The following is a 56,239-nucleotide window of genomic DNA, read 5'->3' as shown; positions in this document are numbered from 1 at the left end:
GCCGCAAACCCCTCCCCGCCGATCGGCCCTGCGCTCGGTCAGCGCGGTGTGAACATCATGGAATTCTGCAAGGCGTTCAACGCGGCGACCGGTGATCTCGAAAAGAGCATGCCGATCCCGACGATCATCACCGTCTATGCGGATCGCAGCTTCTCGTTCGTGACGAAGACGCCGCCGGCGACCTTCCTCATCAAGAAGGCCGTTGGCCTCAAGTCGGGCTCGAAGGAGCCGGGCAAGACCTCGGCCGGCACGATCAAGCGCTCGCAGCTGGCGCAGATCGCCGAGACGAAGATGGCCGATCTGAACGCCAACGACATCGAAGCGGCGACGAAGATCATCGAAGGCAGCGCCCGCGCGATGGGCCTCGAAGTGGTGGAGGGCTGATCCAATGGCAAAGCTGACCAAGAAGGCGAAGGCTCTCGCCAGCACCATCGACCGTGAAAAGCTGCACGGCGTCGACGAGGCGATCGGCCTGGTGAAGGCCAACGCCACCTCGAAGTTCGACGAGACCGTCGAAGTCGCGCTGAACCTCGGCGTCGATCCGCGTCACGCCGACCAGATGGTCCGCGGCGTCGTCACGCTGCCCAAGGGCACCGGCAAGACCGTGCGCGTCGGCGTGTTCGCCAAGGGCGCCAAGGCTGACGAAGCCAAGGCGGCTGGCGCAGACGTCGTCGGTGCGGAAGACCTGCTCGAGATCGTCCAGGGCGGCAAGATCGACTTCGATCGCTGCATCGCGACCCCCGACATGATGGGCCTCGTCGGCCGTCTGGGTAAGGTTCTGGGCCCCAAGGGCCTGATGCCCAACCCCAAGCTCGGCACTGTCACGATGGACGTCGCCAAGGCGGTTTCGGACGCCAAGGGCGGCCAGATCGAATATCGCGTCGAAAAGGCGGGCATCATCCATGCCGGCATCGGCAAGGCGAGCTTCTCGGCCCCTGACCTGCGCGAGAACTTCGACGCGCTGGTCGACGCGGTGGTCAAGGCCAAGCCGTCGGGCGCCAAGGGCAAGTATCTGAAGAAGATCGCCGTCAGCTCGACGATGGGCCCCGGCGTCAAGGTCGACACTGCGGAACTCGCCGTAGCGTAAGCCGAGGCGACAAAAGCCAGAAACACGAAGGGCCGGAGCGCAAGCGCCGGCCCTTTTGCTGTTATCTGCGTTACCCGCTGCAGCTGGAGGCGAATTATTGGCTCGCCAGCACCTGCTGCGTACGGCCCGCGATCTGCGCGGCGACCGCCGCGGTTCCACGGTCAAAGGCAGCGACGATCAGCGCCACCCGGTTTTCCTGCGCGGGCTCGCTATGGGTGACGGGCCATTCACCGATAATGGCACGATCGGCACGGCGGATCAGCTTCATCCGCGCATCGACGACAACATCCGGCGCGGCCTCCTGCCCGCGCGAATAGACTGCCTCGAAGCGCCGCATGTCGATCGCGAGCACATAGTCGGCCGCGGGGGACTCGCCGATGCGCACGACACGGATTCCTGGCGAGAGGCGCTCGAGCTCGCGCACCATCGTGGCGTCGAAAAGCGTTGATGCGGGCGACACCCAGCGCGCACCCGCGACATAGCCGACCTGCGCGTCGGTGACCGTCAGGATCCTGTCACCGCGGCTGGCCGGCTGAAAGGAAACGCCGGGATACAGGAGCTGGAGGACTTGTCCCGTTCCAGCCTGTGCCCGGGCTTCATCGGCGACGGGCGGTGCATTGTCCCCAAAGCGGTAGAGCGTGGCCTTGTCGCCGCCCCCGAACAGGCCGCCGCAACCAACCAGCGCGAACAGCGAAGCGAAGAGGGCACAGCGCAGTGCAGCGTTGAAGCTCATTGGGGGATCTCCACTTCCTTGCCTTCGGGCCGGGTCAGCAACCCCTGCGGATCCTGCTGGATGTCCGACGCCAGCCGGTCCATCGCATCGGCCGCCTGTTGGATCGAGTTCATGGCTGCGTTGATGCTGGGCACGGTGGTTGTCGAAAATTCGGTCACCGGCCCGTCGATACGCGCGATGAGCTTGCGTGTATCGGCCGCGGCGGCGCGGAGTTCGGCGGCAGCCCCCGCGACGTCGCCGAGCGTACCGCGCCCCTTTCCACCCAGCGTGCCGCGCACCGAGGCGGCAGTGAGCTGGAGTTCGGTCGCAGCCCGGTCGAGTTTGGCAAAGGTGGAATCGATATTGGCGAACATCGCCTTGCGCGCGCGGAACTCGCCCGTGATCGCGCCGACATCGTCGAGCGAGCGCGACAGGGTCGCGATATTCTGGTCGGAAAGAAGACGGTTGACGCGGCCGAGCGCCTCGGCGCCACCGCGCGACAGCTCGGTGATGTCGTTGACCAGACTATCAAGGCGGCTGCGGCTGGCCTGAATCACCGGGGGGCGCTCGCGGCTGACCTTGCGGAGCAGGGGCCTGTCGGGCGAGCCGGGGGTGATCTGGACATATTTCACGCCAGTGATGCCTTGCGCGACGGTTTGCGCCATAGAATCCGCGCGCACCGGCGTGCCGCGCTCGACATCGATATCGGTGATGACGCGGTTGGGATCGCGCTGATCGAGCGCGATCCTTGTGATCTCACCGACCTTGATGCCGTTGAACTGGACTTCGCCGCCACGGCTGAGCCCGCTGACCGGGCCACGGAAGATGATGCGGTATGCGTCATATTTCTGGTTGAACTGGAACTGGGCGAGCCAGACGACAAAGACGAGCGCGCCGATCAGCAGCGCCAGACTGAGCGCGCCCACCAGGGCGTAGTTGGCCTGCCGCTCCATCAGCGTGTCCTTTCCTTTTCGCGCCAGGCGCCCTGCGCAGCGCGGCCGCGAGGGCCGTTGAAATAGGCCCTGATCCAGGGATGGTCCGAGCGCTCGAGCTCGGCGACCGGGGCGGTCGCGACAACGCGCTTGTCGGCAAGCACCGCCACGCGGTCGGTGATCGCGTAGAGCGTGTCGAGATCATGCGTGATGATGAAGACGCTGAGGCCAAGCGAATCGCAGAGGCTGCGCGTAAGCTGGTCGAACTCGGCGGCGCCGATGGGGTCGAGGCCGGCTGTGGGTTCGTCGAGAAAAAGCAGCTCGGGATCGAGCGCAAGCGCGCGCGCGATACCGACACGTTTTCGCATTCCGCCCGAAAGCTCCGAGGGCATCTGGTCCCCCACCCGCGCGTCGAGGCCCGAGAGGCGGATCTTGAGCTGTGCGAGCTGGCGCACGAAATCGCCGGACAGGCTGGTGTGTTCATGGATCGGCGCTTCGACATTCTGGCCAACCGTAAGCGCAGAGAAGAGCGCGCCTCCCTGGAACATGACGCCGGTGCGACGCTCGACATCGGCGTTTGCGGCGGGATCGTGGACATCGCGGCCGAAAATCTCGACCTGCCCGCCATCGGGCTGTTTGAGGCCGAGGATGGTGTTGAGCAGCACCGACTTGCCCGTCCCCGATCCGCCGACGATGCCAAGGATCTCGCCCTGCCGCATTTCCAGATCGAGATTGTCGTGGACGACATGCGTGCCAAAGGCGCTGCGAAGCCCTGACACCCTGACTGGGGGCGGCATCGCGGTCGCGGCGGTCACAGCTTCAGTTCCATGTAGATGATCGCGAACACCGCATCGAACAGGATGGTCATGAAGATCGCCTGCACCACCGCCATGGTGACGCGCGAGCCGAGGCTCTCGACATCGCCCCCTACCGAAAGCCCATGCCGGCACCCTGCCATCGCGATCAATATGGCAAGCAGCGGCGTCTTGCTCATCCCCACCCAGAAATGGCGGATGGATACGGTATCGCGCAGCCGTTCGAGGAAGAAGACCGGGCTGATATCGAGCGTCGCCCAGCTCACGATCAGGCCGCCCGTGATCCCCGCAACCATCGCAGCGAAGGTCAAGAGCGGCATCATCCAGAGCAGTGCGAGCACGCGCGGCACGACGAGCGCGTCGATCTGGTCGACACCCATCACCTGCATCGCGTCGGTTTCCTGCGCCATCTTCATGGAGCCGATCTGTGCGGCGAAACTGGAAGCCGAGCGCCCCGCGAGCAGGATGGCGGTGATAAGGACCGCGAATTCGCGCAGCACCGCGACGCCGACGAGCTGGACGGTGAATACTGCGACCCCAAGCGACGAGAGCAGATTGGTCCCGACCAGCGCGACGACCGCACCGATAAACAGGTTCATGATGATGATGATGGGGAGCGCGCTGGTGCCCGCGGTTTCCATCGCATGGGTGACCGAAACCACGCGCAACCGCCGAGGGGAGCGGGCGGTCCGGATCAACGCGAGAACGAGACGGCCAAAGAACTCCGCTGCGAACTTTGCCTCATGCCCGAAATCGACGATCGCGCGCCCGACCCTGTCGAGCAGGGCATGGAGCCACGACATCCGCGGCGGGGGCGCGGCATCGCCAGACATCGCGGGGCGCACGAGTTCGAACAGGCGTGCGACGTCGGGACGCATGCTCGCGTCCGGAGCAATTGTCGGCCCCGCTGCATCGAGGACAACATAGGCCCCCGCCGTGTCCATCCGGCCAAGCTCTGCCAGATCCAGCGCCGTCGCGCCACCACCCAGTTCCGACCGGAGGCGCATGGCCATGTCGCCCAAGGTCAGCGAAGTCCAGTCGCCCGACAGAACCAGCGTTCTTTCGCGGTTATCGCCCAGGATCCGGAATGTCGCCGAACGCATAGCCTGGCCGCCTTGAGCTTATATGTGCCGTTCGATCATTTCCCAGCCAACAGCCGCACGCCATCGGGATTTACCCCTAGTTTTGGACAATTCGGCTGTTGGCGGCGACGCCGTAGAACTTGACGCAGGCATCCAATCTGCTATGCGCGCTGCCCTGACCGGCTGGCTTTGCCGCCCGGTCGCCGTCCGAGACAGTTGGTGAGGGCATTTCGGCCCTCTTAATTTCCAGCCTAGACGGGGAAGAGTTTTATAGCCCGTGCGTGCGCTGATGTCGTATCGTATCGGGTCTGCCATTCGCAACGCCGTACGCGGCATGCAATGTCAGGTAGCCCATTCCCCTCGGACATTGATACCCCGCGTTTCGCGCGTGTGCCCCGGCATGCGTTCGATATGCGGGTTTGCCGGTTTCGCGATGGTCGCGGAGCCGGAATGTAGTGGAGAATGGCATGGATCGTGCTCAAAAAGCCGAGCTGGTCGCCGAACTGAACAGCACCTTCTCCGAGACCAGCGTGGTGGTCATCACCCGCAATCTCGGCCTCACCGTCGCGCAGTCGACGGCGCTGAGGGGCAAGATGCGCGAAGTGGGCGCCAGCTACAAGGTGGCGAAGAACCGCATTGCCAAGATCGCACTCGAGGGCACGCCCTACGCTCCCATCAGCGACATGCTGACGGGGCCGACGGCGCTCGCGACATCGTCCGACCCCGTGGCCGCCGCCAAGGCAGCCGTGGAATTCGCGAAGACCAACGACAAGTTGGAAATCGTGGGCGGCGCGATGGGCGAAACGCTCCTCGACGCGAATGGCGTGAAGGCGCTGGCGGCTCTGCCGTCGCTCGATGAACTGCGTGCGAAGATCGTGGGCCTCGTACAGGCGCCCGCACAGAAGCTCGCGTCCATCACCCAGGCACCCGCAGGCCAGCTGGCCCGCGTGTTTGGCGCTTATGCGGCCAAGGACGCCGCCTGAATTTCGCAACCAACCTGAACTGATGGGGCGACATGCCCCGAATGGAGAATACACATGGCAGACCTTAACAAGATCGTTGAAGACCTTTCGGCTCTTACCGTCCTCGAAGCCGCTGAGCTCTCGAAGCTCCTCGAAGAGAAGTGGGGCGTTTCGGCCGCTGCTGCGGTCGCAGTTGCAGCTCCTGCCGGCGCCGCTGCGCCTGTCGCTGAAGAGAAGACCGAGTTCGACGTCGTTCTCGTCAACGACGGTGGCAAGAAGATCAACGTCATCAAGGAAGTCCGCGCCATCACCGGTCTCGGCCTGACCGAAGCCAAGTCGCTCGTCGAGTCGGCTCCCAAGGCCGTCAAGGAAGGCGTGAACAAGGACGAAGCCGAGAAGCTGAAGAAGCAGCTCGAGGAAGCCGGCGCGGTCATCGAGCTCAAGTAAGCTCGATCCCGCCGGACCGGGCCTCGCCCGGTTCCGTGCAAAAAAAGGGGCGGCTCCGCAAGGGGCCGCCCCTTTTCATTTGGCTCTGATTGCCCCCAACCGCCAATCGTGCGACGCCTGATCCATGAATACGACCCGGTTGCACATCGACCCGCGCTTTCGCGGGCCGCCGACGAGCGGCAATGGTGGCTATGTGGCGGGGCAGGTCGCAAGGCCGTTTGGCGCAACGAACTGCATTGTCACACTCAAGGCGCCACCACCTCTGGATGAATCATTGCATCTCGAAGCAGGCGCGACGGAAGCAGCGCTGCTGCACGGCGACGCAGTGATTGCGAGCGCCGTCGTAGCCCCAGTCGCGATCGACGTGCCAGCGCCACCGACGCTTTCGCTCGCCCAAGCGGCGCAGGCGCGCTTCACGGGTTTCTGCCAGCACAATTTCCCAGGCTGCTTCGTCTGCGGCCCCGAGCGAGGCGCGGGCGACGGGCTACGCATCTTCCCCGGTCGGCTTGACGATGCGGCGTCGCAAGTGGCCGCCTGCTGGACGCCCGACGCCGGCCTGTTCGACGCCGACGGCCACCTGCGGCCCGAATTTGTCTGGGCAGCGCTCGACTGCCCCGGATATTTCGCGGTGCAAGAACAGGCGGGCCTTGCGGTCCTGGGAAGGATCGGCGTGATCCGTTATCGCGACATCGCGCACGACACGCCCCTCGTAGTTACGGGTTGGCCGATCACCAGCGAGGGGCGCAAGCATGTCGCGGGGACCGCGCTCCACGACGAAAAGGGTGCGCTGCTCGCGGCGGCGCTATCGACCTGGATCACGATCGACGCGCCGCCGCGGCAGGATTAGGCGGCCTCGGAAACCCAGTTGCCGTGGAAGCCCGGCGGGACGCGGTGCGGGATGTGGATCACCGCCTGCGGCTTCCCGCCGAAATCGTCGGCATTGAGGATCTGCAGTTCGGTCGTCTCATTGGTCAGATCGACGACGAGCCCGATCAGCCAGCCCGCATCCTCGGCGCTTTCGCCGGGGCGCGGTACGAAGACGAACTCGCCGGGATGCCGGCCGGGACCGAAGTCATGGACCGCGACGGTGCCCGCCTCGAGATCATGCTTGAACAGCCGCGTGTCGCTGATCGCCCATTCGCCGCTTTCAGCGGACGGCAGCGCCATGGTGTAGAGCCAGCGATAGGGCCGGGTCGTCAATCGCTCGTCATGGCGCGGGAATTCCTGGCTGTGATCGTGGAGAACGCGACGCTCGACCGTGCGCGCGACGGGATCGATCGTCCAGCGCTCGAGCCGCGACGCGTGCGAATCCGGTCCCTTCGTGCTTTCGACAAACATCGTGGGATGTGCCACGACATCCATGATGACGCGCCCGTCGGGAAGCTCGAACGCATTTCCGGGGTGGAAGACATAGCAGGGCTCAACAGGACACCAGATCGTATCCGCGCCGCTGCCGCCCCGCGGAACCAGCCCGACACGCGCGCTGTGCTCCCAGTTCCACTGATAGGGGAAGCGGTGGCCCGCGAGCATCGTCTTCATCGAGAAGGTTACCGGCAGGTCTAGGACGATCGCGTAATTCTCGGTGATCGCGCAATCATGGATGCTGGGGCCGTGCTTCACCGCGATCGGCTCCTGCCGGATCACCTTGCCCGCCTTGTCGACGACGACGTGCCAGACCGTGTCCATCGTGGTCGCGTCATAGGTGATCGCGTGCAGCTCTCTCGTTGCGGGATCGAGGTGCGGGTGCGCCGAAAAGGCCACGTCGAGCGAGCCGTCAAAGGGATTGTGCGCGATCGTGTCGAGCGTTTCAGAAAGCTCGACGGGATTGGCGCCCGCCTCGACGATCGCCCAGGTGCGGCCGGCATGGCCGATGATGTTGGTGTTGGCATTGTCGCTCGTGGACTTGCGCTTGCCCGGCGCGCGGGGCTCGCCGAGTGCATCGCTGACCGCGTTGGAGCGGATCCAGCGATTGCGATACCACAGCGCCTTGCCGTCCTTGATGCGCACGCCATGCGCCATGCCGTCGCCGGTGAACCAGTGATAGGATGCGGGATCGGGCGCGGTCGCGGGATTGGGGCCGATGCGCAGATAGCGTCCGTCGAGCGCCTCGGGAATACTGCCCGTGACCGTCAGGTCCGCGAGCGTTTCCTCGCTCGTCATCGGCCGATGGATACCCGAAAGGAAGGGATGGTCTCCTTCGGGCTGGGGCAGCCTGGCGCGATTATGCGCGGCCACCATTTCGAGTCCTTTTCCGACAACCGACCGGATTGCTGTTTCAACGCTGCTCGCCACCTGGCTTCTCCTTGCTATGGGAGTCGGGTCTTCACATCCGACTCAGAATGTTTACAGTGACAACATGACCAACAAAGATAACAGTGTCAACATTGATTCGACAAAGCGCTATCATCACGGCGATCTGCGCGCGGCGCTGATCAGCGCGGGACTGGAACTACTGGCCGAGCGCTCGGCCGATGATCTCTCCCTGCGCGAGGTCGCGCGCCATGTGGGAGTCAGCGCCACCGCGGTCTACCGCCACTTTCCCGACAAGCAGGCGCTGCTCTCCGCGCTCGCTTTCGAGGGGATGGAGGAACTCGGGCGGCGGCAGCGCGCCGCGAGCGAGGAAGCGGGCGGAGGGCTGGAGGGTTTCGCCGCCTCAGGCGCGACCTATGTCCATTTCGCGGTCGAAAATCCCGCGCTGTTCCGGCTGATATTCGCCTCCGCGCCGCCGGTCAGGCTGCTCGATGCCGAGCCCGATCGGGTGGGCCAGGCGATGCGCGGCCTGCGCGAGGATATTGCCGCGCTGATGCCGGCGCACCTTCCCGAAGCCACGCGTCGCACCGCTGCGCTCCACGCCTGGTCGCTGGTCCACGGGCTCGCGATGCTCATTCTGGATGGGCAGGTCGACTATGATCCCGATGACGTTGCGCGCGTGATCCGCGGCACCGGCCATGCGAGCTGAAATTCCGCGGATTAGTCGGCGACCAGTTTGATGAGCTTGCGTTCGACGGGCGCGAGGACCGACCCCAGATCGTGACCACGCTTCAGCGTTGCCCCCGATTCGTTCACGAGCGCCCACATGCCCTGGCGTTGCAGAAGCGCAGGACGTTTCTCGATTCGGTATTCGGGGCGTTCGGCCGCGCGCCTGAAGGCTGAAAAAATGGCCGCATCGCGGCCCAGGTCGATCGCATAGTCGCGCCAGTGGCCAGCGGCCACCATGCGTCCGTAAAGATCGAGGATGCGCATCAACTCCCCGCGGTCAAACCCAGTCTGTGCGCCGACCCGCGGTGCATTTGGAAAGGGTGTGACGATCCCGCTCATGCGCGGTCGCGCTGCTTCCCGTCTGCGCGCGCGGAATCGCGCTCGGCCATCAGTTCGGCGATGCGTTTCTGCATCGTTTCAATCTCGCACTTCATGATCTCGAGCTTCTGCGTCGCGGGGTCAAAGACGTCGCTGCAGGGCGTGCCATAGGGCACGAAGCCCTTCTGATATTCGGTGGCGTCGACGAGCGTCGGCTTGGCCGGGATTCCCACCATCACCGCGCCTTCGGGCACGTCCCTCGTGACGACCGCATTGGCGCCGACGCGCGCACGCTTGCCGACCGTGATGGGTCCCAGAATCTGCGCGCCCGAACCCAGAATGACACCGTCCTCGAGCGTTGGATGGCGCTTGCCCGCGATGCCGTTGGCGGGATTGGTGCCGCCAAGCGTCACGCACTGGTAGATCGTGACATTGTCCCCGATCTCGGCCGTCTCGCCGATCACCGTGAAGCCGTGATCGATGAACAGGTTTCGGCCTATTTTGGCGCCGGGATGGATGTCGATGGCGGTCAGGACGCGCGCCGTGTGATTCACGAAGCGCGCAAGGAAAAACAGATCGGCTTCGAAAAGCCAGTGCGCGACGCGGTGCATACCAACGGCGAGCACGCCGGGATAAAGCAGAATCTCCCATCGCGACCGTGGCGCAGGATCCCGCGCCTTGATCGAATCGAGATAGGATTTGAACGTTGCCAGCATGCGGCCGACCTTTCCATTGCGATCGGGACAATCTAATGGTCGTAACGCGCAATTTCCAGACAAACGTCCTGCCTGATTTTCCGGGCCTCTGATAGCTATTCTCGACCCATCTGATAGTGAAACTGTCTTGTGCTACAGTTCATGCTAGTGCAGCACCTGCGCAACCAAGGGGCAGCGACGAGAGCGGAATGATCGAGCTAATCAGCGAACACTGGACTGCAGTTCTTCCGTTCATAGCGATCGGCTTCGCAGCCCAGATGATCGATGGCGCGCTCGGCATGGCGTTTGGCGTCATTTCCAACACGCTTCTGGTAAGCGTGATGGGCATCGCACCCGCACGCGCATCTGCCGGCGTGCACCTCGTCGAGACCTTCACCACCGCTGCGTCGGGGATCAGCCACGTCCTCCACAAGAATGTCGACTGGAAGCTGTTTGCCAAGCTCGTGATCCCCGGGATGATTGGCGGAGTGCTCGGCGCCTATGTGCTGACCAACATCCATGCCGATGTCGCGCGCCCCTATGTCATGGGCTACCTCACCTGCATCGGCCTCTATCTTCTGTGGCGCGCCTGGGACCTGCCGCACGAGCACAAGCAGCCCAAGGTGATCGCGCCGCTCGGCCTGGTCGGCGGTTTTCTGGATGCCGCGGGCGGCGGCGGCTGGGGCCCGGTCGTGACCTCGAACCTGCTGATCCAGGGTTCGGCGCCGCGCACCACGATCGGCACCGTCAATACCGCCGAGTTCTTCCTGACCACCGTAGTCTCGATCGCTTTCATAACGCAGCTGGGCTTTGCCGCGTTCACCACGGTGACCATCGGATTGCTGATCGGCGGTCTGCTCGCAGCCCCCTTCGGCGCCTATCTCGCGAAGCGCGTCGAAGCGCGCACGCTGATGACGATGGTGGGCACAGTGCTGACGATCACGAGCCTCTACAGCATCTATCGCGCGCTCAGCTGAACGCTGGAAATATCGAGCGGATCGCTTATATCGCCCCTATTGATCGATAGGGGTGATTAATGTCGACCTACCTGCCGACGCTGAAGCAGCTTCAATATCTGGTGGCCTTGCGTGAGCATGGCCATTTCGGCCGCGCTGCCGAAGCATGCTTTGTCACCCAGTCCACGCTGTCCGCGGGTCTTCGTGAACTTGAATCGCTGATCGGCATCACGCTGGTCGAGCGCACCCGGCGTGTGGTGCGCTTCACGCCACTCGGCGAGAAGATCGCGGACAAGGCGATCAGGGTGCTGCGCGAAGCCGAGGATCTCGCAGGGATGGCGCGCGCAGCGGGAAAGCCGCTGTCGGGCGAGCTGCGCATGGGCGTGATTCCCACGATCGCGCCGTTTCTGCTGCCGCGAATCCTGCCGCGAATCCGCCGCGACTGGCCCGAACTGAAGCTGTATCTGCGTGAGGAAACCAGCCGTTCAGCATGCGAATCGCTGCATCATGGTCACGTTGATTGCGTATTGCTGGCGCTGCCCTATGCCTGTGGTGACGTCGAGGCGGCGCCGCTCTTCGACGACCGGCTGTTCGTCGCTTTCCCGCAGAACGAGAAACAGGATCTGCCCGAACTGGTCAGCGCCGACGCGATCGACGAAAGCCGGCTGCTGTTGCTCGAGGACGGGCATTGCCTGAAGGATCATGCGCTTGCAGCATGCAATCGACCCGAACTGCGCGCCGAGGCGGCTATGCTCGGGACATCGCTTCATACCCTGGTCCAGATGGTGGACAATGGACTGGGCGTGACGCTGCTTCCGGAAATGGCGCTGGATGCGGGCATTCTTGAAGGCACCGCGATCGAAGCGCGCCCGCTCGATGCCGAAAATCCCGCGCGACGCATCGCGCTGGTCTGGCGCAAGGGGAGTCCGCGCGAAAAGGACTTCCAGCTGCTCGCGGAGGTACTGCGCGACGTTCGCGCATGATCAGGCGTCCCAGCGCGCCTTTGCGCGATCGTCATCCGCGCGCGCTTCGACCCAGCGGCTCTGGCCATCGCAATAGGCTTCCTTCTTCCAGAACGGCGCTTCGGTCTTGAGCCAGTCGATCAGGAAGTGGCACGCCTCGAGCGCGGCGGCGCGGTGCGCCGATGCCGTGCCGACGAACACGATGCGGTCGCCCGGCCGCAACTCGCCGACGCGATGAATGATGACGAGTCCGAGCAGGGACCAGCGCGCCTCGGCGCGCGCGGCTATGTCGGCCAGCGCGTGCTCGGTCATCGCGGGATAATGATCGAGACGCATCGAACTCAGGCCGCCCTCCCCGCGCACCAGACCAGTGAAGCTTGCCACCGCGCCACCGCCCAATGCCTCAAGATCGGCAAGCAATGCGGCGGAATCGAAATCCGCCGCGCCGACGATGATCCGCCTCATCCGCCCGTGACCGGCGGGAACAACGCGATTTCGCGCGCACCGGTGACAGATGCATCGAGTTGCACGAACGACTGGTCGACCGCGGCGCGCAGCCGGGCCGGGTCGGCAAAGGCCTGGGCATAGCCGTCGCCACGCGCCGCCAGCCACCCGACGAGATCGGCCACGGTGGCGATTGTTTCGGGAAGATCCACGCTCTCCCCGTCCCTTCCGACAGCTTCGCGCACCCAGGCGAAATAGAGGAGCTGGACCGCCATCGTCTCAGTCCATGTGCTTCAGGCCGACGCGCAGATAGTCCCAGCCCGTGATCAGCGTGAGGATCGCTGCGCCCCAGAGCGTCAGCAGTCCGACCGACATCACCCATGGCCAGTAGGGCACCGCGCCCGCGAGGATCAGCGCGCCCAGCGAGACGAGCTGGAACGTCGTCTTCCACTTGGCAAGCTGGCTGACGGGCACCGAAACGCTGAGTCCCGCGAGAAACTCGCGCAGGCCCGAGACCATGATCTCGCGCAACAAAATGATCAGCGCGGCGATCATGTGATAGCCCTGGATATCGTCGATGAAGATCAGCATCACGACCACCGAGGCGACCATGATCTTGTCCGCAATGGGATCGAGAAAGACGCCAAGCCGCGACACGGCGCCCTTCGCGCGCGCAAGATAACCGTCAAAATAGTCGGTTATGCCCATCAGGCAATAAAGCGCATAGGCGATCCAGTAATCAAACGGCTTCGGGTTGGGCCAGAGCAGAAAGACCAGCAGGGGAACGGCAAAGATGCGCGAAAGCGTCAATATGTTGGGCAGCGTCAGCATGATCGCCCCACCCATAGCGCGCTTGAATGACGCTGTGGAGAGTTTCGTTGGACTCGGCCTTATGCTCAGCTATGACGCCGCCAACGTACACAACCGGAGCGTCTTCGCCTCCTCATGAAAACCTCGCTCCGGCTTCTCGCGCGGCGCCGATTTCTGCCGCTTTTCGTTACGCAGCTCCTCGGCGCCTTCAATGACAATCTGTTCAAGCAGGCGATGGTGCTGTTCGTCGTCTATGGAGTGTACAACGACGCGGCGTCCGAAACCGCGTTCAGCGGACTGGCGACGGGCGTCTTCATCCTGCCCTTTTTCCTGCTTTCGGCCATGTCGGGGCAGCTTGCGGATTCGATCGACAAGGCACGGATCATCCGCATCGTGAAATTCTGCGAAATCCTGATCATGCTCGTCGGCGCTGCGGGGCTGCTGCTTGCCTGGCAGGGTTTCGCCGTCAAGTTGCTCGCGATCCCGCTATTGCTGCTCGCGCTGTTTGCGATGGGCATACATTCAACCTTTTTTGGTCCCATCAAATACGCGATCCTGCCCCAGCACCTCGAGAAAGACGAGGTGCTTGGCGGCACCGGGCTGGTCGAGGCGGGCACCTATATCGCGGTGCTGGCCGGGACGATCCTCGCGGGCGTCATTCCCGTGGAGTTCGCCGCGATCGGCGTGATCGTGACGGCGGTGATCGGATATTTCTCCGGGCGCCAGGTGCCCCCCGCCCCGCCAGTGCATGAGGATCACACGATCGACTGGCACGTCGTGCGGTCGTCGATCGCGCTGATCAAGGCCACAATGCATATTCGTCGGCTGTTCCTCGCAATCCTTTCGATCAGCTTCTTCTGGACGATCGGTGCGGTGCTTTTCATCCAGTTCCCGCCGCTCGCCAAGAACGTGCTGACCGCGGACAAGGCGGTTGCCAGCCTCTTCCTCGCGGTATTTTCGGTCGGTATCGCGATCGGCTCGATCGCGATCAACCGGCTGTTGAAGGGCACCGTCTCTGCGCGTTTCGCCCCCGCATCTGTACTCGCGATGGCGGGTTTCGTCGTCGCCTTCTTCTTCGTCTGCAGCCAGTGGCACGGCGCGAGCAATGGCCATCTCTACGGCATAGACGAGTTCCTCGACCACGATCTCGTCTTCCCGCTGCTCGCGAGCCTGCTCGGCATTGCGGTCGCGGGGGGCATGTTCGTGGTCCCGCTCTACGCCTTCCTCACCACCACCGTCGACAAGAGCCAGGCGGCGCGCACCGTTGCCGCGAACAATATCGTCAATTCGGGCGCGATGGTGATCGGATCACTGATCGCATTGGGCCTGAGCGCGGGCGGCGTCTCGATCCTGCACCAGCTGCTGTTCAGCGCTGCGATGTGCCTCGTCTCGGCATGGCTCGCGCAAAAGCTGCATCTGGCCTGCGACGTGCCGCTGGAGTCCGGCCTGACGCCGCAGGACTGAACATCGCGGCGCCGAATCGGCGTGTCAGGCGATCAGGCCGTAAAACACGAAGAAACCAGCGACAAAAGTGGTCAGAAAGAGCCGCGCGTCAGCACTGAGTCCCGGCAAGGGAGTTGCGGCCTGTGCGGCGGGTTTCGGGACGCGTCGGGCGTCCACAAGGGGAAGAGCGCGGTGCATGACAGAAGCGTTAACGCTTCGTTGACGAATTCGACCATCCTAAAAAAGCGTTAACGCGAACTGTGCCTTATCGGGACAAGCGACAGCGGCTTTTCGCAGCCACCGGGCGGTGTATGAGAGGGCGCATGGCCACGCCCCCCTTTTCCGAGATCATTCGTCGCAAGCGCGATGGCGAGGCGCTTTCGACCGACGACATACACCGTTTCGCTTCCGGTCTCGCCGACGGCTCGATGCCTGCGGAACAGGCGGCCGCGCTCGCCATGGCGATCTTTCTGAATGGAATGAACCTGGCCGAAACCGCAGCGCTGACCGATGCTTTTGTGCGTTCGGGCGAAGTGATCGACTGGCAGACCGTCGGGCTCGACGGTCCCGTGCTCGACAAGCATTCGACGGGTGGCGTCGGCGACAAGGTGAGCCTGATGCTCGCGCCGATCGTGGCCGCGTGCGGCGGCTATGTTCCGATGATCTCCGGGCGCGGGCTCGGGCATACCGGCGGAACGCTCGATAAGATGGCGAGCATTCCAGGCTATGATGCCTTTCCCGGCCTCGACCGGTTCCGCGAAGTTGTGCGACGCCATGGCTGTGCGATCATAGGCCAGACGGAAGAGCTCGCGCCCGCGGACCGGCGGATGTACGCGATCCGCGACATCACCGCGACGATCGACTCCTTTCCGCTGATCACCGCCTCGATTCTCTCCAAGAAGGTTGCGGCCGGGGTGAAGGGGCTCGTCATGGACATAAAGACGGGTTCCGGCGCGTTCATGGCGCGCCCCGGACAGGCGCATGCGCTTGCGCGCAGCCTGATCGGTTCGGCCGCGACGCTCGGCGTCACCTGCCATGCGCTCATCACCGACATGAACGCGGTGCTTGGCACCACCGCGGGAAATGCGCTCGAGGTGCGCGAGGCAATCGACTATCTGACTGGCACGGTGCGCGATCCGCGACTGCACAAGGTCACCATCGCGCTTGTAGTCGAGATGCTCATGATCGGCGGACTGGCCGCCGACCATGAAGAGGCCGAGGCCCGCGCGGATGCGGCGATCGCCAGCGGCAGGGCTGCCGAGATCTTCGGCCGCATGGCGGCGGCGCTGGGCGGTCCCGCAGATCTGATCGAGCGCGCCGACACATATCTTCCCCAAGCGCCCGTATCGCGCCCTGTCTTCGCGCCAGTGCCGGGCTATCTCGCCCGTGTCGACGTCCGCGCGGTTGGAGAGGCAATCATCGACCTGGGCGGTGGTCGCCGTACTGCTGAAGACCGTATCGACCCGCGCACCGGCTTTAGCGAGGTGGCGACGATCGGCGCCCGGGTCGGCCCCGATCGACCGCTCGCGATCGTCCATGCAGCCGACGAAGCGGCGGCAAAACGGGGGCTGGCAGAATTTGTGCGCGCGTGTATCGTCGCGCCCGAAAGGCCGACAGACGGGGCGGTGATCCATGCGATCGAGCTACCGCGGGGCCCAGGGGGGTAAAATCACCGAGATGAACAGGTACCTTATCGGCGTAGCCGGGATCGTTATCATTCTGGCGATCGCCGTCGCGCTGTCGTCCAACCGCCGCTGGATCCGGCTCCGCGTCGTCGGCGCGGCCTTCGCGCTTCAGGCGGGCATGGCCGTCCTCGTTCTCGGCACGCCCTGGGGACAGAAGGTCATCGGTGCGATGTCGCGCGGCGTATCCAACCTGCTCGGCTATGCCAAGGCGGGCACCGACTTCATCTTCGGTCCGATCGCCGGCCCTGCGATCGGCGGCAACAGCTTCGCGATCGCGGCGCTGCCCGTCATCATCTTCTTCGCCTCGCTGATCTCGATCCTCTATTATCTCGGCATCATGCAGCTCATCATCAAATGGGTGGGCGGCGCGATCCAGCTCGTCACGGGCATCACCAAGGTCGAATCGCTTGGGGCTGCAGCGAATATCTTTGTCGGCCAGTCCGAGAGCCCGCTCGTCATCCGCCCCTATCTGGCGAGCCTGACCCCGTCGCAGCTCTTCACGATCATGACCGTGGGCATGGCGGGTGTCGCGGGCACGATCCTGGGCGCCTATGCCAGCATGATCGGCGAACAGCTCCTGCCCTATCTGCTCGCGGCGAGCTTCATGTCGGCGCCCGGCGGCATTTTGATGGCCAAGATCATCATGCCCGACGACCCGAGTATCGGCGAGTTCGAGCCGATCGCGATCGCCGAAGCGAGCCATGACGAGGAAAAGCCCGCGAACATCATCATGGCCGCCGCGCAGGGTGCCCAGACCGGCGTGAAGCTTGCGGTTGCCGTCGGCGCGATGGTGCTGGCCTTCGTGGCGCTGGTCGCGCTCGCCAACGGCATTCTCGCCGGTGTAGGCGGCTGGTTCGGCTATCCCGAACTCTCCTTCCAGATGGTGCTGGGCTGGATGTTCCAGCCGATCATGTTCATGCTCAATGTTCCCTGGCACGAGGCGGGAACCGCTGGCGGACTGTTCGGCACCAAGATGGTTCTCAACGAATTCGTCGCCTTTATCGATCTCGGCAAGACGCAGGGGTCGCTCTCGCCCGTCACGATCGCCATCGTCACATTCGCGCTGTGCGGATTCGCCAATTTCAGCTCGATCGCGATCCAGATGGCGGTGACGGGCAATCTCGCGCCCAATCAGCGCCCGCTGATCGCCAGGATGGGGATCAAGGCTCTTATCGCCGGTTCGCTCTCCAACCTGATGAGCGCGGCGCTCGCAGGCTTGCTGATCGCGCCCTGACACCCCTCCCCTTCGCGGGCAAACTGATCTAGGGGGACGGGGATGAACTCCATTCCCCTTGATCCGGACGCCGTGGAAGCAATCCAGGTCGATGCCGCGGCGATCGAGACAGCCGTCGCCGCGATCGTTCCCGGCGCCGATCCCAATGCTGACCTGCGACTTGCCATTTCGTGCATGGACCTGACGACGCTGCAGGGCGACGACACCGAGGATCGCGTCCGCGCGCTCTGCGCCCGTGCGCGGTCACCGCTGGCGAACGCCCCCGGCCTGACCACGGCCGCCGTTTGCGTCTATCACGCGATGGTGCCCGCCGCGGTCGCGGCGCTGCACGGGAGCGACATTCCGGTCGCGGCGGTTTCGGCAGGCTTTCCTCACGGCTTGTCGCCGCTTCCCACGCGCATCGCCGAGATCGAGGCTTCCGTCGCCGACGGTGCGAAGGAGATCGATATCGTCATCCGACGCGGCCATGCGCTGACCGGAAACTGGCAGGCGCTTTATGATGAGGTCACGGCGTTCCGCACTGCCTGCGGGCCGGTGCACATGAAGGCAATTTTGGCGACCGGCGAATTGGGTGATCTGACGACGATCGCGCGTGCTTCCCATGTCTGCATGACAGCGGGCGCTGACTTCATCAAAACCTCGACGGGCATGGAAAAGATCAACGCCACCCTCCCCGCCGGCGCGGTGATGCTGCGCGCAATCCGCGATTTTCATGCACAGACCGGCCGACGCGTGGGCTTCAAGCCCGCCGGAGGAATTGGCACCGCCGACCAGGCGCTGCAATGGATCGCGCTTGTGCGGCAAGAACTCGGCGAGGATTGGCTGAACCCCGGTCTGTTCCGCTTCGGAGCCTCTCGCCTCCTCGACAATGTGACAGGGCGGCTGGCATGACCCTGCCCGTCTGCGTCGCCGCGCTCTATCGCTTCACGCGCCTCGCCGATATCGCCGCGCTGCGTGAGCCACTGCTCAACGTCTGCAACGAGGGCGGCGTGAAGGGAACGCTGTTGCTCGCCGCTGAAGGGATCAACGGCACGATCGCCGGATCGCAAGCCGCGATCGCGCGTGTGATCGCGCATATTCGCACTGTCCTGCCCGATTGCGACGCGCTCGAAGTCAAATATTCGCGTGCAGAGACCATGCCCTTTCACCGCATGAAGGTGCGGCTGAAGCGCGAGATCGTCACCATGGGCCAGCCCGACATCGATCCGCTCAAGGGCGTGGGTCATTATGTCGCACCCGCTGACTGGAACGCGCTGATCGCGGATCCCGATACGATCGTGATCGATACGCGCAACGACTACGAAGTGGCGATCGGCAGTTTCAAGGGCGCGATCAATCCCCGGACCGCGAGCTTCCGCGACTTTCCCGCATGGTTCAGAGAACAGCGCGCGACGCTGATCGGGCAAGGCAAGGCGCCGAAGGTCGCGATGTTCTGCACCGGCGGAATACGCTGTGAGAAATCGACGGCATTCCTCAAATCCGAAGGACTGGACGAGGTCTATCATCTGCAGGGCGGCATCCTGAAATATCTGGAAGACGTACCCGCCGAGCAAAGCCTGTGGGAAGGCGAATGCTTCGTCTTTGATCAGCGCGTCTCGGTCGGGCACGGGCTGACGCTGGGCTCGCATGATCTCTGCCATGCCTGTCGCCGGCCGGTGAACGCAACGGACAAAGCCTCACCGCTCTATGTCGACGGTGTGAGCTGCCCGGCCTGCCATGACGAACGCAATGACGCGCAGCGCGCGGGCTATGCGGAGCGCGCCCGCCAGACCAAGCTGGCCGAAAAGCGTGGCGAAACGCACATCGGGGCAATCTACCCCGACAAGGACTGATCGCGGCGTCCGCGCGGGTGCGTCAGAGCCCTATCGCGGCAGCAATCGCATCTGAAAACAGCCAGCCGGTGACCGCGACGCCGGCCACAGCGAACACCGCGGTCGCGGCGAGGAGCTTCGCCGCCGCGGAGGACGGCCGGTATTCGGTGGTGAGATCGAGCGTGTCGGCCAGGGCCTCGGGTTCTGCCTCGGGCAATTCCGCGATGGTTTCGCCGCCCAGCTTGGCGCCCGAGATACCCGCCATCAGCGCGATCTTGTCATCGGCCAGAGCGCGCTTCTGAAGTGCAACCAGCTCGGTGATTTCCCGCAGCTCGGCAGCCGCGGAGCCCGCCGGTCCGATACCCTCGATAAAATGTTCGAGCTCGCGGTCCATATCGGCAAGGTGATCGAGCGACTCCATCGCGGGCCTGCGGTCGCGCCGCAACACCGCGAGCTGGAGCCGGACGGACTGCATGTTGACGGCACGCAGCAACTGCATCCCCGCGACTAGCTCTGCTTTGGAAACGGCGCCCGTGGCGCCCTCGCTGCGATCCTGGATCGAGTAGGAATAGCTCAGCATGATCTTTACGCCCCGCTCTACGCACGCAGCAATCGGACGCTTGCGCGCGTTGCATGCGTACTGGCTATGCCTGAGCGGGCGCCAAAGCCAGCGCGTGCGCGGGTTTACGCGGCGGATTGTGCGGTGCGGACGGTACCTTGCAGTTTGGCCGGCGCTCGGGCGCCGGCCAATCCGGATTCGTCAGAAGCGAAAGCGCCCGCCAATTGCGAGCACGATCGCGCTCGTGTCTTCGAGCCGTCCGTCAACGATGATCGGCGTCTGTGCTGCGGTTCCCGCGTAAGCCGCGGTGACGCGGTCGATCGAAGCGTCTTTGAAGCTGACATAGTTGACCGCTGCGTCGATCGTGAAACGCTTGCTCACATCATAGGACGTGCCTGCCGCGAAGTTCCAGCGATCGGAATCGGGAACGCGCGCGTCACGCTCGCCGTCACGCGTCGGCGTCTGGTCGTGCTGCACGCCGGCGCGGACCGTCCACTCAGGGCCGAAATCATAGTCGAGCCCGCCCGCAAAGCTCCAGGTGTTGCGATAGTTTTCGGGGATCGCCTGATTGATCGGGTCGCCGAGGCGGATTGCATCGAACTCGCTCCAGCCGATGCGAACGACCTGCGCGTTGAGCGTCAGCTTGTCACTCGCCTTGAAGCGTCCACCCATGATGAGCTGCCAGGGCGTGCGGAAGGCGGCATCGGCGTCGATCGTCCCATTGGCCGGCGCAAGCGGGCCAAGCAGACCGCTCGTTTCAACGCGACCTGCCAGCGTGTGCTTGATGCTCGACTTGTAACTGACGCCGAGGGTCATCGGACCCGTGTGGACCTGCGCACCCGCGCTCCAGCCAAGATCCCAGCCATCGCCTTCGAGCCGCTGTTCACCATCAGGCAGCGCCGCCACCAGATTGGGAAGCGCATTGGTCAGCGTCGCGTCGCTATATTCGATATTCGCCGCGACACCCAGGCGCAGCCAGTCGGTCGCAGCGATCGCGAGCGAAGGCTGGATGTCGATCGTCCGCAGCTTCGACTTGTCGGCGGTATAACGGACCCAGCTATCGGCGTCATAGTTGGTGGTGAAGCTATAGGGTGCACTGACAGCCAGGCCAGCCACGAGCCGGTCGGTCAGTCGTATGGCGACCGCGCTGCTCGGCAGGATCCCGGTCTCGATCGGATCCTTGGCGAGAGGGTTGCCGCCCACGGGCGCTGCGGGCTGACCGGGACGAACGATCACCGTGCCATTGTCGCGTACCTTCGCGCTCGGCAGGATCGTGCTGATGCCGATATAGACCTCGTTCTGTTCGATGTCCGCGATCGCAGCCGGATTCCACCACAGCGAATCGGCCCCCTCATCGGCGACCTCGCCGGAAAACGCCCGCCCTGCGGCCTTCACCGACTGTTCCTGCAGATAGAAGCCGCCGGCATGGGCCGCGCCCGGAAACAACGCCAACGCAGTCAATGATACCGTTGTCACGGCTACGAAACGAATGTGCGAACCCTTCATGCTCCGGCTTTCCATCATGATCTGGAGGACTTCGAATCACCCGATTTCAAGCAGCGGGGACCCGGTCAAAACCGGCCAGTGATCGATTAGTTGCTTTGAAGTCAAACCATCGAAGCTAAGCGCCATCAATCGTTGACAAAAATCCCCGGCTATTTGAAGTGCCCGAAGAAGCCTCTCAATCGAGCGAGCATAACCACTGGCGGATCATCTTTTGCCCCGCTTCTACCGCCGCGGGGCCGATAGCGGCATATTGCGCCCGCAGCGTCTCGGGCTCGATTCCGACTTCCGCAAGGCTATCGTGCGACTGGTCGATCCACGCCTCGATCCGGGGATCGAGGCCCATTTCGGCATGGCATTGCAAGGCCAGCACCCGTCGTCCGCAGCGGAACGCCTGGTGTGGATATTGCGGGGTCGACGCAAGCAACGCGGCGCCCGCGGGCAGGTCGAATGTATCGCCATGCCATTGCAGCACCGGCTGATCAGCGAGATGGGCAAGCGGGGATGCCAGACCATCGGCGTTCAGCGTAAGTCGGTGAAAGCCGATTTCCTTGGCAGCGCCTCGATAGACCCGCGCACCGAGCGCGGCCGCGATCATCTGCGCTCCAAGGCATACGCCGATCGTCGGCCGGTCCAGCATCAGGCGCGCGCGCAGTCGTTCGATCTCGTGCGCGATCCAGGGATAGCGATGGTCGTCGTAAACGCCCATCGGACCGCCCATGAGGATCACCAGATCGGGCGAAACGAGATCGGCTTCGTGAAAATCCGGGTTGGCTACGTCGAGCCGCTCGATCTGGTAGCCCGCGCTCTCTATCGGATCGCGAAAACCGGCGATGCCTTCATAAGGGACGTGTCGAACGATCAAGGCACGCTTTGGCACGGTGGGTCGCTCTTATCCGAATGAAGGCTGCGAGCATGGCTCACCGACACAGCTATCCCGCTGGTCCGCACGCGCAAACGCAGAAGATTTGACGCGCACCATATATTTTCTATCTTAAAAGTAGAAAAATCATCTGGCAGGTCGGCAGGCACCTCATGCAAGATGCAAGCTGACCGCAGGACAGGCCATGACCGATACGCTTTCCGACGATACCGCGCGCGCGCAGCCGCCTTTCCCCGGTAATCTGGGCGACGTCGTCCGGCGATTGCGCGAAACACGACAGACATGGCGTGACGCGCACCGGCGACATGCCGAGCATGGCGCCCTGGGCTTCCCGGCGCGACGCGCGCTTGAAAGGATCACGGGCGTATTGTGCGCCGCGCTTTTCCCGCTTCGTCTCGGCCCGCCCGAACTGCACCCGGGCAACGAGGACGCCTTTGTGGAAGCAACGCTGGAAGCGGCGCTGTCGCAACTGGCAGCGCAGATACGGCTCGAGTTGCACTATTCCGACCCGGACGCCACTGGCGAACGACTCGAGATCATGGTGCAGAACATCATCGGCGATTTCTCGATCGCACTGCCCGAACTCCGCGCGCTGATCGACACCGATATCGAGGCTGCCTATGCGGGCGATCCCGCCGCACGCAGCGTCGACGAAGTGCTGCTCTGCTACCCCTGCGCGATCGCGATTATCCATCACCGGCTGGCGCACCGGCTATATCAACTTGGCGCGCCGCTGGTCGCACGAATCATTTCCGAGATCGCACATTCGCGAACGGGGATCGATATTCACCCCGGCGCCCGGATCGGGCGCAGTTTCTTCATAGATCACGGCACTGGCGTCGTGATCGGCGAGACTGCGATCATCGGTGACAGGGTAAAGCTCTACCAGGCGGTGACGCTGGGTGCGCGCAACTTCCCGACCGACGACGAAGGCGCGATCGCACGCGGCGCACCGCGACACCCGATCGTAGACGACGATGTCGTGATCTATGCTGGCGCGACGATTCTGGGCCGGGTCACCATTGGACGCGGGTCGACGATCGGCGGGAATGTGTGGCTCACCCAGAGTGTGCCGGCGGGCAGCCATGTTCGTCAGGCTCACCCGAATCTTACCGTGGTCGCAGATACCGATGGCGCGGAGCAACCGGCGCAGAGCGCTCGGGTGAACGCCTAGCGATTCGGTGCGGCGTACGCTTGGCGCCGTTTGCAGCCCAACATCACAGTGATTTAAGAGGAGGATGGTGGAGCCGAGGGGGATCGAACCCCTGACCTCTACAATGCCATTGTAGCGCTCTCCCAGCTGAGCTACGGCCCCGAAACCATCTCGCCGCTCTGGGTAGGTGCGGCGTTGAGGCGCTGCCCATTATGCTGGCAGCGCCTGCTTGGCAAGACGTTTAATCAATTATTCGAATCGTCCTCGCCGTCGGACGTGTCGACTCCGAGATCGTCATCGCCGCCGAGATCGACGTCATCGTCGGGCGAATCGGTTTCGTCGGTGTCGACGTCGATATCCAGATCGTCATCGGCCAGCACCGCATCATCCGCGGTCTTGCCTACGACTTCCTGCTTGGGCGCGTCATAGGGAAGCGGCTGCTTCGACTTCAGCACGGGCTCGGGATACCAGTTATTCCCGCATTCGATGCAGGTAACGGGATCCTCCTTGGCAAGATCGTAAAAGCGGGTACCGCATTTCGGACAGGTCCGCTTGGTGCCCCATTCAGGCTTCACCATGTGCTGCCTCAGCCTCCAGAATAAGTGAAAACAGCGGGCCATCGCATGATCGATGCCCCGCCAAACGCCGCGCGCCTTGCCATAGCGAAACGCCGCTGTCAAAAGCCTGCGCTCACTCCAGCCGGAATGTGCGCTTTCCCGATGAATCCAAGCAGCCCCTCGCCCGCCTCCTTCGCCGCGTCCGGACCACTTAAGGGGCGGGTGCGCGTGCCCGGCGACAAATCGATCTCGCACCGTTCGCTGATGCTATCCGCGCTCGCGGTGGGTCGGAGCACGGTCCGCGGGCTGCTGGAAGGCGAGGACGTGCTGGCAACTGCCGCCGCGATGCGCGCGATGGGTGCCACGATCGACCGCGGCGATAACGGGATATGGACGATTCACGGCGTCGGCGTCGGCGGGCTGCTACAGCCACAGGCCGCACTCGATATGGGCAATAGCGGCACCTCGACCCGGCTGCTGATGGGGCTGGTCGCGAGCCACCCCATCACCGCCACCTTCACCGGCGACGCATCGCTTTCGGGGCGCCCGATGGGACGTGTGATCGAACCGCTGAGCCAGATGGGTGCCGACATCACCGCCAGCCCGGGTGGACGACTACCACTGATGCTGCGCGGTCTCTGCCCCGCCGTTCCGATCGAATACCGTCTTCCCATGGCGTCCGCACAGGTCAAGTCAGCGGTGCTGCTCGCCGGCCTCAACACCCCGGGCATCACGCGCGTGATCGAACCGATCGCGACGCGCGACCATAGCGAAAGGATGCTGACGGGGTTCGGCGCGGATCTGACCATCGAAAATGATGAGACGGGCGCGCGCGTGATCGCGATCCGCGGCGAAGCCGAACTGAGGCCGCAGGATATCGTCGTGCCCGGCGACCCCTCCTCGGCCGCCTTCCCGATGGTGGCAGCGCTGCTCGTGCCGGGTTCCGACGTCGTGATCGAGAATGTCGGCATCAACCCGACCCGCGCCGGACTGATCGAAGTGCTGCAGGCTATGGGCGGCGACATCACTCTCACCAACGAACGCGTCGTGGGCGGAGAGCCCGTCGCCGATCTCCACGTCCGCCATTCGATGCTGAGCGGCATCGAGGTCGACCCCGGAATCGCACCCTCGATGATCGACGAGTTTCCGATTCTCTTCGTCGCGGCGGCGCTGGCCCGAGGCCGTACGGTGACGCGCGGACTGGAAGAGCTGCGCGTCAAGGAGTCCGACCGGATTGCGCTTATGGCTGAGGGGCTTGCCGCTATCGGGGCACGGGTCACCGAGACCGAGGACGGGCTGATCATCGACGGAACCGGCGGAGAAGCGCTTCCGGGCGGTGCGCCAATCGCCGCAAAACTCGATCATCGTATCGCAATGAGCTTTGCGGTGGCTGGACTTGTTTCAGCGGCGAACGTCATGGTCGACGACATGACGCCAGTTGCCACCAGCTTCCCCCAATTCGCCGCGCTCATGACTTCGCTGGGCGCGCAGATTTCATGATCATCGCTGTCGACGGCCCGGCCGCATCGGGCAAGGGCACGATCGGACGTGCGCTCGCCAGACATTACAAACTGCCGCATCTCGACACCGGCCTGCTGTATCGCGCGGTCGCGTGGGGCGTGCTCCATGAGGGCAACGATCCCGAAAACGAGACCGACGCGCTAGCCGCCTGCACCTTTGAGGACTCGCTGCTCGACAATCCCGAACTGAAGGGGGAAGAGGTCGGGCGTATCGCATCGATCGTCTCCGCGCACCCCCTCGTCCGCGCGACGCTGATCAAGCGTCAGCGCGCCTTTGCGCAGCAGCCAGGCGGTGCTGTACTGGACGGACGCGATATCGGCACCGTCATCGCGCCAGAGGCTGACGCAAAGCTCTTCGTGACCGCGACGCCGCAGACGCGCGCGCGTCGTCGCCACGCGGAAATGCAGAAGGCCGGCAGCACGATGAGCCTGGACCGCGTGCTCGCCGACATCCGTGCGCGCGACCGCCGCGACATGATGCGCGAGACCGCCCCGCTGGTGCAGGCTCCGGATGCATACTTGCTCGACACCAGCTATCTCTCTATAGACGCCGCCGTCCAGCGGGCGATTGCGCTTGTGGACGGACGTATCAAGGCGAAGCTTGCGAGCTGACCCTGGGCTGCGAAACGCAAGGCGCGAAGGGGCCGGCACTGAAAGCCGGCGCTCTTGACGCGCCCTTTTCGCTTTCCGCGATGCGCGCGGCCACAACCCTCTCGTTCGCGGGACGCCGTCTGGGCATGGGGCCCTTGCGGCACTTCTGGTCAAGACCGCCGGATCCAACCGGCTGGCCGGAAAAATGTACGAAAGACAGGAACCAACCATGGCCTCATCGGCATCCCCCTCGCGCGACGATTTCGCCGCGCTCCTGAATGAATCGCTCGGCGGCGAGAACGAAAGCTTCGAAGGCCGCGTCGTCAAGGGCACCGTTACCGGAATTGAAAACGACATGGCCGTCATCGACGTCGGCCTGAAGTCGGAAGGCCGCGTGCCGCTGCGCGAGTTCGCAGCGCCTGGCCAGAAGGCCGATCTGAAGGTCGGCGACGAAGTCGAAGTTTATGTCGACCGCGTCGAGAACGTCCATGGCGAGGCCATGCTGTCGCGCGATCGCGCGCGCCGTGAAGCCGCCTGGGACAAGCTCGAAGCCGAGTTCACCGAGAGCGCGCGCGTTGAAGGCGTCATCTTCGGTCGCGTCAAGGGCGGCTTCACCGTCGACCTCAACGGTGCCGTGGCGTTCCTGCCCGGCTCGCAGGTCGATATCCGCCCCGTGCGCGACGTCACCCCGCTGATGGACATCCCCCAGCCCTTCCAGATCCTCAAGATGGACCGTCGCCGCGGCAACATCGTGGTGTCGCGTCGCGCGATCCTCGAGGAAACCCGCGCCGAGCAGCGTTCGGGCCTGATCCAGACCCTGACCGAAGGCCAGGTGATCGAGGGCGTGGTCAAGAACATCACCGATTATGGTGCGTTCGTCGACCTGGGCGGCATTGACGGCCTGCTGCACGTCACCGACCTCAGCTACAAGCGGATCAACCACCCGTCCGAGATGATCAACATCGGCGACACGGTGAAGGTCCAGATCATCCGCATCAACCGCGAGACGCAGCGCATCAGCCTCGGCATGAAGCAGCTCGAGAGCGATCCGTGGGAGGGCGCATCGGCCAAGTACCCCGTGGGCGCCAAGCTCACCGGCCGCGTGACCAACATCACCGAATATGGTGCGTTCGTCGAGCTCGAAGCGGGCATCGAGGGCCTCGTCCACGTCTCCGAAATGAGCTGGACCAAGAAGAACGTCCACCCCGGCAAGATCGTCTCGACCAGCCAGGAAGTCGATGTTGTCATCCTCGAGGTCGACGAAGACAAGCGTCGCATCTCGCTCGGCCTCAAGCAGGCGATCAACAACCCGTGGGAAGCCTTCGCGGCTGCGCACCCGGTTGGCTCGACCGTCGAGGGCGAAGTCAAGAACGCAACCGAATTCGGCCTCTTCATCGGCCTCGACGGCGATGTGGACGGCATGGTTCACATGTCGGACATCGCATGGGGCATCTCGGGCGAGGACGCGCTCAACCTGCACCGCAAGGGTGAGAGCGTCCAGGCGATCGTTCTCGACATCGACGTCGAAAAGGAGCGCATCTCGCTCGGCATGAAGCAGCTCGAAAAGGGCGCGCCCGCCGTTGGCGGCGTCGCCGCTGCCTCGGGCCTCAACAAGAACGAGGTCGTCACCGTCACCGTTCTCGAAGTCCGCGATGGCGGCCTCGAGGTTCAGGTTGGCGACGACGGCGCGACCGGCTTCGTCAAGCGCACCGATCTCGGCCGCGACCGCGACGAACAGCGCCCCGAGCGCTTCCAGGTCGGCCAGAAGCTGGACGCCATGGTGACCGGCTTCGACCGTTCGAAGAAGCCCACCTTCTCGGTCAAGGCGATGCAGATCGCCGAAGAGAAGCAGGCGGTTGCGCAGTACGGTTCGTCCGACTCGGGTGCGTCGCTCGGCGACATCCTCGGCGAAGCGCTGAAGGCACGTTCGGAAGACAAGAAGTAAGGCACAGAAAAATTACGCGCCGCCGTCGATGCCATCGGGCATCGGCGGCGGTTTTTTTGTATCTTTACAATAATATGTAAAATCACGACGTCAGATTCCACCGCGAAAAACCTCCCCCTTGCCGTGAATTCTCCGGACAAAGGCTTGCAAATAAACCGAAATCCGGCACATTCACAGGCGTTGCCGCAGGCAGTGGGAGCCCGCGTCAACCAACAAAAATGCCTGCGTAATCGGGCTCAACCCGGTGTTTCGTCGTTCCCGTTGGACCGGCGGGGCCCATATGGGGATTTGCCATGATCCGTTCCGAACTCGTCCAGAAGCTCGCTGCGGAAAACTCTGGTCTCTCAGTCAAGGATGTGGAGCACATCGTCGATGTGTTCTTCGACGAAATCAGTGCGCGACTCGCCAATGGCGGACGCGTTGAGCTGAGAGGTTTCGGGGCATTCTCGACACGTGCACGTTCGGCCCGCACGGGCCGCAATCCGCGCACGGGAACGGCCGTTGACGTCGATGCGAAGCGCGTGCCCTATTTCAAGCCGGGCAAGGAAATGCGCGAGCGGCTCAATATGTAGCTGCAAGGCCCACCGCACGGCGCCGGCCCTTGAACGAGCCGTTTCGGTGCGGTGGGTTGCAGGATGATCAGTTCTTGAGGCGATACCCGGTTCTGAAGATCCACCAGATAACCCCCAGGCAAAGACCGAAGAAACCAAGCGTGGCCGCCATGCTGACCTCCACGCTCACATCGCCCTTGCCGTAAAAGCTCCAGCGGAAACCGCTGATCAGATAAACGATCGGATTGAACAGCGTCACCGTCCGCCAGGCGGCGGGCAGCATGTCGATCGAATAGAATGCGCCGCCGAGGAAGGTGAGCGGCATGATGACCAGCATCGGGATGACCTGAAGCTGTTCAAAGCTCTTCGCCCAGATGCCGATGATGAAACCGAACAGGCAGAAAGTCGTGGCGATCAGGACGAAGAACGCGGCTGTCCAGACGGGATGCAGGATCTGGATATCGACGAAGAAGTTTGCGGTGATCAGGATCACGAGCCCCACGATCATCGACTTGGTCGCCGCCGCGCCAACATAGGCGAGCACCGTCTCGAACGCCGAAATCGGCGCCGATAGCAGTTCATAGATCGTTCCCGACCATTTGGGCATGTAGATGCCGAAGCTCGCGTTGAAGATGCTCTCGGTGAACATCGACAGCATGATGAGGCCCGGCACGATGAAGGCGCCATAGGGCACGCCGCCAATCTCGGTCATGCGCGATCCGATCGCGGAACCGAAGACGATGAAATAGAGCGAGGTCGTGATCACCGGCGTGAGCAGGCCGGTCAGCAGCGTCCGCCGAAAACGGTGCAGCTCGAACTTGTAGATGGCCCACACGCCACGCGCGTTGAAACCCATCATTTTTCTCCCTTTCGGTCGCTGACCAGCCCGACGAATATCTCCTCCAGCGAGCTCTGGCGCGTGTGCAGGTCCTTGAAGCCGATCCCCAGATCGCTCATCCGCCGCAGCAGCGAGGGGACGCCCGTCCGCTCGGCATTGGCATCGAACTCATATTCGAGTTCGTTGCCATCGGCCTTGATCCGCAGCTTCCAATCGGAAAGCCCTTCGGGAATTGCCGCCATTGGCTCGGCGAGATTGAGCGTGAGCGTCTTCTTGCCGAGCTTCTTCATCAGCGCGGTCTTTTCCTCGACGAGGATGAGTTCGCCCTTGCTGATCACCCCGACGCGATCGGCCATCTCCTCGGCTTCCTCGATATAGTGCGTCGTAAGAATGATCGTGACGCCGCTCTCGCGCAGCTGGTGGACGAGCGTCCACATGTCGCGCCTGAGCTCGACGTCGACCCCGGCGGTCGGTTCATCGAGGAACAGGATGTCGGGCTCATGGCTCAGCGCCTTCGCGATCATCACGCGACGCTTCATCCCGCCCGACAATTCCATGATCTTGTTGTTGCGCTTTTCCCAGAGCGTCAGGTCCTTCAGGATCTTCTCGATATAGGCAGGATCGGGCGCCTTGCCGAACAGGCCGCGGCTGAAGTTGACGGTGTCGATCACGCGCTCGAACTGATCGGTGTGCAGTTCCTGTGGCACTAGGCCGATCTTGGTCCGCGCGGCGCGATAGTCGCGCTGGATGTCATGGCCATCGGCAAGAACCGTGCCCGTGGACGGGGTCACGATGCCGCAGACGATGCTGATCATCGTCGTCTTGCCCGCTCCGTTCGGACCGAGCAACGCGAAGATTTCGCCCTTGCGGATTTCCAGATCGACGCTCTTCAGCGCCTGAAAGCCGCCCTTATACGTCTTGGAAAGACCCGAAATCGCAATCACCGGCGGCGCGGCCGCCCCCGAGTACCCCCCGCCGGGGGCGTGTCCATTACCCTGGATATCGGCGGCACGCATATGTTTCTCCCGGGCCTTGAGTGTTTGAGCAGGGCCTGATTCACGCTTTCGATGGATGCGCAGATATCAGTCCGTGCCCGGTCCGCTACAAGTTCAAGCGCACTTGAGATCAAGAACTATTTCTGCTTCTGTGGCAGCCATGTTCCATTATCTGACAATCGGCGAGGTGTCGCGGCGAAGCGGCATAGCGCCTTCCGCGCTGCGCTATTACGAAGACCGTGGGCTGATCGCGGCGGAACGGCTCAATTCCGGACACAGGCGCTATCCGCGCGCGGTGCTGCGCCGCGTGGCTTTCATCGTCTTTGCGCAGCGCGTGGGGCTCTCGCTCGAAGAGATCGGCGCGGAGCTCGCCAGACTCCCGCCCGATCACGTGCCCAAGGGCAAGGACTGGGCGCGGCTTTCAAGCACCTGGACCATGCGGATCGACGCGCGCATCGCCGAGTTGGAACGCCTGAAGCAAGGGTTGGCCGGATGCATCGGCTGCGGCTGTCTCTCGGTCGAATCCTGCAAGCTGTCCAATCCGGAGGACCGCGCCGCGCGTCTTGGCCCCGGCGCGCGATACTGGCTCGGCGATCCACGACCCGCGGTAGACGCTTGACCCCGTCGATCATATACGCCTTTGTCGCGCGCACGCGGATGTGGCGAAATCGGTAGACGCAGCGGACTTAAAAGCCCTTCATTTTCAAGATAAAACGCCAAATATCCTTGAAAATCAGCCGTATTTTGCTAAACTGACCTCATAAGGCCACTTACACAGGCCTTACACAAATTGCACAGTTTCACAGGTCGAGGCAGCAATGGCGGCACATCACGAACTCATGGGAGGAAAGCTCCACGTCTACAAGCGTGAGAACAGCACCTACTGGCAGTGCTCGACCTTCCTCGGTGGCAAGAACCACCGCATCAGCACCAAGGAGGATAGCCTCGCTCTGGCCAAGGACTTTGCCGAGGACTGGTATCTAGAGCTGAAGGGCAAATTCAAACGCGGCGAGGTGAAGGCAGGTAAGACCTTCAAATTCGCCGCCGCCAAATTCATCGACGAGTTCGAGGTCATCACCCAAGGGCAGCGCAGCCCCATCTACGTGGCGCATCATCGCCGCCGACTCGACAACTACCTTGTCCCATTTTTCGGGAACAAGGCGCTGGCCGAGATCACCGCTGGCCTCGCCCAAGACTACCGAATGCACCGCATGAAGAACGGCTGGCGCGGCAAGCCGCCAGCGCGCAGCACACTTCATCAGGAAATCGTCTGTTTGCGTCAGGTGCTGAAATACGGCCAACGGCATGGCTGGATTGAGTCGGTGCCGAACCTGACACCGCCATACAAAACCTCTGGCAAGATCACGCATCGGGCTTGGTTCTCGCCCGAGGAATATAAGCGCTTCTATCAGGCGACGCGGGAACGCGCCAAGAACCCGCTCAAGGAGCGTTGGCGCACCGCGTCGGAAAACCTGCACGACTATGTTCTGTTCATGGTGAACACCGGCCTTCGCCCAGACGAAGCCCTGCGCCTTGAATACCGCGATGTCGCTGTTGTCGCCGACGATGCCACGGGTGAAACCATCCTTGAGATCGAAGTGCGCGGCAAGCGCGGTATCGGCTACTGCAAGAGTATGCCGGGCGCCGTTCACCCTTTCCAACGCCTTCAAGAACGCAACAACGGAAAGCCGACCGATCGGCTGTTCCCGAAATTTCAAAAGCAGCTTTTCAACGCCATCCTCAACGAACTTGAGATGAAGAAAGATCGTGATGGAAACCAGCGCACAGCTTACAGCTTACGCCACACTTACATCTGCTTTCGCTTGATGGTGGGCGCGGACATTTATCAGATCGCTAAAAACTGCCGAACAAGTGTTGAGATGATTGAGAAGTATTACGCTTCGCACATCAAGAACACGCTCGATGCGGCAGCGATCAATGTTCGTAAGGAGAAGCCGAAGGCCCGCCCGCCCGCCAAAACAAATAAACGGAAACCAACCCAAGACGCGGGCCAAAGGCCCACATCTTCATCAGGGCGCAGCCCCGCAACCCCCAAAGGACGGGGTTCGCGCTAGCGGCCACCCCCTTAATCTTGTTTTCCTTGGCATATTCAAACGAACCGCCTAAACTGGAATCTGGCTATGCGGACGTGGCGAAATCGGTAGACGCAACGGACTTAGACCAATCTTGAGTGCTCGCAGGGAAACCTGCGGTGCAGAACTGCTCAAATTCGGGGAAACCTCTCAACTGGCAATCCCGAGCCAAGCCTTGGCGCGAAAGTGCCTCGGAAGGTGTAGAGACTAGACGGGCAGCACCTAAACCCCGCCAGCGGGGCACGGTGAAGGGATAGTCCAGACCACAAACACTCGGGCAACCGAGGGGCGGTGAAAACCGTAGCAGGTAAGAAAATCCGTCGGGCTTTGCCCTTGGGGGTTCAAGTCCCCCCGTCCGCACCACCACCCATCATCTAATCAGAAAAAGCACCGAACGGTGCGCCCTGGGGCAGATAGCCTAAACCGGCGACTGCCCCTTTCCGCGAAGGCCCAGCCTGAACAGGCTGGGCCGGTGGCCTCTTCAGCTCCCGAACGGGAGCGGCCATCGCTCTTACTCTTCATCATCATCTTTCTTGATATACCGCGAACCTCGTGAACTACCATTCACGACCGCCTGCCTTGCCGTTTCGTCATCCCATTGCAAACGCTGCGGCTTGCCGCGCAGGATGGTCTTTTCCCCGCGACGCACTTGCTCACCCGCTTTCAGCGGGAGAATGGATTTACCGGCGAACTCGTCCTTGGTGATGGTGCAGGCTCGCACCAGCAGTTTGACCCACCCATCCTTGCCGCGCTCGATCACTTCCGCCGCGACCAGACGCTCGCCCACGCGCAGAGCTTTGCCGCGCCTGCGGCGATCATAGATGCCTTCCGTCCAACGAACGACATCGGCAGCTATGAAGTCTGTAGCGGGAATCCATTGATTCATCCGCGCCCCAACTGGCGTCTGTCTTTAACGCCCGAATTTTTTGGCAATGGCTGTTTGGAATCTCTTGAAGACCGATGGCGGTCCCACGCGCTCAAGCGCGTCAATATGTGCGTGACCTGTGAATATGCCCTTTCCCTTCGGAAGCATAAAGCCGCGAACGCGCTGGCCGACCATCAGGCTGTTATCCCATTTGCTGATCGACGTGCGAACATGCTCACCGTTGTCCAGACGCAGGGTGCAGAAATGGAACTGCCAATCCATGTGCGTTTCCGGCCACAAGCTGACTTCAGTCAGGACAGCCTCGACCGGTTTTCTGTCGCTTACATAAGCCTTGTCCCTAAAAGAGCCACGTAGCATCCATCCTCATATTTTTCGTGAGAGTTTTCCTCGACTCTATTCTCTCATGGAGGCCGGATTCGCCTCAAACTCGCCGGAAATGATGCAATGGGATCAGGAGCTTGAGCGTCCTTGCCAAGCAGATGCGGCGATTAACGGGATTATTCACCGCATCTTGTGCGGCGAATATCCTTGCGCTGTGCGGCGAATATGGACTATAATCGCCGCAGAAGGTGCGGTGATTATGACCTATATCCATGAACGAGCCGATTGGCCAAATCTGCGTTGGAGCGACGAACAGCTTGCCCAGCCGCTTGCCGCCGTGCGCCATCGCCAAGGGCGATTGATCGGGCACATGGAAGCCCTTGGCTTTCCGCTGCGCGAAGAAGCCGTGCTGCAGGCACTCACCGAAGATGTCATCAAATCGAGCGAGATCGAAGGCGAAATACTGGACCGCGATCAGGTTCGCTCGTCCATCGCCCGACGCCTTGGCATGGATATTGGCGGTCTGGTTCCAGCGGATCGCAACGTCGAAGGCGTTGTCGAAATGATGCTCGACGCCACGCAGAACTATGCCGCGCCGCTGACCGCCGAGCGGCTGCATGACTGGCACGCTGCCCTGTTTCCGACAGGGCGCAGCGGCATGAGCAAGATCACGGTTGGCGCTTGGCGCACCGGCGACGATGGCCCTATGCAGGTTGTATCAGGGCCGATTGGCCGCGAGCGCGTCCATTATGAAGCGCCAGATGCAGAGCGGCTTGATTCTGAGATGGGGAAGTTCCTCACATGGTTTGAAACTGCCCAGCCCGACCCCGTCCTGAAAGCCGGTGTCGCGCACCTGTGGTTTGTGACCATCCACCCATTTGACGATGGCAATGGCCGTATTGCCCGCGCCATTGCCGACCTTGCGCTTGCGCGCGCGGAAGGCACAGCGCAGCGGTTCTACAGCATGTCCGCGCAGATCAGGACCGAGCGCAACGCCTATTACGACATGCTGGAATCTACGCAGAAGGGCGACGTTGACATCACGCCCTGGCTGCTCTGGTTCATCGGCTGTCTCGACCGCGCTTTCGACGGTGCCGAAATCATCCTCGCCAGCGTCATGCGCAAGGCGCGGTTCTGGGATGCAGTCGCCGACCAGCCCTTGAACGACCGCCAGCGCAAAATTCTCAACCGCTTGCTCGATGGCTTCGACGGCAAACTGACCAATGCAAAATGGGCGACTATCGCTAAAACATCGCCCGATACTGCGCTGCGCGACATTACCGATCTCGTCCAGCGCGGCATCTTGGTCAAAGAGCCGGGAGGCGGGCGCAGCACCAGCTACGCCCTCGCACCCGAAGCCTCGACATAAGCAGCACAACCCCCTGACATGCCGATGTGATGCTGCCAGCCACCGATGGTGGGCGGGGTTTTCTCATGCCGTCACCACCCGAAACTCGCAGCACCGACACGATGAATTTTCGCTGTCGCCTTTGACTCCTTGAGAGCAATGGAAGGCACGTTTCAGTCCATTACGGCCTCTTATTGGGTCGCTTCTGGCACAGCCCCGCCTGTCGTCAATCGCCTGCGCTTCCGCGCCTCTCGCTTCGCTTTGGCTTGTGCAGCTTGCACCTTCGGGCGGGCTTCGCCCGGCGTTGACCACCGGCTTGATGGGCCGCGCCGACTTCTCCCCATGAGGCCGCAGATGGTCTGCGCACCTCCAATCACAAGGAGAATAACAATGGCGAACGTCGATCAAAATTCACCCGCTTTCATGCTCTGGTGCGTGGAAGGTGACGGCAAGGATGCCCGCTGGACCCGCATCGGGGCAGCGTGGCTTCATCAGGACGGCAAGGGCTTCAACATGCGCTGCAACGCGATTCCGTTGCAGGGCCGCTTGGTTGCTCGCGCCTTCACCCCGAAAGCTGACCGCGATGCGGCGCAAGGAGGTCTGGTATGAACGCGCCCCTTCACACCGCATCGCGCATCCGCGAGCTGAACGACCTGTTCCGCACTTGCTTCATCGGCGGGCGCGTCCTGATCACCGAGGGCATCATCGCCCTTGGTGACACTTTTACCAGCGGCTGCGTGGAAGCGGTACGACGCTTCACCGATTTCAGCGCTGATAACGATCCATACGGCGAACACGACTTCGGCTGTGTCACCGTCGATAATCGCAAGGTCTTTTGGAAGATCGACTATTACGACCGGGATTGCCGTTACGGCTCCGAGTGTCCGGCCGATCCCGCCCAGACAACCCGAGTCCTCACCATCATGCTGGCCAGTGAATACTAGGCCAGCGCGCGCGCCGCCGGCGATGTCGGCGGCGCGTCGCCTTGCACTTCCGTCAGAAGCGCGGACCCTGCGGGGGACGAGGGCGTTGCGCAAGGCGGGCCAGAGCCTGCTCGATGTGGCGCAGCGAGACGTGAACGTCGGAGGTCAAGAAGCGAGACTGCGAGTTACGGCGCAGATCGCTCAGAAGGCGACCGTAGAGAGCGCGGAGTTCCTGTTCGTTCATGCCAAGGAGTTCAGCGGGGGTGATAAACAGCGACATGATTTTTCTCCCAGTCTGTAGCCGCGACCATCGCGGGCCTTCATGGCAGACAGGGAGCAGGGCGTTTGCCTTGGCCGCACTTGGCGTAGCGCAGCGGAGAAGCCGCGAAGTGGCTTGCGGCCTAAAAGGCAAATCCCCTGCAAGGATGCCCATGACGAAGGCCAGTGTGGCGTCGGCACAGGGAGAAAATGTGCCGCACTTTGGCACCCGCATCGGAAAGTCTTGAACAAACACAAAAATGACGCTGAAAAGAGAGCCTGAATCTTGTGCGTTAGGAACTGCTTGAATCGCATTGCTCGTCTTTGGCTGTTGATCGCCTTCTGCCTTGCCTGGCCCGTCGCCAGCCACGCCCAAGACCGTGCCCAGATCACCCGTGGGATCACCTATGCGCTGACGGACATCGCGCTGATCGAGCGCGAGCGCGCCCGCGCAGACGTGCCTGACGATTTTGCCGCCGACAAGCTTACCCTCAGTCGGCAGCGGCTTTCCGAGAACTACGCGCAAGCAGACCGAACAGGGCAAGGCCGCGCCATCCGACAGGAGGCGGGGCGCAGGGCCAACCGCATCATCGGCGCGTCACCGCGCACCAATGACCGGCAATCGTTTCCTGACCCGCAGCGGGTGCGCGCCGATCTTGCTGCGACAAGTAGCGGCGTCAGCGACCTTGAGCTTGCGGGAAGGCAAGCGGGCCGTATGGCGATGCTTGCCAACGCCCTTGAAGGATTGCAGGGGCCAACGGGAGCCACTGATAAAGATCGCTGGCCCGCAGATGTGGCGCAACTGCACGCCCGCTACTGGCTGCACTTCCACGACCTGCGTGACCGGATGCAGGCGACCTTCACGGACACCTGCGCCCGCTGGCAGTTCTGGTGCACAACGCGGGCAGAGACGTTTAACCGCACGCGCGTTCACTACGAGCACGATCTTGAACGCGCGCAGGACACAGCAACGCTTTATTTCCCCGAGGGTTTCCGCGAGCGTTTCGTTGACACCACCGGAGTCGGTGGGAGCCGCGCCGGGCACAAGCAGTATCAGGCGCAACTCCGCGAGCAACGCGAAGCTACCGAGCGGGCGCGGGAGATCGAAAAAGATGGCGTGAGCTTTCGCACTCTTGTGCCGATCATCGGCGCAATTCTGCTCGTGCTGATCCTCATCAGCATGATGTTTACCCGAAACAATCAGGGCGGTAGCCGCCCTCCACTGACCGACAATCACGGCTCCGCGACATGGGGCGCGATGAACATGAATGTTCATCCGCTCGAACCGTTATTCGGCGTGTTCCTTGGCAAATATGCGTGGCCACATCACACCGATGGGCAGGTGAAAACCGCGCCCGTGTTCACCAAGCCCGAGGCGCATACCCTCATTATGGCCCCGACGCGAACCGGCAAGGGCACCAACATCATCGTGCCGACCCTGCTGCGCTATGATGGCTCAATGCTGGTTATCGACCCTAAGGGCGAGAACGCCGCCATCGCGGGGAGGCAGCGCGCTGCACTGCCCGGTCACAAGGTCCACGTTCTCAACCCGTGGGGGGTACTTGACGATGAACTGGCAAAACGTGGTTTGCCAACGTCGCGCTACAATCCGCTCGACGCGATCCGGCGCGACGATCCCGACGCCGCCAGCATCGCGCATACGATGGCGGAAAGCATCTGCGCCCGCAGCGGCGACCCGCGCAACGCCTATTGGGAAGGCAGCGCCACGGCTATCCTGACCGCCGTGCTTCTCTGGTTGGCCGACAACGACAGCGACCGCGAACGAAAAACGCTGGCGCGGGTGCGCCAGATCGTCACGCTTCCACACGACCGGCTTGAGAAGGAATACTTCATTCCGATGGCGGCCAGCACCGCCTATGGCGGCGCTATTGCCGAGAACATCGGGCCGTTTATGTCGTCAGGGGATTCCCGCGACATGCCCTCGATCCTGCGCACTCTGGCCGAGGCCACGCGCTTCATCAGCGACGAGCGCCTGAAAGAAGCGACATCGGCTACTTCCGACTTCGATTTACGCACGTTCCCGCACAGATCGGAAACCGTGTTTCTGGTCATACCGCCCGACCGCATGAAGGCGCAGGCGACATGGCTGCGCCTCATGCTCGCGGCTTTCGCCCAGGCCTTCCGCACGGCTAAGCCTCGCGGGCAGATACGCGGCATGATGCTGATTGACGAGCTACCGGCGCTTGGGAGGATTCCCGACCTGCCGACCGACCTTGCCACCATGAGCGGCTATGGCCTCGATTACACCCTGATCGTGCAGGACCTGGGGCAGCTTAAAGCGACCTACGGCGAGGAGTCCCGCACGATCCTTGCCAACTGTGGCTGGAAATGGCTGTGCAACGTGCGCGACTACGACACAGCCAAGTATGTCTCCGACACCCTTGGCCAGCGCACCGTCGGCACTGCAACGGTGAACGAAGGGCAGACCGGACAGGGCGAAGCCACCAGCGGCAAGGCATATGGCGAGATGGGCCGCGCCTTGCTCACCCCTGACGAGGTGATGCAGCTTGGGCGGGACAAGGCCATTGTGTTGCCGCCCGCTGGCCGCCCGTTTCAGGTATGGGGTGTGGGCTACTGGGCAATCCGCGATGAGTTCCTGCCGTATCGGGAAGGGGCGATGCAGCTCTATTATTCGCACCCCTTGGTGATCGACCCTAACCCCTACAGGCAGGGTGCGGAGGGGCAGGAACAGGACGCGAAGTAGCAACGTTCCGCAACACAAGACGCAAGGAAATTTCCGGGCGAATCTGCTTTAATGATGTTGTCCGTCACTGGTCTCCAACGGGCTGGCGGCGGACGCCCAAGGCGCAGAATTGGCGACACGGCAAGATCAGACGCATACAACCGTATGCGCCGAAGCATTAAACCACTACACTAACTGCACCCCGTATCTCCCTAACAATTCACAGTTGCACAAACTCATGTTATGCTAATAACAGGAGATGCAAGCCATGCGCGGTATTACCGCGCGCCTTGGCAAGGGGTTCTTCGACCCCGTTGCATCCCCGACCAAGGAGAGCCTTCGCGCCCTCCTGTGGAACCTCCAGAGCAGGGGATTTCCCTCCCCATGCACCCTGGACCGGGATGATGAACATGTGCGCCCCCCGCATCTGTTCGTCATCCCTCCAAAGGAGCTTTCGCGCTCCCTTGGAAACCCACCGACCGCTGATTGCAGCGGCCACAACCAAAGGGCTTTCATGCCCCTTGGAACCCAGACCGGGGATTGCGAACCCCGGCCCCCCGGCAGGCATTTCGCGCCTGCAACCGACCAAGGCGGTGCCTTGGAACCCTTCATAACAGGAGGGCGGGTGGCGACAGGAAGTGACAAACGGCAACGGAAGCGCCTCATTACGTTCCGTGTGACCGACGAAGAATACGCCCGGTATCACGAACGGGCTTCGCGTGCTGGCCTTGCAGTCGGAGCGTTTGCCCGTGCTGCTGGCCTCAACGAAGCTGGCCCCCGCGCGCGTCGCCGTCGCCCCATTGAACATGCCGCCCTTGCGCAGCTTATGGCTGCCATGAACCGCGTCGGTAACAACCTCAACCAGATCGCCCGCAACACCAATCTCGGCATCGACATTGATGTACCCGTGCTGCGCGATGCCCTGCACGAATACCACGCTGTGGTCGGCGCGATCTATGAAGCCCTCGGCATGGAGAACGCCGGTGATCATCAAGGGAAAAAGCCGGGCGGGCGCTAGCCAGCTCGCCCAACACCTTGGCCGCGCCGATACCAACGAGCGCATCGAAATCCTGCAACTGGATTCCGCAGGAACGCCCGCCGAAGCCTTCCGCGACTGGCAGACCTACACCCTCGCCACCAAGGGCAAACTAGGCCTCTATCACGCCAATATCGACCCCGACGCCAAATATGAAATGACCCCGCAGCAATGGATGCGGGCCGTCGATATTTTGGAGGAGGAACTTGGCCTTCAGGGCCAACCCCGTGCCGTCGTGATGCACGAGAAGAACGGACGCGAGCATATCCATGTCGTCTGGGCACGCGCCGACATGGACACCATGACCTTGCGCTCCGACAGCATGAATTATCAGGCCCATGAACGCGCCAGCCTGCGCATGGAGCAAGAGTTCGGGCATGAACATGTGCCCGGCAAACACGCCAAGCGTGACCGCGACGCCCAGCCCGAGTTTCCCACCGCCGAGGTCAACCACGACGAATGGCAACAGCGAGAACGCGGCGGCATCGACCACCGCGAGCGCAAGGCACAGGTCACGGCGCTCTACGAGGCCAGCGATAGCGGCCCCGCTTTCAAAGCCGCGTTGGAGGACGCGGGCTATGTGCTTGCGCGCGGCGACCGTCGCGACTTCGTGATCCTCGATGACGATGCCAAAGCCCACAGCCTTGGCCGCCAGCTTCCGGGTGTGAAGGCCAAAGACCTCCGCGCCTTCATGGCCGACATCGACCCTGAATCCCTGCCCAGCGTGAAGGAAGCCCGCGCCACCATACGCGAAGCCGCCCGTGCGCAGCCAACGCCAGAACAAGACAAGCCTGAACCTTCCACACCCGAGCGCGACAATACCCCGCCGCAAGACACCGAGGCTGACCGTGAGCGGGTCGCATCGCTACGCCGGGCGATCATCGAGCGGCACAGCGCCGAGCTGAAAGAGCAGGAACTGCGCCATGCCCGAGAGGTCGAGACCTTGCAGGAGAAGCAGCAAGCCGCCGCCGACAAGGCCATCCTGTCGTTCGCGCAGGAACAGGCGCAGCGCGCGATCAAAGAACGCCCGCAGGAACCGGGCGGGATCAACCGCCTGATCCGCACCATCCGTGAAGCCGTGGACGAAGAAGCGCGCCGCCAACGTCTCGCCGACGAGGCCGAGCGCGCCCGCGATACCGAGGATTGCCGCAATGATGAGGTGCGCATCATGGTATCGGGCCTCAACGCCGCCCAGCGCGCCGAGATCGACACGCTTGTTGAGCGGCAGGGACGCGAGCGCGCTGACCTGTTGGACGAGCAGTCCCGCGACCTCAAACGGCGCGTCGAGGACGAGCAGCGCGCGATCGCGCTTGAGCGAGAATATGAGCAGCGCCGCAGGGATGCCTTGGCCAAGGACCGCGAAGGGCCGGAACGCGATCCCCGCGCACGCTGACGGGCTCGCGCTTCTTGCAATCGGAACCGGGCCTACTTCTCAAGCAGATTGCCAGCCTTGTGCCTCAAGCCGCGAAATCGGTGTCCCGCTTCGTGCGCGACATAACCGCCGCCATTTTGCCGAGCCTTGTCTCAAGGTTCATGGCGGTAGCGCGTCGTGGCAAGAATACTGGCGACGGCAAGGGCAGCGCCAGTCACAGCGAGGCTACGTCAAAGTTCTTTGCGGGGTCCAGCTCGGCGACAGGTGACGCCGTTGATGGTGCGGATTTTGGGTCGATGTTCCTTGCACCGCCAATGGCACCTCGACCCAGCCCAAGGCCGCGATCTGCGCGCCGCCTGCGGGCACGCTTCCGTGCACGGCAATTCCTGAAACCGCCTTGGCTTCGTTAGGCTTTTCTGATCTTCGCCTCGCTGGCATAGAGGATGGCAGGCTGTTGCTGCCACATTGAAAGAAAATTACTTTCCAAATGTGGCACAATCCTGCGGCCTAAAGTCAGGACAACCTAAAGCGCGCGACAATCAATCGGTGATGATCTAAGCCGTTGCCATAATGTAAGATTCAATGTTGGGGACAACACAGGTAGATGATTACCGACTACCAATCGAAATATATTGCCCATGACTTAGTCCGAAGGCGATCTTCGGACAGTGCAGAGCGAATGGCCGTCGCGGTTGCCGGTGCGCAGGTGGATATGAATCCGCATCAGGTGGATGCGGCACTTTTTGCATTCGCCTCTCCTTTGTCCAAGGGTGCTTTGTTGGCCGATGAAGTAGGCCTCGGCAAAACAATAGAAGCTGGGCTGGTGATCTCCCAGAAGTGGGCGGAGGGCAATCGACGCATCCTGATTATCGCGCCTTCCAACCTTCGGAAGCAGTGGCATCAGGAAATGAACGAGAAGTTCTTTATCCCCTGCACCATCCTTGAATCAAAATCTTACAACGCTGAAATCCGCGCAGGAAATTTCAAACCGTTTCAACCCCAAGACAGCGTGGTCATTTGCTCCTACCAGTTTGCTAGGAGCAAGGCCGCTGATGTTGCCTCGACCCCTTGGGATCTAGTAGTCATCGACGAGGCCCACCGCCTGCGCAACGTCTACAAACCGTCAAACGTGATCGCCAATACACTCAAGGCGGCCCTCGCCGAGCGCAACAAGCTACTGCTAACGGCAACGCCCCTGCAAAATTCGCTTCTCGAATTGTTCGGGCTAGTCAGCTTTATCGACGAACACTCCTTCGGCGACCTCAAGAGCTTCCGCGAGCAATTCGTTGGCGTAGGTCAGGACCGGGCTTTCGAGCAACTGCGTGAACGTCTCAAGCCCGTTTGTCACCGCACCCTGCGCCGACAGGTAACGGCCTATGTCCCTTACACCAAGCGTCATGCCATCTTGCAGGAGTTTAGCCCTGACGAGGCAGAGGACAGGTTATACAACCTCGTAACCGACTATCTTCAACGCGACAATTTGCACGCATTACCGGCCAGCCAGCGTGCGCTGATGACATTGGTGCTGCGCAAGCTGCTCGCGTCATCTTCGTTTGCAATCGCGGGAGCGCTGCAATCAATTTCAGATCGCCTCCAAGCACGACTTGAAAGTGGGCGGCCCGCCACGCCCCTGATTGACACCGTTGAGGAGGACTATGAAGCCCTCGACGAAACCCAGGACGAGTGGGTTGACGATGACGAAGTGGAGCCGCTGAGCGAAGCTGATCAACGCGCGCTTGAGTCCGAAATCTTCGAGCTGCGCGAATTTGCAAAGCTCGCCACCTCTATTGAGCAGAATGCCAAAGGCCGAGCTTTGCTGACCGCGCTTGAGGTCGGTTTTGCTAAAGCGCGTGAGTTCGGCGCTGCGGAGAAGGCGATCATCTTCACGGAGTCACGTCGCACCCAATCCTATCTGCTGCGCGTATTGGCAGACAGCCCGTTTGCCGATTCCATCGTGCTGTTCAACGGCAGCAATACCGACGAGCAATCCCGCGCAATCTATCAGGCATGGCTTGCGCGACACGAAGGCTCTGACCGCATCACCGGCTCACGCACCGCTGACATGCGCTCGGCCTTGGTCGATTATTTCCGCGACACCGGCAAAATCATGATTGCCACGGAAGCAGGCGCGGAGGGTATCAACCTTCAGTTCTGCGCAATGATCGTGAATTACGACCTGCCGTGGAACCCCCAGCGTATCGAGCAGCGGATCGGGCGTTGCCACCGCTACGGCCAGAAGCACGATGTCGTTGTAGTGAATTTTCTGAACCGCAAGAACGAAGCCGATCAGCGCGTCTACCAGCTTCTATCCGAGAAATTTCAGCTCTTTGAGGGCGTATTCGGAGCCAGCGACGAAGTTCTGGGTGCCATCGAGTCCGGCGTCGATTTTGAAAAGCGCATTGCCGAGATTTACAACGAATGCCGCCAGCCCGACGAAATCAGGGCTGCGTTCGACGAGCTTCAAAGCGAGCTGGGCTCCGAGATCAGCGAAGCCATGACCGTAGCGCGGCGTAAACTCATGGAGAATTTTGACGACGAGGTGCGCGAAAAGCTCAAGCTACGCGACCATGATACCAATTTGCATCTTAACCATTTCGAGCAGCAGTTAATGCGCTTGGCCGGGCATGAGCTGGATGGTGCTGCGACGTTTATCAACGGATCGTCCTTTCGCCTCGACACGTTGCCGAGCTGGGTCGGAGACGGTGGAATCCCGACAGGTCTTTACGAGTTACCTCGACGCTCAGGCGAAGCGCACTTCTTCCGCGTGAACCATCCTCTCGGCGACGCGATCATCAACCGCGCGCGCTCACGCAACTTGCCCGTAAGCGAAGTTGTTTTCGACTACTCTGCGCACGATGGCCGAATTTCCGTTATCGAGCCATTGGTCGGACAATCAGGCTGGCTGATTGCCTCCCTCTTATCGGTAGAGGCGCTCGGCCAAGGCGAAGACCACATTCTCTTGGCTGCGCAAGCAGATGACGGAACCATCCTCAGCGATGAGGCCGCCAGCCGCTTGTTGACTATCCCTGCACATTGCGGCGCGAAAACTGATATTCCGGCCTCTGTTCAGTCAGACTTACGACATCAGCTTAACGCTCAGCAGGACAGAATCCGGCGTGGCATCTCGGAGCGAAATGCGCGCTTCTTTGAGATTGAAGCCAACAAGCTCGATGGCTGGGCAGATGACTTAAAGGTCGGCCTTGAACGCGAATTGAAAGAGCTCGATCGCCAGATCAAAGAGGCGCGGCGCGCAGCGACGGTTGCCCTGACGCTCGAAGAAAAACTGGCGGGACAAAAAGCGGTGAAGGCGCTGGAGGCCGAGCGATCGACCAAGCGGCGCTCGCTGTTCGATGCACAGGATCGCATCGACGAGCAGCGCACCGAGCTAATCGCACAAATTGAAGGCAAGCTAGAGCAGGCGATTGATACAACGTCGCTCTTCACGATTCGTTGGAGTGTGCAATGAGTGACGAAACGCCATCAGCCAGCTTGGCCGCTTTGGCCGTGGACAGGCTTATCGCATCGGGACTGTTGCGCGCCGATAAGCGGGAAGCTCTGGTCGCCAAGGTGGCAGCAGGCACCATGTCGGGCGCAGATTGGAAGGTGGAAATCGACCTGGCGTCGGCAAAGGCGGATAGCCAATGACGACATCGGCCACACTCAAATCACTCACCTTAACGGCGTTTCGCGGCTCCGCAGGCACGTTCTCGCTGTCCTTCGAGAAGGGCAAGAAGCTCACCCTGATCTACGGCGAGAATGGAACCGGCAAAACCACCATCTGCGATGCCTTCGAGTTTCTTGCGAAAGATAATGTCGGCTCGCTCGACAGCCGCGGGTTGGGTGCTGGCGTCAGGAAATACTGGCGAACAGTCGGGAAAGACCCTCAGGATTTCGCCGTTGAACTAACGACGAGCGATGGCACCTGCACGGGCAAGCTCGCCGGCAATCTCACGACCGTGATGAGCGGGGCAGCGCCGAAAGTCGAATTGCTGCGCCAGCGTCAGATTTTGGAACTTATCGAAACGCAGCCTGCCAAACGATATGAAGCAATCAAACGCTTCATCGACATCGACGCTTTCGAGCGTTCCGAAGAGGCGTTGCGCCAACAAGGGAAGGCATTGGCCACCGAACTTGCGTCGGCCAAACAGGCAGAGGCTCAAAGCCTTGAGGAGCTGCAAAGCTCCTACGAGGCGGCTGGCAGTCCGGCCGGGCTGAATCCGGTAGAATGGGCGAAGCAAAAGTTGGCGGAGCCAACCACGGGCCTTGATGCTGACATATCAGCGATCAGCAAGCTCCGCTCCGCTTATGAGGCGCTCAAGGCATTCCCCGAAAATCTCGATGGCAAGCGCGCAAACCTAGCGACAGCTCAAGCCAATGCCGATGCAGCCGTTCAGGCCCAGATTGACGCGCTAGCGACGGTTGATAGCAAGGCAGCGGAACGCGCGAACGTGCTGACCGCTGGGAAGGCCTATCTCGAAGCCTACCCCGATGCGGAGCAATGCCCTCTTTGCGAAAGTAAGGAAAACGTCGCCACTCTTGCCAGCGCGGTGCAATCAACGCTTTCGCAGTTGAGCGCGCTCACCTCGGCCAACCAGAAGAAGAAACAAGCCCAGACCGCCTTGAGCACCGCCAAGACAGCGTTGCAGCAGGCCGAAAGCGACTACGCCAAGGCAGTTGCCGCATTTGCGGATGCTCAGGGTGCGCATCAGTGGAAAGCAGGCGTCCAACTCCCAGCATCTGCCGCGCCGAGCGATCCTGCGGCGTTGCCAGCATGGCTTGCGGACAATGAGGCGATTGCCGCATCTTGGGCCGACAACGAAGCGAGCTGGCGCGGTGAAAGCAAGTTCCGCGCTCAGTTAAAGGCTGCCGCTGACCGCTACGATGCGAACGCGGCGCGGGTGGTCGAGCTTGATGCCCTGATACCGCGTTTGGATCAGGCACTCATCGAATGCGTCGAAGAACGGCAGAAGTTTACCGACGGCATCATCAGCGCCATCGCGAAAGAGGTCGGCAAGCTATACGAAAAGGTTCACCCCGGCGAAGGGCTGGACAAGATCGCGCTTGAGCTTGATCCGGCGCGTCGCGCCTCACTCACGCTTGGCGCAACCTTCGAGGGGCACGATGCACCGCCGCAGGCATATTTCAGCCAATCGCATCTCGATACGCTTGGCCTCTGCGTTTTCCTCGCTCTGGCGGCGCGTGACCGTGCATCGGAAACGGTGCTGATCCTCGACGATGTTCTCGGTAGCATCGACGAGCCGCACGTCGAGCGCGTCATCGGCATGATCTACGAGGTAAGCGCGGATTTCCGGCACACCATCGTGACCACGCATTATCGCCCGTGGCGCGAAAAGTATCGTTGGGGTTGGCTCAAGCCCGGCCAGCCTTGCCAGTTCGTCGAGCTGACCGGCTGGGCAATCGACGACGGCATCCGCATCATCACATCGCTACCCGAGGTCGAGCTGCTACGCGCAAGGCTTGCAGAGTCGCCAACGGACATACAATCGGTTTGCAGCAAAGCTGGCGTTATCTTGGAAGCCGCACTCGACTACCTCACCCAGAAATATGCTTGCGCCGTGCCGCGCCGCCACGGCGAGGCCTACACGCTTGGAGACCTGTTACCCGCGATCAGCAGCAAGCTACGTGACGCTCTCAAGGTTGAAATTCGCGACGGAATTATCGATCCAACCGCCCCCGCCACCAGCACAGTGGCGCTCAAACCGATCTTGGATGAGCTGACGCGGATAGCCCAGGCGCGCAACGCCCTTGGCGCGCATTTCAAAGCCCTTTCATTCGAGCTTCTCGATACGGATGGCATTGGCTTCGCCAAGCAGGTCTTGGAATTGGCCGACACGCTGGTCTGTCCCGACCACGGCTGGCCCAGCAACAACAACTCTGGCAGCTACTGGCGCAACAGCGGCGACACCCGTCGCCTACACCCACTTATCAAACCCGCATAAGGTATCGAATGTCGAAGAAGCAAAAACTTGAACTGACTTGGGTGGGTAAAGAGAACCGGCCTCGTTTAGAGCCGCGCATCCTGATCGAGGACACGGACAAGAGCTATCATGCTGCCGCGCGTTTCTCGGACGCGGATATTTTTGACAATGTGCTGATCCACGGCGACAATCTGCTCGCGCTCAAAGCGCTGGAGGCGGACTACGCGGGCAAGGTGAAATGCGTTTTCATCGACCCACCCTACAACACTGGCAGCGCGTTCACGCACTACGATGACGGCCTTGAGCACAGTATTTGGCTAGGACTGATACGGGACCGCCTAGAAATCATTCGTAAACTGATGTCTGAAGATGGCTCACTTTGGATCACAATCGATGAGAACGAAGGGCATTATCTCAAGATCTTGTGTGATGAGATATTTGGCAGGGCAAATTTTGTTCGCCAAATCACTTGGCAAAAGAAATACAGTGTAAGCAATAATTTCAAGGGAATCGCATCGATATGCGACATTATTTTGGTATATCGAAAAAGCGAGAAGTTTGCGAACAACCTGCTGCCCCGCTCGGATGAGGCAGCAAACCGCTATTCCAACCCCGATAATGACCCGCGTGGCCCTTGGAAGGCGGTCGATTACCTAAATCAAGCCACGGTCGAGCAGCGGCGGAATCTGGTTTATGACATTCAAAATCCCATTACTGGTGAGATAGTGCGGAACCGCGTCAAAGCGTGGAAATATGACCGAAACACCCATCAGACCCATGTTGACGAAAAGCGTTTATGGTGGGGGCTTAAAGGAGAAAACAGCGTTCCGGCTTTGAAGTTATTCTTGTCCGAAGTTCGCGACGGAATGACGCCCCACAATTGGTGGCCGCACACTGAGGTAGGCCACACTGATGAAGCAAAAAAAGAGAGCATCGCTCTCTTTGGTGCCGACAATGTCTTTGACACCCCAAAGCCTGAGCGCTTGCTGCATCGCATACTAACGCTGGCAGCGCGTCCGGGCGATATTGTGCTAGATTCGTTCGCAGGCTCAGGAACTACGGGGGCCGTCGCCCAAAAGCTGGGTATGCGCTGGATCATGGTCGAACTTGGCGACCATTGCTCTACGCATATCGCTCCGCGCCTGCGCAAAGTGGCCGATGGCACTGATCAAGGGGGAATTAGCAAGGCCGTTGAATGGAGAGGCGGCGGCGGTTTTCGTTATTACGAACTTGCGCCATCGCTCCTCGAAAAAGACAAGTGGGGGCGCGAGGTTATCTCGAAGGAGTATAACCCCGAGATGCTGGCACAGGCTTTGTGCAAGCTGGAAGGTTTCACCTACGCGCCCAATCCCGATGTCTACTGGCAACAGGGGCATTCATCGGAAAGCGACTTCCTCTTTGTCACGACCCAAAGCCTCGGCCTAGAAGAGCTTGCGGCGCTGTCCGAGGACGTGGGCGAAGGTCGTTCGCTATTAATCCTGTGCGCCGCGTTTCGTGGCAACCCCGATCACTGGCCAAACCTGACCGTCAAGAAGATACCCAACCATATCCGTTCGCGGTGCGAGTGGGGGCATGACGACTACAGCCTCAATGTCGCCAATCTGCCGATGGCCGAAGCGCCGGAGCCGCCGCCAGTTGCTGCACAAGGTGGCTTGTTCGATGAAGGAGATGCCGCATGAGCAATCTCCGTCATGTGAATGCCATCGCCGGTCGCTTGAGCCTTCGCGCTCCGCAGCGCACCAGCCTCGAAATCCTCGACCGCGTGTCCGAGATTGCGCCCCCGTCAAAGGGGACGGATCTCGCAGCGGCGCTAGACATCATACGCAGCGAATATCCCGGCGTGACTGATTTCGAGCGGGACTTCGTTTCGCTCTGCTTCGCGCTGGCAACAGGCGTCGGCAAGACCCGCCTCATGGGCGCATTCATCGCCTATTTGAAGATCGCGCACGGCATCAACAACTTCTTCGTGCTCGCGCCGAACCTCACCATCTATAACAAGCTCATCGGCGACTTCACGCCGAACTCGCCCAAATACGTGTTCAAGGGCATCTCGGAATTTGCGATTTCGCCGCCCGTCCTGACGACCGGTGAAACCTATGAGCGCCAAATCGCATCAGGCGGTCAGCTTTTCCCGACCACCATCAACATTTTCAACATCGCCAAGATTTCATCGGAAGTGCGCGGCGGGCGCAGCCCGCGCATCCGCTCCTTCCGCGAGGAAATCGGGGAAAGCTATTTCGACTATCTCGCCAGCTTGCCCGACCTGGTGCTGTTGATGGACGAATCCCACCGCTACCGCGCAACCGCTGGTATGCGGGCGATCAACGAGCTGAAACCAATCCTCGGCTTGGAACTGACCGCGACCCCGTTCGTGGAAAGCCCACGCGGCCCCGTCGCCTTCCGCAACGTAATTTTCGATTATCCGCTTGCGCGGGCAATGGAGGACAACTTCGTCAAGGAACCGGCGGTTGTCACCCGTAAGGACTTCAACCCTGCTGGCAAATCGCCCGAAGCCATCCAGCTCATGAAGCTGGAAGACGGCATCCGCCTGCATGAGAGCGTGAAGGTTGAGCTTGAAACCTACGCGCGCGAGAACGGTGAACGCATCGTCAAACCGTTCGTTCTGGTGATCGCGCGCGACACTACGCATGCCGCCGAATTGACGACCCTCATCCAGTCGGATGCCTTTTTCCAAGGCCGCTATGCCGACAAGGTGATTCAAGTCGATTCCAGCGTCAGGGAAGAGGAAACCGTCGAGAAGCTGTTGACGGTCGAGCATAACGACAATCCCGTTGAGATTGTCATTCACGTCAACATGCTCAAGGAAGGTTGGGACGTTACCAACCTATATACCATCGTTCCGCTGCGTGCCGCCAATGCACGCACGCTGATCGAGCAGAGCATCGGACGCGGCCTGCGCTTGCCATACGGCAAACGCACCGGCGTCATCGCGGTTGATCGCCTGAATATCGTGGCACACGACCGCTTTCAGGAGATTGTGGACGAAGCCAACAATCCCAACTCGCCGATCCGCTTGAAGCAACTCGTTCTCGAAGAGGCCGACTTGACCCGCAAGACGGTGACCGTGGTGGCCACGCCAACCATCTTGTCGGGCCTTGGCTTGCAATCTCCGTCGCCGACAACGAGCGCAGCGACGCCCGCCGCACCCGCGCCCGTGTTCACCGATCCGCAAGAGGCGAAGGTGGCGCAGCTCGCTTACGAGGCCTTCCGCAAGCTCGCGCGTGAGCCAGATAAGGTGCCGAGCGCAACTTATCTTGCTCGCCCTGAGGTGCAGGCGCAGATCGTGAAGGAGGTTCGCAGCCAGTATCAACCCGCGCAGTTGGAATTGGAGGGCGTTGCCAAGCCCGCACCAGACATGGCCGCTGTTGTCGCGGCGACCGCTAAACTCATGGCGGATCGCACGATCGATATTCCGCGCATCGTCGTCATGCCGAAGGGGCAGGTAAAGGCTGGGTTTAAGCCCTTCACGCTCGACCTTACAGGTATGCGCTATCCTGCGCCGAGCGATGAGCTTTGGGCAAAACACCTTCGCACCGATCAGGTCGATATAATTGGCCTCTCGCAAGGCAACCTGCTCGAAGAGCGGCTTGAGGATTACGTTGTCAGTGGCCTAATCGACTTTCCCGACATCGCCTATGATGAGCACGCCGACCTGCTTTACGACCTGGCAGGCCAAGTCGTTGCGCATTTACGCACCTACCTTTCGGAGGAGGAGGCGGGTCAAGTTCTTACCCTGCATCAGCGGGAAATTGCCCGCGCCGTTCATGCGCAGATGCAGGATCATTTTTGGTTGGATGACACCGTGGAATATCACCACGAGGTCAGGCAAGGCTTCACCGACTTGAAGGAGAGCGCATTCACCGCTGTGAATGAGCCGCCTCTGGATTATCGGGTTGCGCCCGCCGATAAGTCCAACATGGCACGCTACCTCTTCGGTGGCTTTGCCAAATGCCTATCCTCCGTCACCAAGTTCCATTCGGATTCTGAGCGCAAGCTGGCGGTCATCCTTGAACGAGAAGCTTTGAAATGGCTTCGTCCCGCCAAAGGGCAGTTCCAAATGTTCTATCGCAGCGGCAATGACCACTTGGAATATCAGCCGGACTTTGTGGCAGAGATGGACGATTGCATCGTCATGCTGGAACCCAAGATGGCAACCCAGATGACCGATAAGGACGTGTTGGCGAAGCGGGACGTTGCTGTGCAGTGGTGTGGCTGGGCGAGCGAACATGCCCAATCATATGGCGGCAAACCTTGGCGCTATGTGCTGATCCCGCACGACGCCATCGCCGAGAACATCACGGTCGATTTCCTCATCAAGCAGTTCGGCCAAGTACCGCGATAAGGGCCTTTGATCCCCAACGTAGGTTTCCTGTCCCACAAACTTTCCAAAATGAGATCTAATGGCGCCCTTTTCAGGCCGCTCCCTCTCGCTCGCGCGACGAAAGGCGCAGCATAAATTGCTATGGAAAATCTTCCGGATAGACTCCGCGCAGTCGCGCAATGTCAGCTTTTTGATGTCATAGATTGACAATGTCAGCTTATTCTCCTATATTCGTTACGTAGGAGGGCGAAATGTCTGACGGCCCATTCAAAAATCTAAAGCTAGACAGCCGCTCGAGGCGGTTCGCGGAAGCTGTTCAGAATGAAGCGGAAGATCACGACACCCGTTGTGCCCTTGGCAGCCACGCTGTGGTAAATGGCATCCTATCAGGGAATGAGGACCTGATCCGCGCGTTGAACAGCTACGGTGATGATGGGCAGCTCGATCTCGACCCTGAAGGGTCGATCCACGGCATCTTCGCAAAGTACGACAAATCGGAATTTTCAGATGACCTCCTGCGTGAAGTGGCCATTAGGCTGCACGACGGCGAGAACTCTCGGGATGCAATTAACAGGGCGTTGGACGCGTGTGTCGAGACCAATATCGGTAAGACGCTCACCCGTATTCAAGAAGCTGGCTATGAGGCGCATCGGGAAGGCCCAATGCACAAAGACCAGCTCGACCGACTCATCGAAGGCTCGACCAAAATAATGAAGAGTCTTGACCGTGCGCGCATTCAATATGCTGTTAAGAACTGCGACAAGAATGCGTTCAAGCATGACGTAAAGAAGAAAACTGACCTCGATGTCCCAATACTGTGATTGCAATGAATGAATCTTCAAAAGTTTTTGAGCGAGATTTAATCATCCTTGAAGCGGGGCAAGCAGCTCCGCGCCGAGGGCCGAAAGGACGCGTTTACGCGACTATCGGCTCTGAGATTAAATGCGATAAAGACGTCTTTGATAGCTACTGCCATGAAGGTTGGAGCAATATCCACAACGACCTGCTGATTGTCTGTGCGGCTGTCGAACTTGCTGACCGTCGGTGGGCGCGCGGCAGTGTACATTGGGCGCGGCACTTTCATGTGACTATCCCTGTGATTGAGCTCACGACTTGGCAAGATGCCGCTGTTCAACAAGGTCTTTGCGATACCCTGCGCCACCTGACTGGCGACCGGTGGCGTTTCAGCTTCGTGCGTCATGAGGGCGCGGCAACAAGTAAGCCCCGACAAGGCCCGCTATTCCCGAACCAAAAGAAGGCGTTCGCGATTGCTTACAGCGAAGGCTTGGACTCGCTGAGTGTCTCGGGCCTCTACAACGAGAACGACACTGCCGTGAGTGTGCGTGTGTCGAAATTCAAACAACGCCTGCGCAAAAATGAGCGGCCATTCGACCGCCTCCCTTTCGATGTGAAGGTGCAGCCGAATGCCGAGGACAGCGCTCGTTCACGAGGTTTCAAATTTGCGGCGGTGACTGCGATCGCGTCGCAGTTGTCAAATGTAAGCCGGATCATTGTGCCTGAAAGTAGTCAAGGGGCATTGGGGCCGGTGCTGCTCCCGTTGCTCAACATTTATCCCGATTATCGAAACCATCCGACTTTCTTCAGAAAGATGGAGCGCTTCATAAAGGCTCTGCTCGGCGTTGACCTGACTTATGAGCAACCGCGCCTTTGGCATACCAAAGGCCAGACCATCGCAGCGTTTCTGGCAATGCCTGGCATAGTGGCCCAACAGGTCATTGATACCCGTTCTTGCTGGCAGCAACGGTTCAATGTGCGTGTGGCAGGCGAAGTACGCCATTGCGGAGTTTGCGCGGCCTGCCTGCTCCGCCGGATGAGCTTACACGCGGCTGGCGTTGAAGAACCGTCCGATAAATATGCCATAGCCGACTTGCACGCAGCGCGGTTTAGCGATGCCTTGCCGAGGCAAGGCGGATTCAGGGCCACCAGCACCCTCTACGACTACGGCTACATGGGCGCGCGGCACCTGCAACAGCTGGCCGATTTGGCCAGTTTGCCAGATGCAGCCCTAAAGGCCCACGCATTCCAAATCGCTGAAGCCATTGAAGCGTCAGTTGATGACGTAACGAGCAAGCTTCGGGAAGTGCTCCTGCAACATTCGAGAGAATGGATCGCATTCGAGCAGCACCAAGGCAAAAGTAGCTTTCTAAAACTTTGGACGAAGGGAGGTCGGCATGGCTGATCTAAACGAGTTGACCGCGCAGGAGATTGGTCGCCGCCTTCGCATTGCCCGCGAAAGCGCAAAGATCCGTCAGGACGAAGCGGCCAAGGTGATCGACATGTCTCGCCCCACTCTTGTTTCGATTGAGAAGGGGGATAGGCGCGTACGCATACAGGAGCTTCAGGCGCTGGCAAATCATTACGGGCTATCGGTAAATGCCCTATTGCGCCGTGAAGCAGTCCATACCGACCTTGTGCCACGCTTCCGCAGACTTCGAGAAACCGAGGATGAGCATACCGACGAGGCAGTGAAACTGCTGAATGACCTTGTTCGAGCTGAGGTCGAGCTGGAAAATATTCTCGGCATTGAGCGGTCAAAAAATTACCCGCCTGAAAAGGGCATCAACACTGGCGATGTCACTGAATTGGCAGAACAGCACGCGCAGGAGTTGCGCGACTGGCTCGGTCTGGGCTCTGGCCCAATCGCCGATATTTTCTCCCTGATGCAATTGGATCTCGGTATCCGACTCTATCAGCGACGCCTCTCGAAAGGTTCGAAGGTGGACGCGCTCTTTACCTACGACCAAACTTTGGGGGCCTGCATTCTCTTGAACGCTAACTTCCCTCTGGAACGGCGTATTCAATCCGCAGCTCATGAGCTGGGGCATTTCGTAGGCACGCGTCAGGCGCCAGAAGTGCTAGAGGAAAATGAGAAGTTTCAGTCACGCGAAGAGAGATATGCTCACGCTTTTGGGCGCGCGTTCCTAACCCCGCGAAAGAGCTTTGAAGCGGCGTGGCGTCAGCTAACCGCTGGCTCGGAAATTACCCGCAGGCCAATCATCGTGCAGGCGCACCACTTCCGTATTTCACGCGAAGCCTGTGTGAGGAGGTTGGAAGAGCTCGGACTTGTAAAGCGGGGCGCATGGGACAAGCTGAAAGCCCATGGTGGCATTACCCCGGCACAAGTGCGTGAAGTTCTGGGCAACGCTGCAAGCGCGCCCGACCCCTCAAAAGATGATGCAGACCGACCAGTGTCCCATCGCATGAGCTTCATGGCCTACACCGCGTGGAAACGTGATCTGATGTCTGAAGGACAACTGGCCGAGCTTCTAAAAATCAAGCGGCTAGAGCTGCGCGCTCTGCTCGATCAAATGGATTTTGAGGAGAGCGAAACGGATGACCTGTTTAAGTTCCCTCTCTGATACGCTGACACCACTAGTCCCCGACACGAGCGTGCTGATTAATCTACACGCTTGCACGTTTGGCGAACAGGTTCTTCGGGCCATTCCTAACGACATTGTTCTACCTGAAACGGTGGTTGCGGAACTCAACCATGAAACCAGTCATGCTAGTGGCGAGAACGGGTTCGTCCAGCGCCTGATCTCGGAAAACGTCGTGAAGGTGGTGCAGATGGATGATGCTGCGGTTCGACTTTTCGAGGCAATGATCCGTTCTCCGAACTCGCTCGACGACGGTGAAGCTGCCACGATTGCAGTGGCTGTGTCGCAGGGTTTTCTGCCCGTAGTCGATGAGCGGAAGGGTCGCGCACAAGCCCAAGGGTTGATGAATGGGAAAGCTCCCGCTTGGTCGCTGGACCTTCTGGTGCATCCAGCGGTGCAGTCAGGGCTTGGCGGTGATCTGTATGTCGAGGCCGTCTATCTAGCCCTACGAGATGGCCGAATGAGAATCGATGAGGAACGCTGCGACGCAGTAGTCCAGCTCATCGGAATTGAACGGGCCAAAGACTGCACCAGTCTCCCAGGTTACAAAGTAAGGCGCGAAAGCTGGATGCGCTAACCTGCTACGCGCTCGCTCTCACTTCGCTGTATTGCCAACCGGAAGCAGTAGAATCGATGCCGAAGGTTTGAGTTTGCACGGTCGTGTCCCACGCCATGGTGTAGGTCCGCAGGGACGGTCACGGCGATCTCCGGCCAGGCCGGGCTGATCACGCTGCCATCGGGGGCAGCGAGACGAGCGGATCATCGCCTATTTGCGATACGCTTTCCACCGTCATGTAGCGGCAGCGTTGGACCGCCCATTCATCATTCTGTTCGAGCAGGATAGCGCCCACGAGACGGGTGATGGCGTCCTCGTTGGGGAAGATGCCGACGACTTCGGTGCGTCGCTTGATTTCGCCATTGAGCCGCTCGAGAGGATTGGTCGAGTGCAGCTTGGTGCGATGCTGGGCGGGAAAGCTCATATAGGCGAGTACGTCTTCCTCGGCGGTATCCATGAGCCTGGCGAGTTTGGGGACGGTGGGACGAAGCTGGTCGGCGACCTTGCGCCACTGCGTCTTGGCGGCCTCGGGGGTTTCCTGCGCGTAGGCGGTGGCGATGAAGGCCGAGACGACGCGGCGGCCACTCCTGCCGG

At 61.3% G+C, this 56,239-nt stretch carries 55 protein-coding genes and 1 tRNA gene (1 of these 56 cut by a window edge); 35 read left to right on the top strand and 21 right to left on the bottom strand.

The annotated features are described in order from the left end of the window. Positions 1-384: the 3' portion of a 50S ribosomal protein L11 gene (gene rplK, locus MKI88_RS06870; RefSeq protein WP_241630223.1), read on the top strand. It extends 48 nt beyond the left edge of the window; the window shows 384 of its 432 coding nt (coding positions 49-432); its start codon lies beyond the left edge, outside the window; it ends in the stop codon at positions 382-384. A 4-nt stretch (positions 385-388) separates the two neighbouring features. Next, on the top strand, positions 389-1,087 hold the full coding sequence (gene rplA, locus MKI88_RS06865; protein ID WP_241630222.1) for a 50S ribosomal protein L1: 699 nt from the start codon (positions 389-391) through the stop codon (positions 1,085-1,087). A gap of 94 nt (positions 1,088-1,181) precedes the next feature. Here the strand turns inward: rplA and MKI88_RS06860 are convergent, their stop codons facing one another. From MKI88_RS06860 to MKI88_RS06845, 4 genes are read right to left on the bottom strand one after another with little or no spacing between them, the layout of a single operon-like run. Next, on the bottom strand, positions 1,182-1,820 hold the full coding sequence (locus MKI88_RS06860) for an ABC-type transport auxiliary lipoprotein family protein (RefSeq protein ID WP_241630221.1): 639 nt from the start codon (positions 1,818-1,820) through the stop codon (positions 1,182-1,184). After that, positions 1,817-2,752 (bottom strand): MlaD family protein, encoded by a 936-nt coding sequence (locus MKI88_RS06855; protein ID WP_241630220.1) that lies wholly within the window; start codon positions 2,750-2,752, stop codon positions 1,817-1,819. The genes MKI88_RS06860 and MKI88_RS06855 overlap by 4 nt, the downstream gene beginning before the upstream one ends. Continuing rightward, positions 2,752-3,528, bottom strand: coding sequence for an ABC transporter ATP-binding protein (locus MKI88_RS06850; protein WP_241630336.1), 777 nt, complete (start codon positions 3,526-3,528; stop codon positions 2,752-2,754). The genes MKI88_RS06855 and MKI88_RS06850 overlap by 1 nt, the downstream gene beginning before the upstream one ends. 14 nt (positions 3,529-3,542) lie before the next feature. Then, positions 3,543-4,649 carry an ABC transporter permease gene (locus MKI88_RS06845; RefSeq protein ID WP_241630219.1) on the bottom strand — a complete coding sequence of 369 codons (1,107 nt, stop codon included), beginning with the start codon at positions 4,647-4,649 and terminating at the stop codon, positions 3,543-3,545. A gap of 446 nt (positions 4,650-5,095) precedes the next feature. Between MKI88_RS06845 and rplJ the strand changes: the two genes are divergently transcribed. The 3 genes from rplJ to MKI88_RS06830 all read left to right on the top strand — a co-directional run bounded on the left by rplJ (position 5,096) and on the right by MKI88_RS06830 (position 6,884). Further along, a complete protein-coding gene (gene rplJ / locus MKI88_RS06840; RefSeq protein ID WP_241630218.1) occupies positions 5,096-5,611 on the top strand; it encodes a 50S ribosomal protein L10 in 516 nt (171 codons plus the stop codon). Between the two features lie 54 nt (positions 5,612-5,665). Then, the gene (gene rplL, locus MKI88_RS06835) at positions 5,666-6,037 is read left to right on the top strand and encodes a 50S ribosomal protein L7/L12 (RefSeq protein ID WP_241630217.1); all 372 of its coding nucleotides are present in this window, start codon (positions 5,666-5,668) and stop codon (positions 6,035-6,037) included. 274 nt (positions 6,038-6,311) lie between these two features. Then, positions 6,312-6,884, top strand: a complete 573-nt coding sequence (locus MKI88_RS06830; RefSeq protein WP_241630216.1) for a hypothetical protein — start codon at positions 6,312-6,314, stop codon at positions 6,882-6,884. On the opposite strand, the gene MKI88_RS06825 is transcribed toward MKI88_RS06830, so the two are convergent. Next, on the bottom strand, positions 6,881-8,329 hold the full coding sequence (locus MKI88_RS06825) for a carotenoid oxygenase family protein (RefSeq protein WP_241630215.1): 1,449 nt from the start codon (positions 8,327-8,329) through the stop codon (positions 6,881-6,883). The two genes, MKI88_RS06830 and MKI88_RS06825, sit on opposite strands and share 4 nt — an antisense overlap. A gap of 64 nt (positions 8,330-8,393) precedes the next feature. Between MKI88_RS06825 and MKI88_RS06820 the strand changes: the two genes are divergently transcribed. Next, positions 8,394-8,996: a TetR/AcrR family transcriptional regulator gene (locus MKI88_RS06820; RefSeq protein WP_241630214.1), complete on the top strand. Its 603-nt coding sequence runs from the start codon at positions 8,394-8,396 to the stop codon at positions 8,994-8,996. Positions 8,997-9,007: 11 nt separating this feature from the next. Here the strand turns inward: MKI88_RS06820 and MKI88_RS06815 are convergent, their stop codons facing one another. After that, on the bottom strand, positions 9,008-9,355 hold the full coding sequence (locus tag MKI88_RS06815) for a DUF2794 domain-containing protein (protein ID WP_241630213.1): 348 nt from the start codon (positions 9,353-9,355) through the stop codon (positions 9,008-9,010). Further along, positions 9,352-10,050 (bottom strand): serine O-acetyltransferase EpsC, encoded by a 699-nt coding sequence (epsC, locus tag MKI88_RS06810; protein WP_241630212.1) that lies wholly within the window; start codon positions 10,048-10,050, stop codon positions 9,352-9,354. The genes MKI88_RS06815 and epsC (MKI88_RS06810) overlap by 4 nt, the downstream gene beginning before the upstream one ends. Before the next feature lie 188 nt (positions 10,051-10,238). On the opposite strand from epsC (MKI88_RS06810), the gene MKI88_RS06805 reads away from it, so the two are divergent. Both MKI88_RS06805 and MKI88_RS06800 read left to right on the top strand, forming a co-directional pair. Beyond that, positions 10,239-11,006, top strand: coding sequence for a sulfite exporter TauE/SafE family protein (locus MKI88_RS06805; RefSeq protein ID WP_241630211.1), 768 nt, complete (start codon positions 10,239-10,241; stop codon positions 11,004-11,006). A 59-nt stretch (positions 11,007-11,065) separates the two neighbouring features. After that, a complete protein-coding gene (locus tag MKI88_RS06800) occupies positions 11,066-11,968 on the top strand; it encodes a hydrogen peroxide-inducible genes activator (RefSeq protein WP_241630210.1) in 903 nt (300 codons plus the stop codon). Here MKI88_RS06800 and MKI88_RS06795 read toward each other — a convergent pair whose 3' ends face one another. Genes MKI88_RS06795 through pgsA form a run of 3 tightly spaced genes read right to left on the bottom strand, consistent with a single transcriptional unit; the run spans position 11,969 to position 13,222 of the window. After that, positions 11,969-12,412 carry a molybdenum cofactor biosynthesis protein MoaE gene (locus MKI88_RS06795; RefSeq protein WP_241630209.1) on the bottom strand — a complete coding sequence of 148 codons (444 nt, stop codon included), beginning with the start codon at positions 12,410-12,412 and terminating at the stop codon, positions 11,969-11,971. Further along, positions 12,409-12,666, bottom strand: a complete 258-nt coding sequence (gene moaD, locus MKI88_RS06790) for a molybdopterin converting factor subunit 1 (protein WP_241630208.1) — start codon at positions 12,664-12,666, stop codon at positions 12,409-12,411. The genes MKI88_RS06795 and moaD overlap by 4 nt, the downstream gene beginning before the upstream one ends. Before the next feature lie 4 nt (positions 12,667-12,670). Then, positions 12,671-13,222, bottom strand: a complete 552-nt coding sequence (pgsA, locus tag MKI88_RS06785; RefSeq protein WP_241630207.1) for a CDP-diacylglycerol--glycerol-3-phosphate 3-phosphatidyltransferase — start codon at positions 13,220-13,222, stop codon at positions 12,671-12,673. 114 nt (positions 13,223-13,336) lie between these two features. Between pgsA and MKI88_RS06780 the strand changes: the two genes are divergently transcribed. From MKI88_RS06780 to MKI88_RS06760, 5 genes are all read left to right on the top strand, one after another. After that, entirely contained in the window at positions 13,337-14,665 is a 1,329-nt protein-coding gene (locus MKI88_RS06780; protein WP_241630206.1) for an MFS transporter, read from the top strand. Between the two features lie 302 nt (positions 14,666-14,967). Beyond that, entirely contained in the window at positions 14,968-16,311 is a 1,344-nt protein-coding gene (gene deoA / locus MKI88_RS06775; protein ID WP_241630205.1) for a thymidine phosphorylase, read from the top strand. Positions 16,312-16,321: 10 nt separating this feature from the next. Continuing rightward, positions 16,322-17,563 (top strand): NupC/NupG family nucleoside CNT transporter, encoded by a 1,242-nt coding sequence (locus MKI88_RS06770; RefSeq protein WP_241630204.1) that lies wholly within the window; start codon positions 16,322-16,324, stop codon positions 17,561-17,563. Between the two features lie 42 nt (positions 17,564-17,605). Then, complete coding sequence (gene deoC, locus MKI88_RS06765) at positions 17,606-18,454, top strand: deoxyribose-phosphate aldolase (RefSeq protein WP_241630203.1); 849 nt, start codon at positions 17,606-17,608, stop codon at positions 18,452-18,454. Further along, the gene (locus MKI88_RS06760; protein ID WP_241630202.1) at positions 18,451-19,395 is read left to right on the top strand and encodes a rhodanese-related sulfurtransferase; all 945 of its coding nucleotides are present in this window, start codon (positions 18,451-18,453) and stop codon (positions 19,393-19,395) included. The genes deoC and MKI88_RS06760 overlap by 4 nt, the downstream gene beginning before the upstream one ends. A 22-nt stretch (positions 19,396-19,417) precedes the next feature. On the opposite strand, the gene MKI88_RS06755 is transcribed toward MKI88_RS06760, so the two are convergent. The 3 genes from MKI88_RS06755 to MKI88_RS06745 form a co-directional block, all read right to left on the bottom strand. Beyond that, entirely contained in the window at positions 19,418-19,954 is a 537-nt protein-coding gene (locus MKI88_RS06755; protein ID WP_241630201.1) for a hypothetical protein, read from the bottom strand. 180 nt (positions 19,955-20,134) lie between these two features. Further along, positions 20,135-21,439, bottom strand: coding sequence for an OmpP1/FadL family transporter (locus MKI88_RS06750; protein WP_241630200.1), 1,305 nt, complete (start codon positions 21,437-21,439; stop codon positions 20,135-20,137). A 175-nt stretch (positions 21,440-21,614) separates the two neighbouring features. Continuing rightward, on the bottom strand, positions 21,615-22,316 hold the full coding sequence (locus MKI88_RS06745; RefSeq protein ID WP_241630199.1) for a glutamine amidotransferase: 702 nt from the start codon (positions 22,314-22,316) through the stop codon (positions 21,615-21,617). Between the two features lie 187 nt (positions 22,317-22,503). On the opposite strand from MKI88_RS06745, the gene epsC (MKI88_RS06740) reads away from it, so the two are divergent. Beyond that, positions 22,504-23,493: a serine O-acetyltransferase EpsC gene (gene epsC, locus MKI88_RS06740; RefSeq protein WP_241630198.1), complete on the top strand. Its 990-nt coding sequence runs from the start codon at positions 22,504-22,506 to the stop codon at positions 23,491-23,493. Between the two features lie 65 nt (positions 23,494-23,558). On the opposite strand, the gene MKI88_RS06735 is transcribed toward epsC (MKI88_RS06740), so the two are convergent. Both MKI88_RS06735 and MKI88_RS06730 read right to left on the bottom strand, forming a co-directional pair. After that, positions 23,559-23,634 (bottom strand) — tRNA-Ala (locus tag MKI88_RS06735). Positions 23,635-23,717: 83 nt separating this feature from the next. Then, entirely contained in the window at positions 23,718-24,050 is a 333-nt protein-coding gene (locus MKI88_RS06730; RefSeq protein WP_241630197.1) for a TIGR02300 family protein, read from the bottom strand. Between the two features lie 141 nt (positions 24,051-24,191). Between MKI88_RS06730 and aroA the strand changes: the two genes are divergently transcribed. The 4 genes from aroA (at position 24,192) to MKI88_RS06710 (ending at position 28,657) form a co-directional block, all read left to right on the top strand. Then, positions 24,192-25,529, top strand: a complete 1,338-nt coding sequence (aroA, locus tag MKI88_RS06725) for a 3-phosphoshikimate 1-carboxyvinyltransferase (protein WP_241630196.1) — start codon at positions 24,192-24,194, stop codon at positions 25,527-25,529. Next, entirely contained in the window at positions 25,526-26,161 is a 636-nt protein-coding gene (gene cmk / locus MKI88_RS06720) for a (d)CMP kinase (protein ID WP_241630195.1), read from the top strand. The genes aroA and cmk overlap by 4 nt, the downstream gene beginning before the upstream one ends. Positions 26,162-26,369: 208 nt before the next feature. Further along, on the top strand, positions 26,370-28,085 hold the full coding sequence (rpsA, locus tag MKI88_RS06715) for a 30S ribosomal protein S1 (RefSeq protein ID WP_241630194.1): 1,716 nt from the start codon (positions 26,370-26,372) through the stop codon (positions 28,083-28,085). A 293-nt stretch (positions 28,086-28,378) separates the two neighbouring features. Next, a complete protein-coding gene (locus MKI88_RS06710) occupies positions 28,379-28,657 on the top strand; it encodes an integration host factor subunit beta (protein WP_241630193.1) in 279 nt (92 codons plus the stop codon). Positions 28,658-28,724: 67 nt separating this feature from the next. On the opposite strand, the gene MKI88_RS06705 is transcribed toward MKI88_RS06710, so the two are convergent. Then, a complete protein-coding gene (locus MKI88_RS06705; RefSeq protein ID WP_241630192.1) occupies positions 28,725-29,495 on the bottom strand; it encodes an ABC transporter permease in 771 nt (256 codons plus the stop codon). Next, positions 29,492-30,490: an ABC transporter ATP-binding protein gene (locus MKI88_RS06700; protein WP_241630191.1), complete on the bottom strand. Its 999-nt coding sequence runs from the start codon at positions 30,488-30,490 to the stop codon at positions 29,492-29,494. Before MKI88_RS06700 ends, MKI88_RS06705 begins: the two co-directional genes overlap by 4 nt. Positions 30,491-30,629: 139 nt before the next feature. Here MKI88_RS06700 and soxR point away from each other — a divergent pair, with 139 nt between their 5' ends. Both soxR and MKI88_RS06690 read left to right on the top strand, forming a co-directional pair. Further along, positions 30,630-31,088 carry a redox-sensitive transcriptional activator SoxR gene (gene soxR / locus MKI88_RS06695; protein WP_241630190.1) on the top strand — a complete coding sequence of 153 codons (459 nt, stop codon included), beginning with the start codon at positions 30,630-30,632 and terminating at the stop codon, positions 31,086-31,088. A 199-nt stretch (positions 31,089-31,287) separates the two neighbouring features. Continuing rightward, positions 31,288-32,544: a site-specific integrase gene (locus MKI88_RS06690; protein ID WP_241630189.1), complete on the top strand. Its 1,257-nt coding sequence runs from the start codon at positions 31,288-31,290 to the stop codon at positions 32,542-32,544. A 529-nt stretch (positions 32,545-33,073) separates the two neighbouring features. On the opposite strand, the gene MKI88_RS06685 is transcribed toward MKI88_RS06690, so the two are convergent. Both MKI88_RS06685 and MKI88_RS06680 read right to left on the bottom strand, forming a co-directional pair. Then, positions 33,074-33,448 carry a hypothetical protein gene (locus tag MKI88_RS06685; RefSeq protein WP_241630188.1) on the bottom strand — a complete coding sequence of 125 codons (375 nt, stop codon included), beginning with the start codon at positions 33,446-33,448 and terminating at the stop codon, positions 33,074-33,076. A 24-nt stretch (positions 33,449-33,472) separates the two neighbouring features. Next, positions 33,473-33,709 carry a hypothetical protein gene (locus MKI88_RS06680; RefSeq protein ID WP_241630187.1) on the bottom strand — a complete coding sequence of 79 codons (237 nt, stop codon included), beginning with the start codon at positions 33,707-33,709 and terminating at the stop codon, positions 33,473-33,475. A gap of 319 nt (positions 33,710-34,028) precedes the next feature. On the opposite strand from MKI88_RS06680, the gene MKI88_RS06675 reads away from it, so the two are divergent. From MKI88_RS06675 to MKI88_RS06665, 3 genes are all read left to right on the top strand, one after another. Beyond that, positions 34,029-35,138 (top strand): Fic family protein, encoded by a 1,110-nt coding sequence (locus MKI88_RS06675; RefSeq protein ID WP_241630186.1) that lies wholly within the window; start codon positions 34,029-34,031, stop codon positions 35,136-35,138. 369 nt (positions 35,139-35,507) lie between these two features. After that, entirely contained in the window at positions 35,508-35,726 is a 219-nt protein-coding gene (locus tag MKI88_RS06670) for a hypothetical protein (protein ID WP_241630185.1), read from the top strand. Next, entirely contained in the window at positions 35,723-36,061 is a 339-nt protein-coding gene (locus tag MKI88_RS06665; protein WP_241630184.1) for a DUF3768 domain-containing protein, read from the top strand. Before MKI88_RS06670 ends, MKI88_RS06665 begins: the two co-directional genes overlap by 4 nt. A gap of 52 nt (positions 36,062-36,113) precedes the next feature. Here the strand turns inward: MKI88_RS06665 and MKI88_RS06660 are convergent, their stop codons facing one another. Then, positions 36,114-36,320, bottom strand: a complete 207-nt coding sequence (locus tag MKI88_RS06660; protein ID WP_241630183.1) for a hypothetical protein — start codon at positions 36,318-36,320, stop codon at positions 36,114-36,116. Between the two features lie 282 nt (positions 36,321-36,602). Here MKI88_RS06660 and MKI88_RS06655 point away from each other — a divergent pair, with 282 nt between their 5' ends. From MKI88_RS06655 to MKI88_RS06600, 12 genes are all read left to right on the top strand, one after another. After that, entirely contained in the window at positions 36,603-39,023 is a 2,421-nt protein-coding gene (locus tag MKI88_RS06655) for a type IV secretory system conjugative DNA transfer family protein (RefSeq protein ID WP_241630182.1), read from the top strand. 247 nt (positions 39,024-39,270) lie between these two features. Then, complete coding sequence (locus MKI88_RS06650) at positions 39,271-40,020, top strand: plasmid mobilization protein (protein WP_241630181.1); 750 nt, start codon at positions 39,271-39,273, stop codon at positions 40,018-40,020. Beyond that, positions 39,986-41,431 carry a relaxase/mobilization nuclease domain-containing protein gene (locus MKI88_RS06645; protein ID WP_241630180.1) on the top strand — a complete coding sequence of 482 codons (1,446 nt, stop codon included), beginning with the start codon at positions 39,986-39,988 and terminating at the stop codon, positions 41,429-41,431. Before MKI88_RS06650 ends, MKI88_RS06645 begins: the two co-directional genes overlap by 35 nt. Positions 41,432-42,089: 658 nt before the next feature. After that, the gene (locus MKI88_RS06640) at positions 42,090-44,876 is read left to right on the top strand and encodes an SNF2-related protein (RefSeq protein ID WP_241630179.1); all 2,787 of its coding nucleotides are present in this window, start codon (positions 42,090-42,092) and stop codon (positions 44,874-44,876) included. Beyond that, positions 44,873-45,055 (top strand): hypothetical protein, encoded by a 183-nt coding sequence (locus MKI88_RS06635; protein WP_241630178.1) that lies wholly within the window; start codon positions 44,873-44,875, stop codon positions 45,053-45,055. Before MKI88_RS06640 ends, MKI88_RS06635 begins: the two co-directional genes overlap by 4 nt. Next, on the top strand, positions 45,052-47,370 hold the full coding sequence (locus MKI88_RS06630; protein WP_241630177.1) for a hypothetical protein: 2,319 nt from the start codon (positions 45,052-45,054) through the stop codon (positions 47,368-47,370). Before MKI88_RS06635 ends, MKI88_RS06630 begins: the two co-directional genes overlap by 4 nt. 8 nt (positions 47,371-47,378) lie before the next feature. Then, a complete protein-coding gene (locus MKI88_RS06625; protein ID WP_241630176.1) occupies positions 47,379-49,028 on the top strand; it encodes a site-specific DNA-methyltransferase in 1,650 nt (549 codons plus the stop codon). Continuing rightward, positions 49,025-51,712: a DEAD/DEAH box helicase gene (locus MKI88_RS06620; RefSeq protein ID WP_241630175.1), complete on the top strand. Its 2,688-nt coding sequence runs from the start codon at positions 49,025-49,027 to the stop codon at positions 51,710-51,712. The genes MKI88_RS06625 and MKI88_RS06620 overlap by 4 nt, the downstream gene beginning before the upstream one ends. A 230-nt stretch (positions 51,713-51,942) precedes the next feature. Next, on the top strand, positions 51,943-52,512 hold the full coding sequence (locus tag MKI88_RS06615; RefSeq protein ID WP_241630174.1) for a hypothetical protein: 570 nt from the start codon (positions 51,943-51,945) through the stop codon (positions 52,510-52,512). A 5-nt stretch (positions 52,513-52,517) separates the two neighbouring features. Next, positions 52,518-53,891, top strand: coding sequence for a 7-cyano-7-deazaguanine synthase (locus MKI88_RS06610; RefSeq protein ID WP_241630173.1), 1,374 nt, complete (start codon positions 52,518-52,520; stop codon positions 53,889-53,891). Further along, positions 53,884-55,071, top strand: a complete 1,188-nt coding sequence (locus MKI88_RS06605) for an ImmA/IrrE family metallo-endopeptidase (protein ID WP_241630172.1) — start codon at positions 53,884-53,886, stop codon at positions 55,069-55,071. The genes MKI88_RS06610 and MKI88_RS06605 overlap by 8 nt, the downstream gene beginning before the upstream one ends. Then, a complete protein-coding gene (locus MKI88_RS06600; RefSeq protein ID WP_241630171.1) occupies positions 55,046-55,666 on the top strand; it encodes a hypothetical protein in 621 nt (206 codons plus the stop codon). Before MKI88_RS06605 ends, MKI88_RS06600 begins: the two co-directional genes overlap by 26 nt. A gap of 148 nt (positions 55,667-55,814) precedes the next feature. Here the strand turns inward: MKI88_RS06600 and MKI88_RS06595 are convergent. Further along, positions 55,815-56,239, bottom strand: a 425-nt coding sequence (locus MKI88_RS06595) for a transposase (RefSeq protein WP_241630170.1), incomplete at its 5' end; no start/stop codon positions are given.

This window comes from Sphingomonas sp. LaA6.9, assembly GCF_022601895.1.
Classification (GTDB): Bacteria; Pseudomonadota; Alphaproteobacteria; order Sphingomonadales; family Sphingomonadaceae; genus Sphingobium_A.
The sequence above is the reverse complement of the archived record's forward strand: the minus strand, read 5'-3'. Positions and strand labels throughout refer to the sequence as shown.

Coding starts and splice junctions, on each gene's coding strand:
- rplA (WP_241630222.1), top strand. CDS start 389: ATGGCAAAGCTGACCAAGAAGGCGAAGGCTCTCGCCAGCACCATCGAC.
- MKI88_RS06860 (WP_241630221.1), bottom strand. CDS start 1,820: ATGAGCTTCAACGCTGCACTGCGCTGTGCCCTCTTCGCTTCGCTGTTC.
- MKI88_RS06855 (WP_241630220.1), bottom strand. CDS start 2,752: ATGGAGCGGCAGGCCAACTACGCCCTGGTGGGCGCGCTCAGTCTGGCG.
- MKI88_RS06850 (WP_241630336.1), bottom strand. CDS start 3,528: ATGCCGCCCCCAGTCAGGGTGTCAGGGCTTCGCAGCGCCTTTGGCACG.
- MKI88_RS06845 (WP_241630219.1), bottom strand. CDS start 4,649: ATGCGTTCGGCGACATTCCGGATCCTGGGCGATAACCGCGAAAGAACG.
- rplJ (WP_241630218.1), top strand. CDS start 5,096: ATGGATCGTGCTCAAAAAGCCGAGCTGGTCGCCGAACTGAACAGCACC.
- rplL (WP_241630217.1), top strand. CDS start 5,666: ATGGCAGACCTTAACAAGATCGTTGAAGACCTTTCGGCTCTTACCGTC.
- MKI88_RS06820 (WP_241630214.1), top strand. CDS start 8,394: ATGACCAACAAAGATAACAGTGTCAACATTGATTCGACAAAGCGCTAT.
- MKI88_RS06815 (WP_241630213.1), bottom strand. CDS start 9,355: ATGAGCGGGATCGTCACACCCTTTCCAAATGCACCGCGGGTCGGCGCA.
- epsC (WP_241630212.1), bottom strand. CDS start 10,050: ATGCTGGCAACGTTCAAATCCTATCTCGATTCGATCAAGGCGCGGGAT.
- MKI88_RS06805 (WP_241630211.1), top strand. CDS start 10,239: ATGATCGAGCTAATCAGCGAACACTGGACTGCAGTTCTTCCGTTCATA.
- MKI88_RS06800 (WP_241630210.1), top strand. CDS start 11,066: ATGTCGACCTACCTGCCGACGCTGAAGCAGCTTCAATATCTGGTGGCC.
- MKI88_RS06795 (WP_241630209.1), bottom strand. CDS start 12,412: ATGAGGCGGATCATCGTCGGCGCGGCGGATTTCGATTCCGCCGCATTG.
- moaD (WP_241630208.1), bottom strand. CDS start 12,666: ATGGCGGTCCAGCTCCTCTATTTCGCCTGGGTGCGCGAAGCTGTCGGA.
- pgsA (WP_241630207.1), bottom strand. CDS start 13,222: ATGCTGACGCTGCCCAACATATTGACGCTTTCGCGCATCTTTGCCGTT.
- MKI88_RS06780 (WP_241630206.1), top strand. CDS start 13,337: ATGAAAACCTCGCTCCGGCTTCTCGCGCGGCGCCGATTTCTGCCGCTT.
- deoA (WP_241630205.1), top strand. CDS start 14,968: ATGGCCACGCCCCCCTTTTCCGAGATCATTCGTCGCAAGCGCGATGGC.
- MKI88_RS06770 (WP_241630204.1), top strand. CDS start 16,322: ATGAACAGGTACCTTATCGGCGTAGCCGGGATCGTTATCATTCTGGCG.
- deoC (WP_241630203.1), top strand. CDS start 17,606: ATGAACTCCATTCCCCTTGATCCGGACGCCGTGGAAGCAATCCAGGTC.
- MKI88_RS06760 (WP_241630202.1), top strand. CDS start 18,451: ATGACCCTGCCCGTCTGCGTCGCCGCGCTCTATCGCTTCACGCGCCTC.
- MKI88_RS06755 (WP_241630201.1), bottom strand. CDS start 19,954: ATGCTGAGCTATTCCTACTCGATCCAGGATCGCAGCGAGGGCGCCACG.
- MKI88_RS06750 (WP_241630200.1), bottom strand. CDS start 21,439: ATGAAGGGTTCGCACATTCGTTTCGTAGCCGTGACAACGGTATCATTG.
- epsC (WP_241630198.1), top strand. CDS start 22,504: ATGACCGATACGCTTTCCGACGATACCGCGCGCGCGCAGCCGCCTTTC.
- MKI88_RS06730 (WP_241630197.1), bottom strand. CDS start 24,050: ATGGTGAAGCCTGAATGGGGCACCAAGCGGACCTGTCCGAAATGCGGT.
- aroA (WP_241630196.1), top strand. CDS start 24,192: ATGAATCCAAGCAGCCCCTCGCCCGCCTCCTTCGCCGCGTCCGGACCA.
- cmk (WP_241630195.1), top strand. CDS start 25,526: ATGATCATCGCTGTCGACGGCCCGGCCGCATCGGGCAAGGGCACGATC.
- rpsA (WP_241630194.1), top strand. CDS start 26,370: ATGGCCTCATCGGCATCCCCCTCGCGCGACGATTTCGCCGCGCTCCTG.
- MKI88_RS06710 (WP_241630193.1), top strand. CDS start 28,379: ATGATCCGTTCCGAACTCGTCCAGAAGCTCGCTGCGGAAAACTCTGGT.
- MKI88_RS06705 (WP_241630192.1), bottom strand. CDS start 29,495: ATGATGGGTTTCAACGCGCGTGGCGTGTGGGCCATCTACAAGTTCGAG.
- MKI88_RS06700 (WP_241630191.1), bottom strand. CDS start 30,490: ATGCGTGCCGCCGATATCCAGGGTAATGGACACGCCCCCGGCGGGGGG.
- soxR (WP_241630190.1), top strand. CDS start 30,630: ATGTTCCATTATCTGACAATCGGCGAGGTGTCGCGGCGAAGCGGCATA.
- MKI88_RS06690 (WP_241630189.1), top strand. CDS start 31,288: ATGGCGGCACATCACGAACTCATGGGAGGAAAGCTCCACGTCTACAAG.
- MKI88_RS06685 (WP_241630188.1), bottom strand. CDS start 33,448: ATGAATCAATGGATTCCCGCTACAGACTTCATAGCTGCCGATGTCGTT.
- MKI88_RS06680 (WP_241630187.1), bottom strand. CDS start 33,709: ATGGATTGGCAGTTCCATTTCTGCACCCTGCGTCTGGACAACGGTGAG.
- MKI88_RS06675 (WP_241630186.1), top strand. CDS start 34,029: ATGACCTATATCCATGAACGAGCCGATTGGCCAAATCTGCGTTGGAGC.
- MKI88_RS06670 (WP_241630185.1), top strand. CDS start 35,508: ATGGCGAACGTCGATCAAAATTCACCCGCTTTCATGCTCTGGTGCGTG.
- MKI88_RS06665 (WP_241630184.1), top strand. CDS start 35,723: ATGAACGCGCCCCTTCACACCGCATCGCGCATCCGCGAGCTGAACGAC.
- MKI88_RS06660 (WP_241630183.1), bottom strand. CDS start 36,320: ATGTCGCTGTTTATCACCCCCGCTGAACTCCTTGGCATGAACGAACAG.
- MKI88_RS06650 (WP_241630181.1), top strand. CDS start 39,271: ATGCGCGGTATTACCGCGCGCCTTGGCAAGGGGTTCTTCGACCCCGTT.
- MKI88_RS06640 (WP_241630179.1), top strand. CDS start 42,090: ATGGCCGTCGCGGTTGCCGGTGCGCAGGTGGATATGAATCCGCATCAG.
- MKI88_RS06635 (WP_241630178.1), top strand. CDS start 44,873: ATGAGTGACGAAACGCCATCAGCCAGCTTGGCCGCTTTGGCCGTGGAC.
- MKI88_RS06630 (WP_241630177.1), top strand. CDS start 45,052: ATGACGACATCGGCCACACTCAAATCACTCACCTTAACGGCGTTTCGC.
- MKI88_RS06625 (WP_241630176.1), top strand. CDS start 47,379: ATGTCGAAGAAGCAAAAACTTGAACTGACTTGGGTGGGTAAAGAGAAC.
- MKI88_RS06620 (WP_241630175.1), top strand. CDS start 49,025: ATGAGCAATCTCCGTCATGTGAATGCCATCGCCGGTCGCTTGAGCCTT.
- MKI88_RS06615 (WP_241630174.1), top strand. CDS start 51,943: ATGTCTGACGGCCCATTCAAAAATCTAAAGCTAGACAGCCGCTCGAGG.
- MKI88_RS06610 (WP_241630173.1), top strand. CDS start 52,518: ATGAATGAATCTTCAAAAGTTTTTGAGCGAGATTTAATCATCCTTGAA.
- MKI88_RS06605 (WP_241630172.1), top strand. CDS start 53,884: ATGGCTGATCTAAACGAGTTGACCGCGCAGGAGATTGGTCGCCGCCTT.
- MKI88_RS06600 (WP_241630171.1), top strand. CDS start 55,046: ATGACCTGTTTAAGTTCCCTCTCTGATACGCTGACACCACTAGTCCCC.